Raw genomic sequence first — 57,671 nt, 5'->3', positions numbered from 1 at the left:
ATGGCCAATGGCGCGTCCTTAGCTGGTCATGTTCTCGTTGAGGATCATGCGACGCTCGGCGCCTATGTGGGCGTGCACCAATTCTGCCGCGTCGGGAAATATGCGTTCGTGGGCGCCTACGCCGTCGTGGTGAAGGACGTGATGCCCTATTCCCTCTGTGCGGGGAATCATGCCCGTTGTTATGGGCCGAATACTGTCGGACTCCGTCGCAAGGGGTTCACGCCCGAGCAGCGGCGCGCCATTGATCGGGCGTTCCATCTGCTGCTCTCTTCCAAGCTCAACACGACACAAGCGCTCGAGGCCATGCGGCGAGAACTCGGCCATATCCCCGAAATTCAAGACCTCATCGCCTTCATCGAGACCTCGCAACGGGGCGTCGTGAAGTGACCCAGTCCGAGCATGAACGGCGCTACGGCTTGATCGCCGGCAACGGGAGGTTCCCATTCCTTGTGCTTGAGGGGGCGCGGCGGCGGGGGATCGAAATGGTTGTCGCCGCGATTCGGGAGGAGACGTCCCCGGAGATCGAGCGCCAGGCGCGTCTGGTGCGCTGGCTGGGCGTCGGACAACTCGGCCATCTGATCGAATTCTTCCGCGAACATGGGGTCACGCATGCCGTATTGGCGGGGCAGGTCAAGCACGTGCAGATCTTTGGCCCCGCTCTTCCCGATTGGCGCATGGTGAAGCTCCTCCTGCGCCTGCCTCACAAGAACACGAACAGCTTGATCGGCGCTGTGGTCGCCGAATTGGAGCGCGAGGGCATCCAGGTCGTGGATTCGACGCTCTTCGTCGCCGAACTACTGGCGCCCGAAGGAGTGCTCACGGCGCGTGCGCCTTCGCGATCGGAGCGAGATGATCTCCAATACGGATTGGAGATCGCTCGCGAGATCGCTCGCCTGGACCTGGGGCAGACGATTGCCGTGAAAGATCGCGCGATCGTCGCCATTGAAGCGATGGAAGGGACCGATGCGACGATCCGTCGCGCCGCTTCGCTGCTTGGTGGACGTCCGTTCGTCGTCGTCAAAGTCGCGCGCCCGAATCAGGACATGCGCTTCGATGTCCCCGTCATTGGCGTTCCCACGATCGAGACGATGATCGAATGCCATGCGACGGCCTTGGCCATCACGGCGCACAAGACATTGCTCTTGGATCGTGACGAACTCATCGCGCTCGCCAATCGCCATCGCATCGCCGTGCTCGCGGTCCCGTGAGCGTGAGCGCCCGGATCGGGCCTCCGCGCCAGGAGGCTCATCGGGCATTTCGCGTCGAGAGGACATGGGATCGCGACGAGCGAGAGCTCCTCGCGGACGATTTCGGATCGAGCGTCCATTGTGCACGACCCTTCTGCGAGGAAGCAGCGACGCTTCGAGAGGAGGATTTTAATTGGGGGGCGATGTTCATCGGCCTGACGTCGAAGCGAAGTCGCCCTCGCTCCCAATTCGTTCCGTAGAGGGTTCGCTCACGCGCCGGAGCGTTTGACGAGCCTGTAGTCCGACTTCTACCATTGTGACCATGGAAGGGCGAGCAGATAGTGCGGCGGGAGGTGACGGCGGAAGAGCGAGCAGCGCGAGAAGATCGTGCGCGTGATTGCGTGGGCGGAGGCGAATGGGGTCTGGTGACTTCCCCGGGCTTCAAACCCGGTGGGCGACGGCGAGAGCCGACGCCGGTGGGTTCGATTCCCACGCGCCTCCGCCAGACAGATTGTGAGCCCGCTGCACGATGACGAAGCTCATGAGGCAGAATCGCGACGATCATGCGCTAGGATGGTTTCGCGCGTGTCGCGCTCACTTCCGGCCCTTTTTCTTCTACGCCGGTGGGGGAATCGTTCTCGGCGCGGCGGCCGTGGGACAGGCGCCATCGGCATGGCCATCCCTGCTTGGGCTCGCCATCGTGGGCCTCTTGCTTTGGTCCCTCTTGGAATATGTCATCCATCGGGGGCTGCACATTCGCGCGCGCTCGGCGCGAATGCGCGCTTTCCTCTATCTCGCCCACGGCGTTCATCACGAGGCGTCGCACGTCGTGGGCTCGAACTTCATTCGCTTTTCAGCGAGCGCATCGGTGAGCGCGTTCTTCTTCCTGCTTTTTCTAGGCATCCTGGGCTCCTGGCCGAAGGCGGTGACGCTTCTGCTCGGCCTGTGGGGGGGATATCTGTTCTACGAATTCACGCACTATGTCGCGCATTTCGGGAATCCCCGAACCCCTTGGATGCGCGCCATGCGACGTCATCATCAGCGCCATCATCAGGAAGGGGAGCGCACGCGCTTTGGCGTGACGACGCCGCTTTGGGATTGGCTCCTGGGGACGCTGTAGCGAGAGGACGTGCCATTGTGTTCCTTCGCGTCCTCTGGTAAATTCCCAGATGTCTCGCGCGCGTGGGGAAAGGCGAGGGGCGAGAACGCTTTCTCCCGTAGGCAAAACGCCATGGGCGCGGAAGTGCGAGATTGGGTGGCGTTGAGCTTGGTGACTGGCATCGGATCGCGCACGGCCGGGCGCTTACTGGAGCGCTTCGGCTCGCCGACGAATGTCTTCGCCGCTTCGCGATCGGAGCTGCAGGCGTTCGGGTTAGAGGACGAGGTGATCGATCGGATTCGTTCGGAAGAGCCACGACGGCGGGCGGAGGAAGAACTAGCGAAGCTGGAGAAGCTCGGCGCCGAGGTGCTCACGCTCGAAGATCCGCGCTATCCGCCGCTGCTGCGGCGCATCTACGATCCGCCGATCGTGCTCTACGCGCTCGGACAGGTGGACGCGCTCGCGGCGCCAGCACTCGCGATCGTGGGGACGCGTCGTCCATCTCCCTATGGGGTGAACGTGGCGACGGAGCTAGCGCGCGATCTGGCGGGGCGCGGCTTGGTGATCGTCTCCGGGTTCGCGCGTGGCATTGATGCGGCGGCGCATCGCGGAGCGCTCGAGGCGAAAGGTCGCACGGTCGCCGTCTTCGGCACGGGATTGGACATCGTGTATCCACGCGAGCATCGGGCGTTGGCCGAGGAGGTTCGTCAACACGGTGTGTTGGTGTCGGAATTCCCGACGGGCGTCTCGCCGCTACCGCAGAATTTCCCGTTTCGGAATCGGATCATCAGCGGGATGAGCTTGGGCGTGGTCGTCGTGGAAGCCGCTGAGCATAGCGGCTCGCTCATCACGGCTCGTCTGGCGCTCGAGCAAGATCGCGAGGTCTTTGCCGTTCCCGGGCCGATCACCTCGCCTCGGAGCTACGGCCCCAACTACTTGATCAAATGCGGAGCGAAGCTCGTGCAGTATTGGCGCGATGTCGTCGAGGAGCTGCCGCTGGATGTCCGGAAAGAGATCTTGCGTCGCGAATCCGAGGTAGCGCCGGCCGCTCCGACGCAACCGCACCTGCCGCTGGATGAGCACGAGCAGCGCGTCTTGGAGCTGCTGCACTTTGACGTGCCGACGCACATTGATGAGCTGCTGCAGCGCAGTGGTCTGGCCGTGCCCGAGCTGATGCGCATCTTGCTCGAGCTCGAAGTGAAAGATAGAATCAGACAGTTGCCGGGAAAGCAGTTCGTGAAGAAGTTGTGACATGGCGAAGAAACTCGTCATCGTCGAATCGCCCGCCAAGGCCAGGACGATCAACAAGTATCTCGGTCGAGAATTCACCGTCATGGCCTCGGTCGGGCACATCAAGGACCTGCCCGAGAAGGAATTAGGCGTCGACATCGAGAATGACTTCCGCCCGACCTACGTCATCATCCCCGATGAGGTCAAGAAGAACAATCAGAAGATCTTGGCCGAGTTGAAGCGGGCGGCGCGCGAGGCCGAGGCGATCTATCTGGCGGCCGATCCCGATCGTGAGGGAGAAGCCATTTGTCAACACCTGAAGGAGGAGTTGGTCGGTCCGCGCGAGGAGAAGCCGGTCTACCGAGTCCTGTTTCATGAGATCACGCCGCATGCCGTGCGCGAGGCGTTTCAACATCCTGGGACGATTGATCGTCACAAGGTCGAAGCGCAGCAAGCGCGGCGCATTTTGGATCGGCTCGTCGGCTATCTGGTGAGTCCGCTGTTATGGAAGAAAGTGCGGCGTGGGCTTTCAGCCGGACGCGTGCAATCGGTCGCCTTGCGGTTGATCGTCGAGCGCGAGCGCGAGATCGAACGGTTCGTCCCGACCGAATATTGGACACTGGGCGCGCGCCTCTCGGCGGCTGAGCCGCCTCCCTTCGTGGCGCGACTGGTCCGCATCGGGGAGCAGGCCCTCAAGACGAGCGAGTTCGAGCAGGGCGTTCGCCCGACCGAGCGGCACATTCGAACGGAGGAGGAAGCCCAAGAGCTGGTGCGCCAGCTCTCCGAGAGCGAGTTCGTCGTCGCATCGGTGGAGAGGAAGGAGAAGAAGCGCCATCCTGTCCCCCCGTTCACGACCAGCAAATTGCAGCAGGAAGCTGCTCGTCGGCTGCGCTTCTCGGTGAAGAAAACGATGAGCCTGGCGCAGAAGCTGTACGAGGGCGTGGATCTCGGTCCCGAGGGGAGCGTGGGACTCATCACCTACATGCGGACGGATTCGACGCGGGTCTCGGAGACGGCTCTGGCCGAAGTGCGCCGCTTCATCGCCGAACGCTATGGCGAGGAGTTGCTCCCTGAGGAACCTCACATCTATCGCACGAAGAAAGACGCGCAAGACGCGCATGAAGCGATTCGTCCGACGTCGGTCTTCCGCACCCCTGAGCAGGTCGCACCGTATCTCAGCCGCGACGAGTTGGCGCTCTACAAACTCATCTGGCAGCGGTTCGTCGCTTCGCAAATGAAGCCTGCCCTCTTCGATCAAACGGTCCTCGAGATCCGCGCGGGGACATTCACCTTCCGCGCGACGGGATCTGTCCTTCGGTTCTCTGGCTTTTTGACCGTCTACGAGGAGGCGAAGGAGGAGAAGGAGAACGAGGAAGAAGAGGAGGCCACTGCGGTTTTGCCCAAGGTGGAAGTTGGGGAGAAGTTGACGCTCCTTGAGCTGCTGCCCGAGCAACATTTCACGCAACCGCCGCCTCGCTATACTGAGGCCTCGCTCGTCAAGGCACTTGAGGAGAACGGCATCGGACGTCCCTCCACTTATGCGCAAATCCTGAGCATCATCCAGGACCGCGCCTACGTTCAGAAGGTGAACGGACGATTCAAACCGACGGCGCTGGGACGGCTCGTATGCGATCTGCTCGTGGAGCATTTCACGGACATCTTCGACGTCGAGTACACGGCGGAGATGGAGGCGGAGCTGGATAAGGTCGAGGAAGGGCGCGTCAGTTGGGTGAAGGTCCTCAGGGACTTCTACAAGAAATTCGCGGCCGATCTGGCGCGTGCCGAGCGCGAGATGGAGGATGTGCGCAAGGGCGTTGAGACTGATGAGCAATGCCCCGCCTGCGGGACATCTATGGTGAAGAAGATCGGGCGCTATGGGCCGTTTCTGGCTTGTCCCTCTTGTGGGACGACGCAAAAGCTCTCTTCACCGGAGGAAGAGGGAGGAGGCTTCGAGGAGATCACGTGCGAGAAGTGTGGCCGCAAGATGGTGCTCCGACAGAGCCGATTCGGGCCGTTCCTCGCCTGCACGGGATATCCCGAGTGCACGAATACCCGACGCATTCAGCGAGATGGACAATTGGCGGCTCCCGATCGGACTTTAGACGAGCCGTGCCCGGAATGTGGGGCTCCGCTCGTAGCGCGGCAGGGACCGTATGGTGAATACATCGCCTGTAGTCGGCGCCCGGCTTGCCCTTATGTCAAGCTTGAGACGCTGGGCATTCCTTGTCCGAGGCCCGATTGCCAAGGGGAATTGGTCGTCCGACGTTCCCGTCGAGGTCGGATTTTCTATGGCTGCAGCGCGTATCCTCAATGTTCCTTCACCGTGTGGGATCGTCCAGTGAACCGTGCGTGCCCACAATGCGGAGCATCCTTCTTGCTGGAGAAAGTGACGCGGCGAAAAGAGCGCATTCAGTACTGCCATCGGTCGGAATGCTCCTACCGCGAAGCCGTTGTGGAAGAAGAGACCGTCCCCTCCACTCTGGTTCGATCGTGAGGGCCTCAAAGAGGTGAGCTCCGATACGGTGCATTCTCTCCTGATCTGGAACGCATCATGCTCTTCGATCCCGCGCATGCGCGCTATGACATCTCGGCGTTCCTGGCGCGTCGGTCGGAATGGGTATGCCGGCTCGATGGTGGGCCGCCGAAGCGGGTGCGAGATGAGCAGATCTCGGTCTCGTTCGAATTCGGGAGACTGATCCTCTTCCTCTGGGGCGAGGAGTTCTCCGAATGCTGGCGCGTCGAGGCGTATGAGATTCGGGGCGAGCGCCTCCTCCTGCGACTCGAACGGAGGCCGGGACGAACGGCGACGTTGGAGATCGCATCGGCTGAGAGCGCCGGCGGGGAGGCGATTGAGGAACGACGGCGCACCTTCGCCAACGTGCTGGGTCGGCTGATCGAGCGCGAGTTGGGCGCGCGCATCGAGTACGTGGCGACGCATCGCGACGACGCGCATCACCTCTCGGGGGCCTACACGCGCTTGATCTTCACACGGAGGGGGGAACGGGCGATCGCCATTGCAGTGAATTTGGGCGAGCCGCCGACGCGCATCGAGGGTTTGGTGACGGCTGGCCTCATCTGGTGGGAACAGGCCGCGAGTTCCGCATCAGGCGCTGAGGCGCGACGGCTCGTATTCTTCGCGCCCAAAGGAAGAGCGACGACGGTGGCGCGACGCTTGACGGTGCTGCGGTCAGATGGACCGCGCTTGGACCTCTACGAAGTGGATGAGCAGCAGGGCACACTCACGGCGGTGACCCCTTTCGACCAAGGAGCGTTGTTCGATCCGCGCCAGATGCGCTTGCCACGTCCTATCACTGAGCTTCCCCCGCATCCTCTGCGCGATCGCGCGATGGCGCTCGTCCCCGGACTCTTGCGCGTCGCTCGGCGTCCGGGCTCCGCCGTAGAATCTCTGCGCCTTCGCGGATTGGAGATCGCTCGCCTCTCGCGCGATCGGCTCTTCTTCGGCCTCGGTGCCAACAAGCGCCCTCTCCGCGACAACTGGGAGGAGTTTGAGCGCTTCGTTCACGAGATCGCCCGCATCCGTCATCCGGAGAGCCAGGAGAAAACGCATCCCGCTTATCGCCTTCAAGCCGAACGGTGGTTGGAAGAGGTGATCCGCGAGGATGTGCGTCGCGTGGATCCGCGACTGGATCCGCGTTTTCTCTATCCGCAAATTCCGGTCTCCGAGACGGAGCGATATGGCCTTGTAGACCTGTTGGGGATCACCGACGATGGACAACTCGCGCTCCTCGAGCTGAAGACCGAAGAGGATGTGGAAGCGCCGATGCAGGCCGCGGAGTACTGGTTGCGAGTCGAATGGCATCGGCGCCGCGGGGAGATCACGCGACGCGGCTATTTCCCGGGCCTGAAGATCGCCGATCGGCCGACGCTCGTGCTCATTGTCGCGCCGTTTTTGCGCTTCCATCCGATGTTCGATCGAGTGGTGCGCTGGATTGACCCCCGCGTCCCCGTCTATAAAATTGGGATTGCGGAGGAGTGGCGAAAGGGCGTGCGGGTTGTCTATCGGGAGCGAGCGAACGCGTGATGGAACTGCATGGCATTCTGGTCATTGATAAGCCAGCGGGGCTGACTTCGCACGATGTCGTGCAGCGGGTGCGACGCGCGCTGCGGATGAGACGGATCGGGCACACGGGGACGCTCGATCCGATCGCGACCGGCGTGCTCGTGCTCTGCGTGGGGAAGGCCGCGCGGCTGCAGCGCTTCCTCACGGCGCGCGACAAGGAGTATCGCGCGCGCGTGCGTCTGGGATTCGCTACAGAGACGCATGACGCGACGGGGAAACCGACGACCCCGTTGCGCGAGACCGCGTCCATCACGGAAGCGGACATCGAGCGCGTGCTCGCCGAATTTCGGGGAGAGTACGAGCAGATTCCGCCCATGTACTCGGCCAAGAAGAAAGGGGGCGTTCGCCTTTACAAATTGGCGCGACGTGGCCAGTCGGTGGAGCGCGCGCCCATTCGCGTGCGAATTGAAGAGTTGGAGTTGGTGGAGGAGGACGGGGCTAAGATTCGTCGCTTTGAGGACGGAACGGCAGAATTCACGATGCGCGTGCGCTGTTCGGCCGGAACCTACGTGCGCACGCTGGCCCATGACATTGGGCAGCGCTTAGGCTGCGGCGCCCATCTGCACGGATTGGTGCGAACGGCCGTGGGCGAGTTCACGCTCGCGCAGGCGCTCTCGCTCGAGACCTTCGAGGCGCTCGCCCGAGAGGGGCGGGCGGCCGAAGCCCTCATTCCGCTTTCGGAGGCTCTGCCGGAGATGCCCGCACTGCGGCTCTCGGAGTTGGATGTGCGCCGCGTGCTCCACGGCCATGCCATCCCAGGACGCGGGTTCCAGCATCGAACGTATGTCCGACTTCTGGACGCATGGGGGCGGTTGGTGGCCGTCGGTGAGAGCGAGCCCGAACGTGGCCGGATCCAACCGCGCGTGGTGCTTGAGCCGTGAAGCGGCTTCATGTATACTAACTGCCGATCAGGCTCGCGCGTCGGGCCTGAGCACGCCAAACGTTGATTGACGACGTCGCAGCGGGATTCTCACGCTGATCTTTGGGACCAAACCACTCGCTCTTTTGAGATCCGGAGATTTTTTTCCTCGGGAGACGTCCATCCGCTCCCCATGAGCGGAGACGGGCGGGGAGGAGAGGCGTATGGAGGAGAGGAACAAGAAGCTGGACATCGCCGAGCTTCTGGAACGGCATCGTCAGGAGCGCGAGAAGCTCCGATGGGAGGGCACCTTCCGGGAGTATTTCGAGCTGGTGACGCAGAATCCCAAGATCGCTCGCCTGGCGCACGCGCGCATCTGCGATATGATCCTGGCCGCTGGCGTGGAGAAGATCAACGAGGGCCAGCCCAACGAGATCACGCGCTACAAGTTCTTCTCCAAGGAGCTGTTCGGCATTGATGAGGCCATCGAGAAGATCGTCGAGTACTTCAAATCAGCGGCGCAGCGTCTGGAAGTCCGCAAGCGCATCCTGCTGCTGATGGGGCCGGTGGGCGGCGGTAAGTCCACCATCGTCACCTTGCTCAAGCGCGGGTTGGAGCAGTACACTCGCACCGATGAGGGCGCCCTCTACGGGATCAAGGGCTGCCCCATGCACGAGGAGCCGCTGCACTTGATCCCCCACGATTTGCGCCCGGAGATCGAGCGCCACTACGGTATTTACATCGAGGGCGACCTCTGCCCGCGGTGCCAGTACAATCTCGAACACGTATACCATGGCCGACACGAGGATGTCCTGGTCGAGCGTATTGTCTTCTCCGAGAAGGAGCGCATCGGCATCGGGACCTTCTCCCCGTCGGACCCGAAGAGCCAGGACATCACGGAGCTGACGGGGTCGGTGGACCTGGCCGTCATCGGCGAGGTCGGCGTGGAATCCGATCCCCGCGCCTACCGCTTCGATGGCGAGTTGAACATCGCCAACCGGGGCATCATGGAGTTCATCGAAATGCTCAAGTGCGACGAGAAGTTCCTCTATAGTTTGCTCACCCTCTCGCAAGAGCAGTCCATCAAGACCGGGCGCTTCGCCATGATCTACGCCGATGAGGTCATCGTCTCGCACACGAACGAGAACGAGTACAATGCCTTCGTCGCGAATAAGAAGAACGAGGCGCTGCAAGATCGCATCATCGTGATCCGGGTGCCCTATAACTTGCGCGTGTCCGATGAGGAGCGGATCTACAAGAAGCTCCTCGATCAGAGCGAAGCTCCCAAGCACGTGCACATCGCGCCGTACACGCTGCGCGTGGCTGCGATGTTCGCTGTGCTCACGCGCCTGCACCCCTCCAAGCGCCAGAACATTGACCTCATCAAGAAGATGAAGCTCTACGATGGCCAGGACGTGGACGATTTCAAGGCCAAGGACGTGAAGGAGCTGCGCGAGGAAGCCGAACGCGAGGGGATGGAGGGCATCTCGCCGCGCTACATCATCAATCGGCTCTCCAGCGCCTTGGTGCGCGATGGGATCACATGTCTGACCCCCATTGACGCGCTGCGCGCCATCCGCGATGGGTTCGATCAGCATACGGGCATCTCCGCCGAGGATCGGGAGCGCTACATGAACCTCATCGCCATGGTTCGGAAGGAATACGACGAGATCGCCAAGAACGAAGTCCAGCGCGCCTTCGTCTATTCGTTCGAGGAGATGGCCCGCACCCTCTGCGACAAATATCTCGATAACGTCGAGGCCTATTGCAATAAGGAGAAGCTCAAGGATCCGATCACTGAGGAGGAGGTTGATCCCGACGAGAAGTTGATGCGCTCGATCGAGGAACAAATCGGTATCTCCGAGAACGCGAAGAACGCTTTCCGGCAGGAGATCCTCATTCGCATCTCCAGTTACGCGCGCAAAGGGCGGACATTCGACTACAAGTCGCACGAGCGCCTGCGCGAAGCGATTGAGAAGAAGATCTTCGCCGATTTGAAGGACGTCGTGCGCATCACGACGACGAGCAAGACGGCTGATCCGGATCAGCTTCGACGCCTCAACGAGGTGATCGATCGGTTGATCCGAGAGCATGGGTATTGCTCCGTCTGCGCCAATGAGTTGCTCAATTACGTCGGCTCCTTGCTCTCCCGCGCCTGAGGGCGTGGGAGGATCCGCGCGCGGTCCCGGCGGCCGCCGGAGGAGGGCCTATGCGTGTCCATCGTCATGATTGGTCGTTGCAACGGAAGGGCTATCTCGATCAAGAGCGTCATAAGGAGCGTGTCCGCGAAGCGATCCGAAAGAATCTCGGCTCCATCGTCGCCAACGAATCCATCATCCTCTCGGACGGCAAGAAGACCATCCGCATCCCTATTCGCTCCCTCGAAGAGTACAAGTTCCGCTACGACTACCGGAAGAAGAAGCACGTGGGGCAAGGCGCGGGCGATTCTCGCGTCGGCGACGTGATCGGGCGCGAAGGGGAGGGATGGGGACCCGGACGCGGTCCCGGAGCCGGCGATCAACCGGGCGTGGATTATTACGAGGCCGAGGTCGAAATTGATGAGATCGCCAAGCTCATCTTCGAGGACCTCGAGCTTCCTTACCTGGAGGAGAAGAGCAAACAAGCCGTTCACTCGCGCCAGCTGCGCTTCGGCGAAGTCCGCAAAACGGGTATTCTCCCCCACCTCGATAAGCGGCGGACGCTGCTGGAGAACATGAAGCGCATAGCCAAGGAGACAGGCCGCGCGCAAATCGGTCCCTTGCGCAAAGAGGACCTACGCTTCAAGAGTTGGGATGAGGAGATCCGCTACGAGACCAACGCTGTCGTCATCGCCATGATGGACGTCTCCGGTTCCATGGGCGAGTTCAAGAAGTATATCGCGCGCTCGTTCTACTTCTGGATGGTCCGCTTCCTGCGGACGAAGTACGACAACGTGAAGGTCGTCTTCATCACGCATCACACTGAGGCGAAGGAGGTGACCGAGGAGCAATTCTTCACACAAGGGGAATCGGGCGGAACGGTCGTCAGTTCGGCCTATCGCCTCGCCCTGGAGATCATTCGCCAGCGATTCAATCCCAAGGATTGGAACATCTATCCCTTCCACTTCTCGGATGGGGATAACTACTATTCGGACAACGACGAGGCCGTTCGCCTGGCCGATGAGCTGATCGCCACGTGCAATCTCTTCGGCTATGGCGAGATCGGAGAGGAAGAGTACGCCGGCTATCGGCGATCCAGCGGCGCGCTGCTCTCCATCTTCAACGAGCGCCTCAAGAACAAAGACCGCTTCGTGGGCGTTCGGATTGATCGGAAGGAGGATGTCTATCCAGCCCTGAAGGCCTTCTTCGGTCGGCGAGGGGAGATCGTATGAGCGATGCGGAGATCAAAGCCTTGGAGAAGGCGATCGAAGAGATCTGGGACAAGGCCTGCGAGATGGGCCTCGATCCGTTCCCCATTCATTTCGAGATCGTCCCCGCGACGGTGATCTACGAGATCGGATCCTACGCGCTCCCGGGACGCTATTCGCACTGGAGCTTCGGCAAGGCCTATCACAAGATGAAGCTCATGTACGACCTGGGGCTGTCGAAGCTCTACGAGGTCGTGATCAACACGAATCCGGCTTATGCCTTCCTGCTGGAGGGAAATTCCCTCATCCAGAACAAGATGATCATCGCCCATGTGATCGCCCACGTCGACTTCTTCAAGAACAACATCTACTTCTCCCGCACCAACCGTCGGATGGTGGACGAAGCCGTGACGCACGCTGAGCGGATCCGCGAGTACGAGTTCACATACGGGCGGAAGAAGGTCGAGGAATTCCTCGATGCCGTCCTCTCGATCCAGGAACACATCAATCCCGATCTCTTCATCCGCGAGGCGCGCGATGAGGAGCGGGAGAAGCCGAAGCCGTCGCCCTCCAAACCAGGGATGTATGACGATCTATTCGCCCTCGATGAACTGAAGCGGGAGACGTCGCCGGAGACGAAAGAGGAAGAGACCGAGCGTCGCTTCCCACCGAAACCGGAGAAGGATTTGGTGCGCTTCATCATGACCCATTCGCCCATCCTGGAGCCCTGGCAGCGAGACATCATGGCGATGATTCACGAAGAGATGGAGTACTTCGTCCCCCAGCTTCAGACCAAGATCATGAACGAGGGATGGGCCAGTTATTGGCACACCCGCATCTTGCGAGAGTTGGATCTGACCGATGAAGAATTCCTCGAGTTCGCGCAATTGCATGCCGCCGTCGTCTCTCCGCGCAAGGGGAGTCTCAATCCCTATTATGTCGGGTTCAAGATCTTCGAGGACATCGAGCGACGGTGGGATCACCCGACGCCCGAGGAGGTCGAGAGGTACGGTCGCGAGCCCGGAAAAGGCCGCGAGAAGATCTTCGAGGTTCGGCAACTGGAGAACGACATCTCGTTCATTCGAAATTACCTGACCCGGCAGCTCGTCGAAGACCTCGACCTCTATATCTTCGAACTGAGGGACGAAGAGGAGTGGGTGATCACGGACAAGACGTGGGAGCGCGTGCGGGATCAGATGGTCGCCGATATGACGAATTTCGGCTTCCCCGTCATCGAGGTGCTGGATGGGGATTACAACTGGAACCGAGAACTCTATCTGCGCCACCGCTACGAGGGCATCGAACTCGATATCGAATACGCGAAGAAGACGCTGGAGTATGTCTACAAGCTCTGGGGGCGCGACGTTCATCTGGAGACCGTCGTGGATGGCGAGACCCTCGTCCTCCACTACGATGGGGAAGAGCATTGGGAAGATTGAGCGAGCCTCTCATCGCACGAGGAAATTCACCCTGACGCTCCTCAGCAGAAAAAAGAGCAGTAACATTTGCGCGTTCTTCGCCGGTCGCGACAACAGACGTCGTCCACGTCAGCGCCCTTTCTCGATGTAAATGCGCACCAGCCCCTGTTCGTCCACTTCGCGCAGGAGGCGATGAGAGAACTTCTTGACCCACGCCTGAATCTCGCGCTGCTGGAACCGATTCGCCAAGACTTCGAGGACCTGACCCGGTCGCAGATCTTGCAAGGCGAGTTTGATGACGCCGAGGCTTCGACAATCAATGGGATTGAAGAGGCCTCGGACGTCCAGGGTCTTCTCCACGTGGAACGCTCCCGAACGGGCCTCGATCATCACCACACCATCACGGCATCATGGGTCTCGATCAAACCGATCGCCTCCTCGCGGGAGATGAGCTGCACGCCGGGGACGAGATCACTCGGTGCGATCCCTCGCGCTTCGGCGTCTTCCCGCACTGCATAGACCCGACCTCCGTGCTCCAGCATGAACTTCACGACGCGAGCCGGATTCGTATCGAACTCCTGCACGTCCACGCCGAGGACCTTCGCGCCTTTCATGTCCTGGCGCTCGACGGCATAGGTGACGGCCGAGTCGCGCAGCAGGACGTTCACCTCGACCGGAGTCTCCACGACGCCGAAGGCCGTCGCGAACAGATGCGGATCCACCGGCTCCATGCAAAGGTAGATCGGCTTCTCGAAGATCACTAACGTCTTCTCCGCCATAGCCTCTCCTCCCGCCTCATCGGTATGACGGAATCGTGATGACGCGATCCGCCGCCCGAACGAACTTCCACAGATCGCCGAGCGTCCCAATGGTCACCGAGTTCATCTGGTGCTTCTCGACGCCGCGCTCCTGCACGCAGAGGATGCAAGAGACCCAATCGAGCTTGGCTCCGTGCAAACCCGCACGCAGCAACATGTCGATGTATTTGCTCACGTGCGAGTGTTTCTCGCCCAAGACGCCCTGCAGGGCGCCGGGTTCGCTGTGGTCTATTTGGTCCTTGTTCGTCAGCGTGACGGCCTCCTCGAACGCCCATACGTTGACGTTGACCCCCCGCTGCAGCAGTTTCTCCGCCAAGCGGAGGACGGTCGTCGGCGCTTCGCGTTCGTAAGAGCCGGTCGCCAAGACGATGGCGACACTCTTCGCACTGTTGCCTCGAGTCATAATCCTCCTCCTGATCCGAAGCTGTCCCCGATCGCGCGGGGCGCGTCAATACCAGATGACCTTATCGCAGCCATCCACGATGAGATCGGCCAATTCATCCATGTTCGAGAGGCGCACGCCCTCGGCCACCTGCTCGATGCCGCGCGCCTTCGCCGAGACATCTTCAGCGAGCACAGTCACACCCGCTCGGCTCAAGTCGCTCAAGCGAGCGGCCAGTTGCCCTCCCTTGCGCGCGGCGAGGACGCCGTTCTCGATCAAATAGAGCGTGACCTCATGCCCGCGATTCTTCAACGATCCCGCCAGCTCCAACACGTGGGCGCTGCCCGCGTACTCGTAGAGATCGCGGCTGGTGACGATCAAATATCGGCTCATCGCCTCCCTCCTTTCGAAGAATCTCCACTGAAACTCATGTCAAAACTCCGCCCTTGCCGATCACCTCGTCCGCGCGAGGCCGGCTGGATGTCGGAAACGCTCATCGCGCGCGGCTCGCGATTACTTCGCGAACCAGATGTAATCGCCGTGAGACGTTCCCATGAAGAAGAGCATGGGGAGCGAGAGCCACGCGTTCAGGCGCGAGGCCAAGAAGGCGCGTCGCGCGAGCTTGGCCGATTCGGGCGGCATCGGCGTGCCTTGTTCCGCGCTCTCCTTCGTCCAGGCGATGACCCGCTTCTGCGCGCGCCAGATGATCCCCCACACGTTCAAGAACATGATGATCCCGTATCCGCCGCCCAAGGCGATGGAGAGCGACTTATTCCCGAGCGTCTCGCCTGTCGGCCCTGGCGCGCCGAGTATCCGAATCAACACCCATGACATGACCAGGATCAGTGCGATGACGATGACGGCCAGCACTGATCCCTTATTGAGGGCGCCCGAGACCGGCTGCAGCAGCGCATAGATGATCGCCCACGTCACCACTACGACAGCCAACCATTTGAAGAGGGTGCTCCAGGTGCCGATCCCCGCATTCTGGGCCTCCGTATGGAGGATATACATGGCGTAGTAGGTCAGCCCGACCAGGACCGTCACGACTGCTCCCCACCGGAAGAACCAAAGAGCGCGCGGCATGAGGATCGGGACGACCTTACCACGCGTTTGCGCGTCAAGCCGCTGCATGAATGGGACGTTCACCAGGTTGAAGAAATAGAGAAGCCCGATCCAAGTGATCCCTGCGACGAAGTGAGCCCATCGCAGGAAGATCTTGAAGGTCGAGGTCGCATCCGGAGCGTGAAAGGTACTACGTCCCACCTCCGGTTCGAGAAGCATCCACATCAACATCATGCCTCCCACGAGCCCCAGTGTCGCCATAGCTCCTCCTTTCCCTCTCGATCGCCTCCCATCTTCCTCAGCGTAGGCCCACGGTGGCTCTCCCACATGCCCTGGCCGGCCGAAGGTCCCCATCAGGCCCCCGCCGGCCATACCAGCCTCGCGCCAAGAGATGATAGAGGCCATCGGAGAGTTTGTCAACGAAAATGTTTCTTAATCTCGAACTCGGCGAACAAGTCCGCGAACGAGAGCTGCTCGGCCGATGGCTCCTCCTCTTCCGTCGAGCGCGAGCGCCCGCAGCCGAGGGCCGCCTTGACATCGCGCAGATGGAATCGAATCAAGCGCTTGGTGAGCACGATGGCCGGGATTCGTCCGCGACGACGCAAGCGATGAATCGTCGCCTCGCTGACTTGCAGCAGGTCAGCTAATTGCTTGGCCGTGAGGAACTCCGTCCGTCGCTCCATCGTCTCACCTCCCTTTGGCGCGCGCTTTCAATCGCAGGGCGACGCGACGGCGCTCCAATCCTCCCACCTCGACGATCTGCACCTCCGGCTCGTATCCACTCGCGGTCGCCGTGAGCCGATATCGCCCTCGTTCGCCCGGGACGCGAAAGGCGAATTCCCCGCTGGAGTTGGAGACTTGCTCGAGTTTGAGCGGCGGGACTTTCTCCTCGTCGATGGGAAGACGCTCGAGCACCACGCGAACGCCCGGCAGAAGGAAGCCGTTCGGATCAAACGTCGCCCCGCTGATCACAGCGTAGGCCTCGGCACGACGAAGCCGAATGGGTGATTTGAGCGACGTCTCTCGCCCGGCCTTGACGTCGACCGAACGCACGACCGCCGGTTCATGATCGGGTGAGGAGATCAACAGGGCATACCGACCCGGAATGAGGTCCGACAGCACGAATCGTCCATCCTCTCCCGTCATGGCTTCAGCGAGCGTGCGATTCGTCCGTCCCTCAATGGCGCGGACTTTCGCGCGAGCCACCGGTTGTCCGCGCTCATCCTTGACCTCTCCGGTGATCCTCCCTGACGAAGAGGTTTGTGGGATTGCTCTCTCGACCGAGAGCACGAGACCAAACAGAAAGAGGATCACTCCCAATCGCCCCATGGCTCCCTCCTCGCGTGCTGGGAAAGCATAGCACACGACATGTGGGGCGCAAAGCGCTATCGCAAGGGGCGTTCGGCTCGCCGACCAAGGAGCGAGGCCTTCATGAGAATCACGGGACTTTGCTAAGATGTTCCTCGATGCTGGGCGAAATGAGGCGGAAGATCGGAGGGTTGCTGCTGACGCTGCTTCTGGGCGAAGGGATCAAGCCGGCACCGGCGCAGATCTCGTTGCGGAGCGATCTGGTGACTGTGGATGTCACCGTCTTCGATGCCAAGGGGAATTATGTGACCGACCTCCAAAAAGATGACTTCGAGCTGCGGCACGATGGTGTCCCGCAGCCGATCGCTTTCTTCGAGACGCAGATTCAACCGGAGCTGACGCGTCCCTTGGCCGTCGTCTTCGCCCTGGATACTTCGGGCAGCGTCGGACCGCAAATCGCCGAGCAACAACATGCCGCGCGGCAGTTCCTCAACCTGATTCATCCGGGATCGGTCTACGCCGTCATTGGGTTCAACGATCGGATTCGCCTCTTCCAGAAATTCACCAATGATCCCGCCCGTATTGAACGCGCGTTTGAACGCGCGCGAGAGGTTGGAGGACGGACGCGCCTCTACGACGCCCTGGATCGGGCCATCACGCTCCTGAGCCGCGAAGCTCCGCGACGACGCGATGGACGGCTCGTCCGCCGCGTGGTGATCGTGATCACCGACGGCTTCGATTACACAAGCACCATCCATCACGCTGAGGTGATTCGACGAGCCAATGCTGCCGAGGTCACCATCTATTCCATCACACTTCCTTCGTACGTCCTCTCGGTCACCGGTCGGAGGCGCGTTCCCACGTTGCTCGACGCGTCGGGGATCGTACGACAGACGGGTGGACGGGACTTCTCGGCCGAAGAGCGAGATTTCACGCCGATCTTCAAGGCCATCGCGGAGGAAATTCGCGCTAGCTATACCCTCGCCTACTACCCTCCCTTGGAGCATCGGCGAGATGGACGGTTCCACGAGATCACGGTGACCGTCCGTCGCCCAGGACTCATCGTGCGACAGAGCCGTCAGGGATATCTCGCTCCTCGAGGATGAGCCCTCACCACTCTTCCTCGTCCTCTTCCGAAAAGTCTTCCTCCAGCTCCGAAGCGACCTCGAACTCCAGCGGGTCCACCTCGATGACCTCCAGCTCGGCATCACACTCGGGGCAGGTCACGAAATCCCCGATCTCGACGTCCGGCGAGACATGTACCTCCCCATCGCATTCCGGGCAGATTCCCGATGGCATAGCTAGCCTCCTCTTTTGACGTCATTCGGCATCGCGCCTGGCGAAAGATAGCAAGAATCTCCACGCGGAGCAATCCGCGACCTACGGCCGCAAGCGCTCGCGCGCCACAGTCGACTCCGCGCTTTGCGGATACCGGGCGAGAAGCTCGCGATACGCCCATCCGTCATATCGAAGGCGATCAGCACCTTCGTCATAGACGAAGGTGATCCCCAAGCGATTATACCGATCGAGGCTCACATCGTTGAGAAACCATTGACGGCGGAGCGTCGCTGATGCTGGATCTGGAGCTCCCCATTGTCTCCTCAAGCGCGCGGTCAATTCTTGAGCAGCCCGCTCCGCTTCCTCGGCCAGAATCAGGAGCGCTCGCGGGCGCAGCGGCGAGCGCTCAAAATGCGCGACGAGGATGCGGGCGAGTTGCAGACGACGAAAGCCCTCGGCTTGCTCTATCAGTTCCAGCAAGCGCTGATCGTCCCCGCGACGCGCCGGCATGACGAAAGCTCGCTCATGCAACCATCCGCGCGTGCGTCGCGTCGTCGCCACCCGGTGGAAGACCGTCCCATCGGCCTCTCGTCGTTCGTTCAACACAGCGACAAATCGCCCCACACGCAGCCGCGCGATGAGACGCCCATTCAACCGGGGCTCGCGACGCAAGGCCGAGAACCGTTCGTCCACAACGTACCCCGAAAGCGCGCGAAACGAGGCCGCCGACTGTCCCCACGCGACAGCGGACAGACCGAGACCATACACCAGCAAAAGACCGACCCCTGCACCGCGCGTTCGGAGAAGGACCGACCCAAGCATCAACTCACCGGAGAAGGTTCAGGGAAGTTCAGCCAACCGCGGCCTAGACGGATTCTCCTTCGAGGAACGCGCGCAACATCCACGCCATCTTCTCGTGCCGCTGCATCAGCTCGATCAGGAAATCGTTCGTCCCCATGTCGCGATACTTCTCAGCGCACGTCTCCGAGTCGGTCCGCAAATGCCGAATGATCATCTCATGGTCCTCAAGCAAATTCACAAGCATCGCGCGAGCGGAGGGATACTTCCCCGGATGTTCCTTCAGACGCGTCCGCTTGAGGAACTCCGTCAACGTCCCGATAGCGGGACCGCCCAGCGCGCGAGCGCGCTCGGCGACCTCATCCACGATATCGCTCAAGGCCTCGTACTGCTCCTCGAAGAACTGATGCAGCTCGTGAAATTGCGGCCCCGTGACATTCCAGTGGTAGTTCCGCGTCTTCGCGTAGAGGACGAATTCGTCGGCCAAGAGCGTGTTGAGGATTTCCACGACGCCCTCGCGCTGTCGCTCCGTGAGTCCGATGTTCATCTTCATACGCCAACCCTCCTTACGACCCGGAGGCTTCCGGGAACGCCAAATCCTCCATCAGACTGCGCCGCACCGCGATGGGGATCGTCGCTTCGGCGCGATAATTCTCGTGCGTGATGGCGAGCACGGCCGGAAGCGATTCGTCCCTGAAGGCGCGAATCTCCTCCGGACTCAAGCGAAAGCGCACATAGTGGACCGTGCTCGTCTTGTCCTCCTTGCTGCGTCCGGGCTCATACAGGGCGCGGATCGCTGGCTGATCGCCGATCCGCAGCCAAATCTGCTCCTCGATTCCGACGAGCTTCGGCAACCATTGGCGCAACACGTCGAGATCGTCGATCTCGATGAGCATGGTCGCGCTCAGCTCGTTGTCCCCAGGGATCAGCTCGTTATAGATGTCGATCTCTCGCTGAATCTCCTCCTCATGAACCAGGCGTTCGGCACGCATCATCTCCTGGATTTGGAAGAGGACGGTCTCGCGATTCTCGAAGACGAAGGTCACGATGTCCCCCACTTGAACGCGACGCCTCTTCTTCAACTCGATGATCGCGCGGCGAAATTCATCGCGGATCTTCTCGTACTCCGCGATATTGCGGATATCCGCGAGCGTGATCTTCCTCATAGTCGTCCTCCTTCTTCCTCTAATCCGTAGGCTCGCGCCAGGACCTGAATGGGATGAACGGAGCGCCTCTCCGTCCCTTGTCGAATCTGCAGTCCCGCCAACGGACAATCGGAGACGACGAGATCGGGCTGTTCTCGCTCGATCTCGCGAAAGAGCTTCTCGGCGACTGTGAGCGAGAGGGCATGATACTCTCGCTTGAGGCCCCACGTCCCGTCCACTCCCGCGCACCGTTCGATCATATGCACTTTCGTCCCAGGAATCAATTGCATCAGGTCCCGCGATTTGTATCCAATGTTCTGAGCGCGCAGATGGCAGGGGAGTTGATAGGCGATGCGTTGCGCGATCGGCTTGAGGTCCGTCTTCAATCGTCCCGCGTCATGGAGCCTCATGAGATATTCGCAGAGATCGAAGCTCCGTTCCGCAAGACGACGCGCCTTCTCCTCGCCCAGAAGGACCGGATACTCATGCTTGAGCATGTAACTGCACGTCGGGCCGGGGATCACAACATCGTAGCCTTTCTCGACTAACTCGCCGAGCACCCGCACATTCTCGCGAGCGTGAGCGAGCGCCGACTCAATATCTCCGCCATCCAAAAAGGGCATTCCACAGCAGCGCTGCGCAGGGACGATGACTTCCAACTCGTTGTGTTCGAGGACGCGCACGGCGGCTCGCCCCACGGCCGGATCGTGGTGATTGACGTAGCACGTGTAAAAGAGCGCCACCTTCCCGTTCCCCGAGCGCGTTTGAGCGCGCCTCCGCTCATATGCGCGGAACCAATCCACGAACGTCTCCCGATGATATTCGGGCAGATTCCGATCCCGATGAATGCCGATGATCTTCTCCATGAGCACGCGGACGGGCCGAAGACGATTGGCGAAATTCACCAGCGGCGCCCATCGGCTCCCGATTCGCCCCAAGGTCTCGGTACGCCCCAGGATGCGATCCTGTCGCGAGATCCCATGTTCCCGAGCTTGGACGGCCTTGGCTCGCAGCATGAGCCGCGGAAAATCAATGTCCCATCGGTGCGGCGGCGTATAGGGACAATGGTTGAAGCAGAGCTTACATTGGTAGCAGAGATCTACGATCCGCGTGATGTCGGCTCGAGTGAGATTCTCCACATCCTCTCCCTTAGCATCGATCAGCTCGAAGAGGACGTTGAAGGATGGGCAGAGATTGAAACACCGCCGACAGCCGTGACAAATATCGAAGACCCGGCGTAGCTCTCGATCGAGCGCCTCGCGATTCCAAAAGTCCGGCGACTTCAGATCAAACGCCATAGTCCATCCCCTCTGGAAATCCCCCACAGGGAGAGTAGGCCTCCGGGTGGCGCCGAGGCCACCCGGAGATCGAGAGAGAAAGGCATCGAGGCTGCTCGCACAGCACCTCCCGACCGATCACCTCGTGACCAGGAGGTGCTCCCATCGCTCACGTGAGCGATTCAGCTGGCTCCTTGCCCGCAATTTGCTGCAGCCCCTTGGTGAAGCGGGCCGCGTGTGACTTCTCCGCGCGCGCGAGCGTCTCGAACCACTCGGCGAGCTCGTCGAAGCCCTCCTCGCGCGCCGTGCGCGCGAATCCCGGATACATCTCCGTGTACTCGTAGGTCTCGCCCTCGATGGCCGACTTCAAGTTCTGCTCGGTCGTGCCGAAGGGCGTACCCGTCACCGGATCGCCGACTTCCTTCAGGAAGTCCAGGTGCCCGAAAGCATGACCGGTTTCGGCTTCAGCCGTATCCCGGAAGAGCCCGCCGATCTCCGGATACCCTTCGATATCCGCGATGCGGGCGAAATAGAGATAACGGCGATTCGCCTGGGCTTCCCCGGCGAACGCATGCTTGAGGTTCTCCAAGCTCTTCGTTCCCTGCAACGACTTCGCCATAGTTCCCTCCTCCTTACGTGAGTTTCGCGATGCAAGACGATTATTAAATAAGAATCATTTTCCATTGTCAAGGGGCAAGCGCGCTCTCCCGAAATGACCCGCGCCGATTGACGGCTCACCCTCTTGGCGTGTAAGATACCGGTGCAAAGCATGAGGGGAGAATGATCATGAGACCGGCCTTCGTCTTCGGAAATCTGGGGCTGCCGGAACTGCTCATCATCCTCTTCATCCTCGTCCTGCTCTTTGGAGCCAAGCGGTTGCCGGAGCTGGCGCGAAGCTTGGGCCAGAGCATCCGTGCGTTCAAGGAGGGGACGGCCGAAGTGAAGAAGTTGGAAGATAAAGCGGGCAGCCCTCAAGAGGGACCATCCTCGTCCTGAACGACGGTTTGCGGAGTGTGGCCTCTAGGCGAGCGACCGCAGTGCATCGGCGGCGCGTGCCTTGTTTTTCATCAAGAGGTGCCCTTTGAAGTTCCCGCCTCATTTCACTGTCGCATAAAGGCGTTCGATCTCCGAATGAAAGCGAGCGAGGATGGCCTCCCGCCGGAGCTTCCCGTTAGCCGTGAGCAACCCATTCTCGATCGTGAAGGATTCGGGAAGGATCGCGTACGCTCGAATGCGCTTGTAGTGGGGGAGCTGCGCGTTGAGTGATTCCAAGGCGGTTTCAACCTGCGCTGGAGTGACGGATCCCGTGATCAATGCCACAAGGTGCGGACGTCCATGTCCAATGACGACGGCGTGTTGAGCATCAGGAAGGGCGCGAAGGAGCAGGTCCTCGAGCGGTTCTGGCGGGACGTTGTGGCCTGAGCTGAGGACGATGAGGTGCTTGACCCGTCCGAGGATCCTCCAATTTCCCTTCGCATCCACTTCGCCATGATCCCCGGTGCAGAACCAGCCATCGCGGAAGGCCTGAGCCGTGGCTTCCGGGCGATTCCAATAGCCGGGGAAGACGTTGGGACCCCGAACGATGATTTCCCCATTATCGGCGAGTTTCATCTCGATGCCCGAGATGGCGCGGCCTACATATCCGGGCACGAAGTCCAGCGGATCGTCCATCGTACAGATGGCCGTTGTCTCGGTGAGGCCATAGACCTGAAGCACGGGAATCCCAAGCATCATGAAAAAGAGCTGGGTCTCGCGGCGAAGCGGAGCTGATCCGCAGATGAGCGCTACAAGATCGGATCCGAGTCGTCTCCGAATCGCGTGGAAGAGAGGACGGCAGAGCGCGAGCCACAGCCGATCGCGAGCCGAGGCTGCGCCGTCGAAGTGATGAAACCAAGCGGCTTGGCCCCGCTCGAAGAGCGCACGGACGATCCGGCCCTTTTGTCGCATCTGATCTTCGATGCTCGCGCGCATTCGCTCCAGAAGAAGCGGGACATTCAGAAAATAGTGGGGGCGAGCCAGTTGCATCTCCTCGCTCAGGCGCGTGAGATCGGTCGAGAGCGTCAGCGTGCTCGGTCGCGACAAGCACGTCAGGAGCAGAATCCATGAGCCTGCGAAACAGAAAGGCAGGTAATGGAAGACGCGCTCCCGATGACGTCGTGGACCCATGAGCCGGTTGAGCCGTTCGTGCGTGTGCGGGAGCATGAAGGTGACGTTCCCGATGGTGAGGACAACGCCTTTGGGCTCACCCGATGTCCCTGACGTGTAGATGATCGTCACCGGCTCCGAGTCAGCGCGTGGGATCGGGGCGTCGGGAATCGCCGCATCCTCCGCGCTCGGCGCGAAGATCTCTTCCAGCAATGGCATCGGTGGTGCTTCCGACCACAAGGTGCGTATTCGTTCGCGCAGCGCCGCCTCCTCCACGCAAAGGAGCGCGGGCGAGCAATCTTTCAAAATGTAGACCAACTCCGCGAGTGCTTGGCGCGTGTAGAGAGGGACGACGATGATTCCCTCGGCCATGAGGGCGAGGTCGAGCGCAACCCATCGGATGCTGTTGGGAGCGAGCACGGCGCAACGATCGCCCGAGCGCACTCCCTGGCGGCGCAAGTACGCGCGTGCCGTGCGAACCAAGGCGAGAAGCTCCGCGCCCGTCACCGAGAGGATTCGTCCCTCTCGCACTTCCTGAAGGACGGGATGGTGGGCGGATTCCTGCAACTGACGGAAGATGGTCTCAAGGAAGTTCATTTTGCGTCTTCCCTCCCCGAGAGAACGCAGTGTCCGGGAATGCCGCAAAGGACTTTCTCGCGCGCAGGCCGCCATCACGCGCGGGATGAAGATTCTCCAGTCGTCGTGGATTCCTCGACATCATAGGCTTCAAGCAATCGGCGCAGCGTGGGACTGAGCGGGGGGAGATACTCCTCCCACGAGAGGATCCCCCGGCGGATGGGGAATTCCGGATAACAGCGGTGCAGATATTCCTCGAAGTGGACGCCCATGCGAGCCATGAGCTTGAGGTTCCGAACCACCGTTCGCCCGATGTCCTCGCGGATGGCCTCCTGTTCTTCTTGCAACGTCATGAGGACTTGCAGCAGCTTCTCCCCCAGATCCGGATCGTCCACCTCAAGGAGAAGGTGCGCATGGCCGCGCTCGTGCATGAGATTGCGAATTCGCTCATCCATGGTGACGCCGGCCGAGACGACGCCGGCCGGCATGCTGCATACGATGCCGTGATAGCGCGAGGAGACCATGAAATGCCCGCATCGCAGGATGCTCACCAACTGATACATGTCGTACCGATCGGAGGCGAAGATGGGGACGCCACCCAAGCGTTCGGAAAGGCGACGGCAGGCGTCGCGGTCGAGCATCTCCATAGCGACTAAGACGGGGAAGACCCCGCTGCGCTCTTGGAATGCGCGAATGGCGTGTGCCAAAGCCGTCAGATAGCGCTCATAGCGGGCGACGACATCCGGTCCCCATCGGTGGAAGTAGATCGTGCGGTAATGACTCTCGCGATACGCGCCCGTGAGGGCATGCCACGCATATTTCCAGAGCGAAGGCCGTACAGGCCACCAGTAGGGATTGATCGGACAGACGATGAGAACGGGACGGCGCTCATCCCATCCGGCTTCGCGCAGGACGGCGCGTCCGTATTCCGGACCGAGCGGCTCGAACGTCCAGGCCGTATCCGTGCCGAGTTCGGTCGGGATCCCCAGCCGATTCAAGATGACGCGCGATTCCTCGTTTCGAGTGATGATGAGCGAATGGCGGCAATAGCGGCTGACCAAACGCGCGAGAAACGGGTCCATCTCGCCCGCTTCCGCGCCGTAGCCGATCGAGAGACGATTACGAGCCGAGGCGATGCCGAGCGCGCCGACCATCATCGTCGTGAGGGCGTTGGCGAATTTGCTCTTGAACATGGAGCCCTCGCAGGCGATGACGCCGTCGTATTTGGGGACTTCGCGCGCGAGCATCGGGGGAAAGACATCGGGGAGCTTGATCTGCTGCGCCCCGCGGAAATATCCGCGCGTCAGCTCGAAATTCTGCGTCATGACGCTCAGGTGCACGTGCTCATCTCCGAGAATGTGTCGGATCTGTCGCACCATCTCTTCGACGCGCACATCGGCTCCCGTATTGCGCGCCCCATTGTATCCGGCGAAGAGGAGTTTCAACTTCTCCCCCGGCCGCCATCGGTCGCCGAAGCCGAGGATCCATTGGAGCTTGAACCATTCGATCGTCGCCCCCACCCAAAGCTCGAGGATCACGTCCATCATCTCGCTCTCTCCGATTCGCGGAGATGTGAAGCTAGAGCGCGCGACGGGAGTGCCCCGACGTCCTCCGGCCATGCTTGATAGGGATAGGTGAAGCGATGCGTCGTGCTGAAGACGTAGAGGGGGTAACAATATTCGGAGAACGGCGGAGGCGTGCGTCCGAGTTCCTCCACCACGCGCGTGTTGTCGAAGACCGTATTCCACACCAGATACGGCATGAAGACCTTGAGCAATGACGCCACGTAGCCGATCGTCGTTCGGCGGCGTTCGGCGAGCCAGCTCACCGTCGCCGTGAACGGGCGCTCCAACCAGGGCAGGTACAGAGGACGAGGGGTCTTCCGAGCCCGCGCCAAGGCATCGGTCAGTTGGCGGAAGGTTTGTGATCCCACGCCGGCCGAGAGATGGTAGGTGTCGTATCGCGGTCGCTCTTTCTGATGAAGCGCGACGATGGATTCGGCGACGAAGTCCACGGGGACGATATCCAGACGAGCGTCTGGGTGAAATGGCAGCACGGGCAGATTCGCCAAGAAGACGAACGCGCGCACCATGTCGAATTGCGTCGTCGCGCCGTAGCGGCTGTCGCCGAGCACGATGCTCGGGCGAAAGATCGTGCGCGGGACATCCGGCAGCAACTCTCGGATCATATGCTCGCAGAACTTCTTCGTCCGCGCATAGGGATCGTAATCCGAGCGATTCCAATCAATGGCTTCATCCTCGCGCACGACCTCATCCTTCCGGTGACCGGCGACGGCCACCGTGCTCACATGACTGAAGCGACGCAGGCCGTGATGATCGCGAGCCGCCAGGGCGAGCTTGAGGACTTCGAGCGTGCCGCGGAGATTGACGTTCAAGCAGCTCCGTTCGGACCGTCGGTTGAGGGACGCCGCGCAGTGGATGATCGAATCCGTCGTGTGCACGAGCCGTCGGTACTCGGCTTCCGAGAGCCCGAAGCGCGGCTCCGTCAGATCGCCCACGTAGAGCGTCAGGCGCGTTTGCAGATATTCGTAGAAAGTCGGGAAATCCACGTGCAACTGGAACGCTTGCCAGAGGCGGCGAGCAGCCTCCTCCGGCCCTTTCGCGCGCACGAGCACGTTCAGAGAGTCCGCGTGGCGCTCCAGCAGCAGTACCGCCACGTGAGCTCCGATGTACCCCGTTGCTCCCGTGAGCGTGATGGCCATTGTCGGACAGCTCAATCTCCCGACGACCTCGCCGCCGCTCCCATGCTCGAAGGCGTCAGGGCGTCCGAGACGCGCTGCAGCGGTTCTTCAATCGGACGTCCCTCGATCAGCGGATATGACCATCGGCGAAGGGCCGGGATATGGATGTTGATCCAATACTCCCACCAATCAATGTTCGTGACGTCGTAGCCAAAGGTCTCGCGCTCTTCGGGCACGAGCGCCGCGTGCAGCCACTCGATGTGCGTCGCCTCGAAGATATGTTCGTTGTGGAGGATGAAGGGCTCGTACAGCTCGATGAGTTTCTCCACGCGATCCAGATCGCGCTCCTTTCGCACGAGCGATGGATAGACGAAGGGCAATGGCGCGCTGAATCGCTGCAGTGCTTGGATGAGTGCTTTCTGACTCGGCACTGAGAGCCGTTCGTATCGCTCTTTGGAGACGGGGATCGGATCGAAGAGGGCGCGCAGCCGATATTCCAGCTCCTTTTGAGCGCGGTAGAACTTGCGATGGGCGAGTCCCGTCAGCTCGATCGAGCGACGCATGGGACAAGGGTTGCGCATGGAGGTCGCCAGATGGTACACGCGCTCATGGCGACGCAGACAGAGCGCTGCCGCGATGAGTACCATGCCCCGCGCGACAAGATCCACCGGGATGACGTCCAAGCGCTTCCATTGATTCGAGGGAAGCTGCCGGAAGTAAGTCCCCAGCAAGTAGGAGATCGGCGCTGACGTGTTCACCCCCTCGTTCCATCCTCGGAACGGCTCCGCGATGGAGCTTTCCACAATGGAGGGGCGCACCACGGCGATGGGCAAGTCCGCCCCGCGAGTGAAGAGCAGCGATTCGCCCAAACTCTTGGTGAACGTATAGGTGTTTGGCCATCCCCATTCCTGCGCCCGACGCATTCCAGCTTCCACGAACTGGTTGCGCATCCAACGCAGCCGATACCGGCGCAACCGCGTCTCCAACCCAGCGGAGCTGGTGTCGTGCGCCTCGCGAGCTTTCTCCCATGCTTGTCGGCGTAGCTCTTCAGTGACCTCCGCACTCTCGGCGCGCGCGCAGATCTCGCGCACAAGCGCGTGCAGCGCTTGGCGCTCGCGCTCGGTGTCGAAATCAGGTGCTCCGCGAGGTGTATAGTTCGGGATGGGAACCTCCGGAATGTAGCCATCTCGATACCCGACGACATAGCAGGTCGAGAGATGCAAGAGCGCCGCCCGCTCGCACTGCCGCACGAAGTCGAGCACATGCAGCGTCCCCTCGACGTTGATGGCCAGCGCATCGCGGAGATCGGGATTGAAATCGGTCAATCCCGAACTGTTGACCACAAGATCGAGCGTCTTATGCAAGCGCGCGCGCGTCTCCGGATCAATGCCCAGATTGGGTTGGGTGATGTCTCCCGCGATGACTTCGACCCGCTCGCTCAGGTATCGCCTCCACTCTTCCCCATAACGCTCGCGCAGCGGCTCGAAGACCGGGGATCCGGCCACGAGCGTCTCGAAACGGCGTTCGGCTGAAGTCGAGCGATGCGGGCGGATCAGCAGATAAATGCGCCCGATCTCGGGCAGGTCCTTCAGGACCTTGGCCAGCCACACTTTCCCGATGAATCCCGTGCCGCCAATGAGCAAGATGTGTTTGCCCGCGAGCGCCTCCCGCACGGAGAGGCGCTCGATCGGCTTCGGTTTTCGGAAGAGCACTAAGCGAGAAGAGACCGAAGGGAGACTCCGCTCTCGGCTAGCACGTGTGATCGCACTCCAAAGGACATCAGGCGGAAGATCGAGATCGCGCGCCAACTGTTCCAATGAGCGACGACCATCGGCTGAGAGGCCTCGCACGCGCGCCAGAGCGCCGCGCGGACGGATCACCGGATCGAGCAGTCGCCCCGTCGCCAGTCCCTCTCGGAACTCGAGCCGATTGGAGAGAATATACGGGACGCCGAGATGCTGCGCCAGAGGACGCAGGACGTGATCCAATGCTTGGCTCACGAGGACGACCGGTTCCCCTCGGGCGACGAGGTGCTGCAGGCGCGCGACCGCTTCTGGATTCAAGCGCGGCTTGAGGACGTAATGGAAGTACTCCTCCCCCAAGAGGTCGAGGCGATCCCGACTGATGCCCCGCAAGAGGGCATGCAACAAGCGCGTGGCGAGGACGCGATCGGTTAAGTAGAGGACGGGACGGATCAACGCCGAGAGCGCCAAGCTCATGCGCCGCATCCATCGTTCGGCGAAGCTCTGCGCGTTCCATGTGAAGAACGCGATGGGGCGCACGGCGCTCAGGTTCAATAGACTCCCCTCCACGCGCCAGAAGATCCACCGGACCGGAACGTTCGGATTGTGCGGTCGGCACCCATCAGACATATCGCCACTCGACGCCGTCTCTTCGTTTCGATGCCCCACTCATGCCCCGTGAAAGCGGCCCACAGTATAGCAAAGTTTGACAGAGAATAAAAGCCGGGATAATCCCCACTCCGGACCGGCGTCCTCCCGATCCTCCTTCCACGTGACCCAGATGGGCGCGCGGAGCGTCTTTGGGCGCAGAACCTTTGGCTAATGCTGCTTTTGGGTCTGGCCGGGATTCCCGTTCGACGTCTACAATTGGTCGCTGTCGGCATTGGGGAGCTTGGAGCGGAGGGGTCGAGGATGATCATTGATTTTCGCGCGGTCGCGCATTTGATTCCGGGGTGGATCTTCAACGAATATGGGCAGCTCACGGGCCGATATGTCCACCGGGATCGGATCGTCTGCGTCGCTGAGAGGGGACGCATTCAAGTCTGGGTGGATCGTCAAGCGTATGAGGATCGAGATCCGGAAGGGCTCATCTGCGATTACGACGCTCGCGATCTGCTCGGCATGCGGTGAACGGAGATCGGCGACGGGGAAATTTTGAGTCAACGGGGCCCTCTTGCTAAAATAGCCCTCTCCAACAAGAGGGGCAGGAACGTCAATCCGTGCGTTTCGGGCAATGGGATTATGAGCGGAGGTGATGGACGACTCTTCGAGGCCTTCTTGGCTCGGCACGATGAGGACGCGTGGTGGCGCATCGTGAAGCAGCTCGAACGGCATATTCACGAAGTAGACCGAGTGGCCACGCGCATTTGGTTCCACTTCTTCCCGCTCTCGCTGGCGCAGGCATTACGAGAGGCGGAGGATCCGAAGGCATTGGCGCGCGAGCTATTCCTCGAGGGGACGTATCGGCTCGCGGACCAGATTGATTCCTCGCACCGGTTCCTGTACGGCCACCGCTATTGGCCGGAGGTGAAGCGCGCTGTCCTCGAGTACGCGCAATCGCCGCGCGCGTTGCAAACGTTGGACCTGACCGAGCACATTCGCGCGGTCGCGGCTCAAGTGGCCGAATGGAGGCGCGTCGAGCCTTCGCTCGTCGTCGGGATCACAGCCGTCGCCTTCATGACGTTGCAGCAAGTGGGATGGACGGCCTTCGAGGCCGCCTCGGGCACGATCGCCCTTGATCCTCGGATCGCTGCGCGCACGCCCGAGGAAGTGCTCGCTCGCCGAGCGCGCGATGATCGGCAGAGCATCTTCTACTGGTGGAAATATCCGGACAAGGTGTGGACGATCACTTTCGACGAGAATGATCCCGAGGCGACGTTCCGATTGATCAATCGCCAGCACCTGACGACGGCGGCGGCTCAGGACAAGCGCCCGCATCACCTTCGCGATCCGCGGTGCGTGCCCAATGAAGGGCCGATCCCCGTTCAGTGTCGGTCTGGATCATGCGGATCGTGTTGGGTGGGCGTGCTCGGAGGGGCGGAGAAGCTCTCGGAGATGGAGGAGTACGAGCGACGTCGGCTGTGGGAGTTCGGATACCTTGAAACCGACGAACCGAAACCCATCATTCGTCTGGCCTGTCAGGCGCGCGCCTTCGGCGCCGTCTCGATCGTGATCCCGCCGTGGAACGGCGTCATCGGACGCTTCCTGCGAAGGTGGCGGCAGCAGCGTTCGATGGAACTGACCGGGACACCCTGATGTCCCACAAACGTCTGAATTCGAGGACGCCTTCACCAGAGGCGTCCCCTCAAAAGGGGACGAAGATGAGGAAGCGCATCCTTCTGTTGGGATGCCTCGGAGTCGTAGCGGTCATGGGCCTCCTGGGGAGTGGCGCGCTCGACCGATCCGGTGCGCCAGGACCTGCCGCAACGATGGCTGGAGAGCCGTGTCTTGGAGATCGCTCGCCGAGTGCGCGCTGGAAGCGACCTGACGCCCCGGCGGTGGCCGGGAGGGGCTCGCGTCGCCATCGGACTCTCCTTTGACGGGAATTGAGGAGGTGCGGGAAGATGCGCACGTTGGAACAGACGATCGAAGAGCTGCTCGATCTGGCAGCGAGCTATTTTCGCCTGCCGCGGGAGCAGCTCTCGCCAGATGATGATCTCTTCGAGAAGCTGCGGATTGATAGCCTGCAGGCCCTGGAGCTGCTCGGACGCTTGGAGCAGCATTTTCAGATCGAGCTGCCGGATTACGAGCTGCAAGGCGTGACGAGCTTCCGGGCTTTGGCCGAACGAATTCACGCGAGGTTATGATGCTGGATTTGGAACGGTATCAGTCGCTCGGGGAAGCGCTTCGCGATGCCTTAGAGCGATGGGCCGACTATACCTGTCTGATCGAAGCTGATCGCGAGCGCGAGAATTGTCGGTTGACGTATCGGCAATTCAAGGAGCGCGCCCTGCCACTGGTGAGCGCCCTGCAACAACATGGGTTCGCGCCCGATGAGCGCGCGGCCATCATCATGACCAATCAGTCGAAGTGGCTGATCTCCGCCTATGCCATCTTCTATGCGGGCGGCGTGCTCGTCCCTCTCGATTACAAGCTGAGTCCGCGCGAACAGATCGAGCTGCTGCGGCATGCGCGCGCTTCGGTGCTCATTACGGAATTTCCGTTCTGGAGATCGCTGCGGCAAGAAGTCGGGTGGCGGGAGCTACCGTTGCGATTGGTCCTGGTGACGGAGGCACCGCCGGAGGCGGATTTGGAAGACTCGCGACGGTGGGAAGAGTTTCGCGGCGATGGCGATCCCCAATTCATCCCGCGCCGACGTCAGGATGTCGCGTGCATCGTCTATTCTTCGGGCACGGGCGGGCGTCCCAAAGGCTGCGTCCTCACCCATGAGAATTACCTCGAACAGTGCCGTTCGCTCACGGCCATTTATCCCTTCTCGCCCGAGGTCCGCTACTTGAGCATCTTGCCGACAAACCACGCTATTGATTTCATGGTGGGGTTCATCGGCCCCTTCGTCTGCGGCGCCACGGTCGTGCATTTGCGCACGCTTCGCCCGGAATACATCCGCGAGGCCTTCGTGCGCTACAAGATCACCCACATGACCGTCGTGCCGATGATCCTCAAGAACCTGGAGCGGGGGTTGCGGGAACGGTTCGCGAGCCTGCCTTGGCCCAAGCGCGCACTGCTGCAGGCGCTCATGCGATTGAATCGGTGGCTCACGCGCCGACAGCCGAACGTGCGGCTCAGCCGTCGTCTTTTCCCGGCCGTCCATCGCGCCTTCGGCGGGCATTTGGAGATGCTCATCGTCGGCGGCGCGTTCACCGAACCCTCCACGCTGCAGTTCTTCTACGATCTCGGGATTCCGGTCGCCAACGGCTATGGGCTCACGGAAGCGTGCACGGCGGTGACGGTGAATGATCTCAAGCCGTTTCGCGCCGACACGGTGGGCAAGCCATTGCCGGGCGTGGAGGTGAAGATCCTCGATCCCGACGCCGAGGGGATCGGCGAAGTCGCCGTTCGCGGTAAGAACGTGATGTCGCACTATCTGGATGATCCGGAGCTGACGGCCGAGACCATCGTGGACGGATGGTTACTCACTGGCGATCTCGGTCGCATAGATGAGACGGGCCATCTGCAACTGGTCGGGCGGAAGAAGAACATGATCGTGACCGAAGGGGGGAAGAACATCTACCCCGAGGACGTGGAGACCTTCTTCGAAGGCCTGCCCGTGAAGGAGTTCTGCATCTTCGCGGCCAATTATTTGTGGCCGGAGCGGCGGCTCGGTCAGGAACAGCTCATCCTCGTCATCCACCCATCGCCCGGGGAGGAGCTGACGGAGGCTGTGTGCCAGCAGATTCGCGAGCGCAATCGGCGGCTGCCCGAGTATAAGCGCGTGCACGGATACCTCGTCTGGGATCGTGATTTCCCGCGGACGGCATCGCTGAAGATCAAGCGGACGGTTTTGGCCGAGGAGATTCGCCAGCACCGGAGCCGCGCTGACGTTCGGGAACTATGAGCCGAGATCGGGAACGCTTCCTCGCCATCATCAATCCGGCCGCGGGCGGAGGACGCTGTGGGAAACGGGCCAAGCCCGTGCTGGCCGAGTTGCGAGCGAGCGGTTTGCCGATGGACGTCGTCTGGACGCGCCGACCGGGCGAAGCCACGCTCCGCGCGCGCGCTGCGTACCGCGAGGGGTATCGCTCGTTCCTCATCGTCGGTGGAGATGGGACGACGTTCGAGGTCCTCAATGGGGTGTTCCCTGAGGCCGAGGGCGAACCCGAGCGTCCGCGCCTTGCGCTGCTCCCGTTGGGAACGGGCAACTCCTTCTTGCGCGATTTCCTCGTGGAGGAGGTGGCGTCTGGCACTCCTTCGGGAGATGCGGAAGCGGCGCTGCAGCGCGTTCGAGAGGCCTTGCGTCAAGGCCGCGCGCGGGCCTGCGATGTGCTCCGGCTCGTGCATCGCGAAGGCGTCCTGTATTTCCTCAATCTCCTCAGCGTGGGATTCCCGGCCGATGTCGCGGCGGTGACGAACCGATGGTTCAAACCACTTGGCGAAGCGGGATACCTCCTTGGGGTCTTCGCGTGCCTGGTGCGCTTGAAGCGACGCGCTTTTCCCGTGCGCGTGGAGGACGCGCCGGAGATGGACGCCCGCCGATGTCTATTCCTCACCTTCTCGAACAGCAAGTTCACGGGCGGGCGGATGTTGATCGCTCCCCATGCGGATCCGTGCGATGGCTTGATCGAGTACGTGCGATGGGGACCGATCGGTCGAATCGGCCTATTGCGTCAGTTGCCCGGACTCTTCGACGGCTCGCATATTGCGCATCCCTTGTGCGAACGGCGAGCCGTGCGGCGGATCGAATTCTCGCTGGAAGGCCCAGTGCCGGTGATGGTGGACGGTGAAGTGCTGCACGTGCAGTGCCAACGCTTAGATGTGCTGCCCGCCGCCATTGAGGTGATGATTTGAGCAGGAGGAGGGCCGTGAGGATCGAACGACTGAAGGCATTCGCACTGGTGAGGCCGCAACGCGAGTTCCGGCGCACGAGCCGACTGCGCCAGCTCTATCTGGTGCTCCGTAGCGCGTTCCTCTGGACGGTGAGCATCCTGCATTTCTTCCCGGTGTGCACATTCCTCGTCCTGCTGGGGATGTTCGTAGACCCGCGCAAGAACGATCGCCCGCAGCGCTGGTTCTTCCGCAATGTCCTGCGGCTGGCCGGCGTCCGCTTCCAAGTTCGCTACGCGCCGGGATTCGATCCCACGCGCACGAGCATCTTCGTGTGCAATCATGTGAACATCTTCGATGCGTTCGTCATCTATTCGGCTATCCCGCAGTTCGTGCGGGGGCTGGAGCTGGAGACGCATTTCAAGATTCCGGCCTACGGGTGGATGATGAAGCGCTTCGGCAACATCCCGGTGCCGAAGGATTCGAATAATCCCGCGGCCTTTCGCCGTTTGCTGCGGCGCGCCAAGCAGGCGCTCGATGACGGCATCAGCTTGATCATCTTCGCCGAAGGGACGCGGACGCGCACCGGTCGCGTCGGCCCCTTTCAGCGCGGGGCATTCGTCCTGGCGCAGTACACGGGCTATCCCATCGTTCCCATGAGCATCGTCGGCTCCTATGAATTCCATCGGACGGGGAGCTGGATGCTCTATCCCTCGACGATCACCGTCTACATCCACGACACGATCGAGACCAAGGGGATGCGCAAGGAGGACATTGATGCGCTCATGGAGCGCGTGCATCGGATCGTCGCTGAGCCGGTCGAGCGCGCTCTCGCTCAACGCGAGGGCACGTTGGAGATGTCGAGGGCATCGTGGAGCGCCGCCGCCTCAAGGAGGCACTGATGCGCTTGTCCTCTCCAAAGTGGCTCGCTACACTCTGTAGGCCGAAATTGGCACGGCGTTCGCCGATGAGAGCGAAGCGGAATCCAATGGAGCATGCCATCCGATCGCATGACGTTCTTCGCGAAGGAGGGAATGGCCATGGCGATCCCGATTTCGACTCTCATGCCTGCGCTTTTGAGCAACGATTTGTTGCTACTGGTGGGGAGCAGTGTAATGGCGGGACTCTTCTCCTGGTTCCGGCGACGGCGGGAGGAGACCTCAGCCACTCTGAATCGCTCTTTTGATGGAGGCATTGTGATCGAGGAGCCAGAACGTCTTGCGCTGCGAGAGGAACATGGTGTCCGACCGCTCACGGAAGAAGAAGAGGGCACGGGGATTGATCAACTGCCGGAAGGGGTGTACGGATTCACCAGCGCCGTCGGGCAGTGGGATGCTCCGCTCTTTCGGAAGAAGATCTTCCTGAGCTATGAGATGCACAAGCTGCGCGATGGCTCTCCCGTGCTCATCGGATACGTCTCGTCCGAAGATGCAGAACGGATGCGGCGACCGACGGGGACGGCGACGATTCGCCTGTTCCCCGATCGGCAGGATGATGCTCCGCATCTCGTCTGCATCCCGCTGGAGCAGATCCGGCGGCATAAGCAACATTCGGAGCGGACGGGTCGGGGCTTGGAGTTAGAGCTGGAGCCTCGGTCGAATTAAGCGCCGCGACCAGGCACAGTCACTCAGGGGGGGATTAAACGATGGCCTATCGAAGCGATCTCGGGCTTCTTCTCGTTCGCGTCAGTGCAGGGGGCATGATGGCGGCCTTTCACGGTTGGGGGAAGGTGAAATCGGCCTACGCGCTGCTTCTTCATGACCAGGAGTGGCGCTTCGTGCAAACGGTCGCCAGCTTGGGCTTTCCGTTCCCGATGTTCTTCGCCATGGCGGCCGCCATCGCGGAATTCTTCGGTGGCCTCTTGCTCGCTGTTGGATTCTTGACCCGATGGGCAGCGGGCTTGATCGCGATCACGATGCTCGTAGCCGTCTATCGGCATCTGACGACGGATTGGCGGTTCGAGCTGGCAGCGCTCTATCTGGTGATCGCACTTCTTTTCCTCTTCGGCGATCCGGGCCGATGGGCGCTTGATACGCGCTTGCGGCTCCGATGGAGATGACGATGCGTTCGCGAGGCCTTTCGGTGAGAGCCGTTGTCGGCGGATTGGCTATCGCATTGTTCGTCGCGCTCTATGGGATCGAGCTTGTCCATCATGGGCCGCCGGTCACGGTGCGGTGGGTTCGACAGACGTTCGGGACGTGGGGGCTCATCTTGCTCAACATCGTCATCGTGTTGGCATTCCTGGCGCTCCTGCCCTATCGGCGGCCGACCAAACACGTGTGGAAATCGCGCGGGACGTTCATCGCCTTCGTCATCGCGCTCATGACGGAGATGTTCGGCTGGCCCTTGGTCATCTTCCTGCTGTCGCCGCTTGTGGAGATTCCGGTCGTAGCGCGCGAATATCGGCGGGCGTTCGGCGCGTGGCATCCCGAGGCCGTGGGGACGGCCCTCAGTCTGCTCGGCCTGCTGCTGATCGCTGTCGGCTGGCGACAGATCCACCGCGCGAACGGGCTGGTGACGACGGGCCTTTATCGCTACATGCGGCATCCGCAGTATACGGGCATTTTGCTCTTCACGCTCGGATGGCTCGTGCACTGGCCCTCGTTGGTGACGCTTGCCCTTTGGCCGTTCTTGGTAGCGGCATACGTGTGGCTCGCGCGGCAGGAGGAGCAGCAGGCCGTGGAGGAGTTCGGCGCGGCCTATCTCGAATACGCTGCGCGCACGAAGCGCTTCATCCCCTTTCTCGTGTGAGATCGCGCGCGGCGTAGGCTTTCGAGACGCACAGGAGCAGATGACATGACGCGACGATCCCGCGTGCTCTTGATCATCGCCCTCACCATGCTGTGGGGGGGGCAACGACCTTCCACCACGAACGCTCTGCGGTTCGGACAGCTCCCGTCAGCGCGGCTGGCTGAGATCGAACGAGTGATTCGCGCTGAGATGGAGCGGCAGCAAATTCCCGGCCTTTCGGTCGCCCTTGTGACTGAACATCGGCTCCAGTGGACGAAGGGATTTGGTTACGCCGACCTGGAGAATTCGGTCCCAGCGACCGAGCAAACCGTCTATCGCCTGGCGTCCATCTCGAAGACGATCACAGCCGTCGCCGCGATGCAATTGGCCGAGCGCGGAAGGCTCGATCTGGATGCGCCCATTCAGCGGTACTGTCCGGCCTTTCCGGAGAAGCCATGGCCGATCACGACGCGGCAGCTATTGGGACATTTGAGCGGCATCCGTCACTACAAGCGTCCGGAAGAGATCACGAGCACGCGTCATTACACGCGCATCGTGGATACGCTGGAGATCTTCAAGGACGATCCGTTGGAGCATGAGCCGGGCGCGCGTTTCACCTACACGACCTACGGCTACAATGTGCTCGGCTGCGTGATCGAAGGCGCGTCGGGCATGAGCTACCTCGACTACGTGCGGGAGAACGTCTTCAAACCGGCGGGGATGGAGCGCGCTCGCGATGACAATGTATTCGCCCTCATCCCGCATCGGGCGCAGGGGTATCGGCGGACGCCAAGTGGCGAGTTGCAGAATTCGCCTCTGGCCGACACGAGCAATAAGATCCCGGGCGGAGGCCTGTGCGCAACCGTGCTCGATCTGGCGCGCTTCGCCATCGCGCTGCAACAGGGGAAACTGGTGCGTCGCGAGACACTCGAGCAAATGTGGACGCGCCAGAAGACGCGCGATGGGCGGGAGACCTCATACGGTTTGGGGTGGAGCTTGTCCGAATATCGCGGACAGCGCGAAGTCTTCCACACGGGCGGACAGCCACGGGTGAGCACTGTGTTGTACATGCGGCCGGAGGAGCGATTGGCCGTCGTCCTCATGTCGAATCTCGAAGGCGCGCGGCTCGTTGATCTGGCGCGACGGATCGCCGATCTCGCACAGCCGTAGTCGCAGAAAGGAGGGGATATGCGCGTCGCCTTTTATCAATTCGCCCCAGAGCAGGGAGCCGTGGAGAAGAATCGAGAGCGTCTGGCGGCCGTTCTCGAAGGACTGGAAGCTGATCTCGTCGTCTTGCCCGAGCTGGCGACAACGGGGTATCTCTTCGCGAGCCGAGAAGAGCTGTATCATCAGGCGGAACCCGTCCCTGGTCCGACGACGGACCAGCTTCAAGCGTGCGCCCAGCGACGCGGCACCCACATCGTGATTGGGATCGCCGAACGCGTCAACAATCGCTGCTACAATAGCGCCGTCTTGATCGGGCCGCAGGGCGTCATCGGGATCTACCGCAAGATGCATTTGTTTCACGAGGAGAAGGAGCTCTTCCATCCGGGCGATCTCGGCTTCCCGATCTTCAACGTGAACGGGGTGAAAGTCGGCTTGCTCGTGTGCTTCGATCATTTCTTCCCGGAAGCGGCCCGGACGCTGGCTCTGCAAGGTGCACAAGTGATTTGTCATCCCTCGAATTTGATCTTGCCGGGATTGGGACAGCTCACGACGCGCGTTCGTGCGCTGGAGAATCGCGTCTTCTGGATCTTGGCTAACCGCATTGGCACGGAGACGCGTGGCTCGCAAAGCTTGACCTTCACCGGAGAGAGTCAGATCATCGCCCCCGACGGGACGCTCCTCGTCCAGGCGACGTCTCAGGAAGAACGCGTGGGCTTGGTCGAGATAGACCCTATGCGCGCGTGCGATAAGCGGGTCACGGCGCTCAATGATCTCTTCGCTGATCGCCGTCCGACGTGGTATCGCCTGTGAAGCCGTTTGGTTTGCCCGCGCCGACGCGCGCCGATATAATCCCATGACGTGGGCGATGCCTCAGCGGGTGTGGACGCGCGGGTTCGCGCGAGTCGAGCGATGAAGAGAGAAGCGCTCGCCTTCGCGCGTATTCCTGGGGTTCCTCCTCTCTTCCTCGATTTCCTCGCCGACTTCGAGAAGGTCGCCGACTTCTATCGGGGGGGACGGCTGCTGTGGCCTCTCTCAGAGGGCGAAGTGGAAACGCTTCGCGAGCGCGCGCGTCAGGCGGCCGCGCGGGCCTTGGATCGAGAGGCGCTCTGTCGAATCCTCCGAGAGCAGAATGCGCGGTGGAGAAGCAGCAGTGCGACGCTCGCCGCCATTCAGGAGTTGGCCGAGCCGGAGACGGTCGCTATCGTCACCGGCCAGCAAGCGGGGCTCTTCACTGGACCGCTCTTCACACTCTACAAGGCGTGGACGGCCATCGCCGTCGCGCGCCGCCTGCGTGCGCTAGGTATCCGAGCCGTCCCGATCTTTTGGATTCACAGCGAGGATCACGATCTCGCGGAAGTGACCGGTTGCGGTCTTCTCGGACGCGGAGGCGAGTGGGTGCAGATCCAGTACCCCACATCGGCGGACGACGAGGGGAAGCCGGCGAGCGCGCTCGTGCTTGAGGAACGGATCGAAGGGGTGCGCCAAATGCTCCTTCGCGCGCTCCCGGATTCGGAATTTTTGCCGGAGATCGCCGCTCTTCTGCAGGAGGCCTATGCGCCGGGCGTCTCGCTCGTCGAAGCGTTCGCGCGCACGATGGCGCGCCTCCATGCGGATGTGGAGCTGATTCTGCTGGACCCGTCGGACGATCGGATCAAACGCCTGATGGCGCCCATTCTCTCAGGTGCTGTTCGCAAATGGCCGCACTTGAGCGAGGCGTTGCGGGCCGAGAGCGAGCGCGTGAGAGCGCGGGGATATCGCCCGCAGATTCATCCCGAGCGGGGGAGCGCGTTCCTCTTCGTCCTGGAGGCCGGACGTCGGCGTCCACTCGCGTGGGATGGAGAGCGCTTTGTCCTTCGCGGCGGTGAGAAGGCTATCGGCGCGGAGGAGCTGCTCGAGGAGATCGCTCGGAGGCCAGCGCGATTCAGTCCGAACGTGGCGCTCCGTCCCTTGGGGCAAGATGCCGTGTTGCCCACGCTCGCCTACGTCGGGGGGCCGAGCGAGATCGCGTATTTCGCGCAGCTTGGACCGCTTTACGCGGCATTCGATCTGCCGCAGCCGCTCCTTTGCCCGCGCCTCTCGCTGACGCTTGTCGAGCCCCGCCTGGCTGAATTGCTCGCGCGCTACGGTCTTGCGCTGACGGACCTCTTCGCCGGGATCGAGGTCGTACAACAGCGACTCTTAGAGCGAACGCTCGATGATGTGCGCCGCTTTGAGGAAGCGCATCGCGCCGTGACCGAGGCCGTGGAGCGACTGCGTCCGCTTTTGCGAGATGCGGAGCCGACGCTCGAGCGACCACTAGAGCGCACCAAGGAGGCGATGCGACGTCAGATCGAGACACTCCGCCAACACTATCTTCAAGCGCGCGCGCGCCGGGATGAGGTGCTCTCTCGACAAGCGCGGCGCTTGGTGCTCGCGCTCGCGCCGCATGGGATGTTGCAGGAGCGCGCCATGAACGCCTTCTATTTCCTGGCGCGATATGGCGCGCGCCTGTTTCGCATGATCCGCGAGGAGCAAGATCTGGAGACTCGTGCGCACGGTGTGCTCTTCCTTTGATGCTCCGCGCTTTCGTGTGACGCGGACGGTCGTGGCGCAGATGGAGGACGAGGCGCGCAGGGCCGCTCCGCGAGAGTGCTGCGGATTTTTGGCCGGACGTCGAGGTATCGGCGAGATCATCTATCCCCTACGGAATGTCGCGGCGCGGCCGACGGTCGAGTATTTCGCCGATGTGCGCGATGTACTGGAGGCGTTTCGCACCATGCGGGCGCGCGGGGAAGAATTGCTCGGCATTTATCACTCGCATCCGGCATCGGCCGCTTACCCCTCGGCCACGGACATCGAGCGGGCTTACTATCCGGAGGCCGTCTATTTTATAATTTCGCTCCAGCCGGTGCTGGACCTTCGAGCCTACCGGATCATCTCCGGAAAGGTCGAGGCGGTGACCATTGAGGTCATCGAAGACGCATGAATGGCCTCCCGCATCGTCGCGGAGATCGCGGGGAGCCGCGAAGAGCGAGCATCCTCCTTCCTGTCGAGGTGACCCACGCACGGGGATCTCTCGAGGGAACAACGGGCGAAGGAGATGAGCGCGGAGTTGAAAGCCTTCTGGGATGCCTTGGTGCACTTAACGGGGCGCGAGGTAGTGGACATCGCGCTGGTGGCGTTCCTCATCTACGGCATCCTGAAGTTGATCAAGGACACGCGCGCCGTCCAAATGGTCTATGGGCTGCTTGTGTTAGGCGCGCTCTATCTGTTGGCGACGTGGGCGCGGCTCTCCACGCTGGAATTCGTCTTGCGCAATGCCATGCTCTATATCGGCATCGCCGTCATCGTCATCTTTCAGAACGAGATTCGTTCGGCGCTCGTTCAATTCGGTCGGTATCTGCCCCGCCCATTTGGCGGGCGCGGATTGCGACGCCACGAATACGAGCAGCTCTTCGAGGAAGTGATCCTGGCTGTGACGACATTGGCGGCCGAGCGGATTGGGGCCTTGATCGTCTTCGAGCGCGCCGTGGGCTTGCAGAACTTCATCGAGACGGGCGTGCGATTGGATGCCCGCGTCTCGTATGATCTGTTGGTCTCCATCTTCAATCCGCGCGTTCCGTTGCACGATGGGGCGGTCATCATTCGCGGGGATCGGATCGTGGCGGCCAGTTGTTTCCTCCCCCTCACGTTGAATCCGCAGCTCTCCAAGGAACTGGGAACGCGCCATCGCGCGGCCATTGGGATCACCGAGGACACGGATGCTGTAGCCATTGTCGTCTCCGAGGAGACGGGCATCATCTCCTTCGTCGCCGAAGGGCAGATCACTCGCCATTTGGATGCGACGCGGCTGCGCCATTTCCTGCGCGTGTGGCTTTCGGAGCCGCCGCGGGCTTCGCGGGCGCTATCCCACATGGGCTCGACGTAGGCTCGTGGGAGTTCGGCATGGGAGAGGAGCGACACGTCGAACGTCGCCTTCTGGATGCGCTTCGTCGCGCGATCCTCACCAATTTCTGGTTGAAGCTCGCCTCGTTCGGCTTGGCGCTCGCGCTCTGGTTCGTCGTCTCATCCGAGCATGCGCAGCGAGACGTGACGCTCTATAATGTGCCGGTGCGCGTGTGGACGGCGCGATCGGACATCGTGGTGACGGGCGTGGCTTATCGCGTCGTGGACGTGCGCGTGCGAGGACCGGCCAACCGGATCGCCCGGCTCAAGCCGGAGGACGTCGTGGTCTGGGTGGATGCGAGCTCGCTCGCCTCGGGCCAGCATTTGCTGACGCTCGATGCGAGCTTCGTGCGGCGACCGGAGGGGATCGAAGTTCTGCGCATTGATCCGCCGACGCTGCCCATCGAACTGCAGCGCGTGATCACGCACCATGTGCCCATTCGTCCTCGCTTCCAGGAGCACTCGCTGGCGGCGAACTATGTGGTATTGGGGTATGAGGTGCAACCCGAACGAGCGCAAGTCACTGGGCCGGAGCGGGTGGTGAGCCGACTCGAGGCTCTCTCGACGCGCCCTATCTCCCTGGCTGGAGTGAACTCTTCGCTCACGGTCACGGCACCACTGGATCTGACGGGGCTCGAATCTGCGCGCGTCATGCCGCAGGAAGCGACCATCACGATCCATGTCGAGGAAGTGGTGGAGCGGCGATTCCCCAAACGTTCGATCGTCATCGGAGCGAGAGGCGTGGAGGTGATCCCCCCGGTCGTGGATGTCATCGTGAGAGGGCCGCGCTCGATGCTCCAGGCGCTGCGCGAGCAGGAGATCCGCGTGACGCTCTCGGAGGCGGCGCCTCTTCCCAAGCGCGGGGAGGATCGGGAGGTCGCCCTGGTCGTCCAATTACCGGCGGGCCTGCGCGCGACCGAAGCCCGCTGTGAGCCCGAGCGCGTGAGGCTTCGTTCGTTGAGATAGTCGCCTCCAGGGGAAAGGGGAAGAGGATGAAGGCGCGACTTTTCGGCACAGATGGGATTCGGGGGATTGCTGGCGAATATCCTCTCGATGCTCGCACGATCTTCGCATGTGGGAGCGCGCTCGTGCGCGTGCTCGGCTCGCCGCTACGAGTGCTCCTTGGGCGAGATACGCGGGAATCCGGTCCCTGGATCGAACGCCTCTTCGCCGCAGGGGTACGCGCGGCGGGCGGCGAGGTCGTGAGCGCGGGCGTCTTCACGACGCCGGGCATCGCGTATCTGGTGCGCGCGCATGCAGAATTGGACGCGGGCGTCGTCATCTCGGCCTCGCACAATCCCTACCGCGACAATGGGATCAAGATCTTCTCCGCCGAGGGGATGAAGCTTGATGACGCGCAAGAAGCGGCCATCGAGCGAGAGATCGAGGCGCTTGCGCGCGAGTTGGAATTTGAGGCGCGAGATCACCTGGAGAGCGCGTCAGGGGAATTCGCGGAAGAGCGCTTCGCCGCCGAATATCTCCGATTCTTGCGCGAACGCGGCATGGGCGCTTCAAGTGGGGAACGCCCGCTTGCAGGCTGGCGATTGGGCTTCGATGGGGCGCACGGAGCGGCCTATCGGCTCGGCCCGCAGCTCCTCGAAGGGTTGGGAGCGCATGTGCGCGTCATCGGTGCTGCCCCTGACGGACGCAACATCAATCACGAATGCGGATCGCTCCATCCCGAGGCGCTGCAGCGTGTCGTCCGGGAACACAATTGCGACCTCGGCATTGCCGTGGATGGCGACGCCGATCGCGCCATCTTCATCGCGCGGACCGGAGAGGTGCTCGATGGGGATGATGTGCTCTACATCCTGGCGACCTATCGGCACGAGCGAGGCCAACTGCGGGGGAACGTGGTCGTCGGGACGGAGATGACCAACTACGGACTCGAACAAGCCCTTGCTCAGCGCGGGATCGCGTTGGTGCGAGCGAAGGTGGGCGATCGGTATGTGTTGGAGCAGCTTCTGAGACACGGGGCTTCGCTCGGGGGAGAGCCCTCCGGACACGTCATCGTGCCGGAGCTGAGCCCGACGGGGGATGGACTGCTGACGGCGCTTCTGCTCTTGAATGTGATGCGGGAGACTGGGCGCGATGTCACGGAGCTGCGCGCAGGGTTCCTTCGCTATCCGCAGCACGTGCTCAATGTGCGCGTTCGGGAGAAACCGCCTCTGGAGACGATCCCCGAGCTGCTTCGCGCGATGGCTGAAGCGCAGGAACGACTTCGGGACCGCGGGCGCGTGCTCGTGCGCTATTCGGGGACGGAGCCCGTCGCGCGCGTGATGGTCGAAGCTGATGCCGAGGACTTGGTGCGCGAGATCGCGGCGGCATTGGCCGAGGTCATCCATCGTCATCTCGGAGTGAGTTGAATCGCCGAAGCGCGCGTCGAAGGGGGACGCGATGGGCCGCTACATCCTCGCGTTGGATCAGGGGACGTCGAGTTCGCGCGCGCTCGTCTTCGATGCGGAAGGCCGAGTGCGCGGGTTCGCGCAGCGCGAGTTCCGTCAGATCTATCCGCAGCCGGGATGGGTCGAGCACGACCCCGAGGAGATTTGGGAGACGCAACGGGACGCTGCGCTCCAAGCCCTTCGCGAATCGAGGATCGCTCCCGGAGAGATCGCGGCCATTGGGATCACGAACCAGCGGGAGACGACGATCCTTTGGGATCGAGCGACGGGTCAGCCGATTCACCATGCCATCGTCTGGCAATGTCGGCGTACGGCGCCGCTCTGCGAAGCGCTGCGCGCCGAGGGCTTCGATCGCGTCATCCTGGAGCGCACGGGTCTTGTGCTCGATGCGTATTTCTCGGGGACGAAAATCCAATGGCTTCTTGAGCACGTTCCCGGAGCGCGGGAGCGCGCGCGACGCGGTCAGTTGTGTTTCGGAACAGTGGATACGTGGTTGATCTGGAAGCTCACCGGCGGGCGCGTGCACGCGACCGATCCCTCGAACGCCTCGCGCACGATGCTCTACAACATCCATGCGCGCGCGTGGGACGAGGAGATCCTCCGGCGGTTGGACATCCCGCGTGAGCTATTGCCGGAAGTGCGCGCTTCGAGCGAGGTCTACGGTGAAACGGAGCGCGCGATCTTCGGCATCCCGATCCCGATCGCAGGAGATGCCGGGGATCAGCAGGCAGCGCTCTTCGGGCAAGCCTGCTTTCATCCCGGCATGGCGAAGAATACCTACGGGACGGGATGCTTCGTGCTCCTGAATACGGGGACGGCGCCAGCTCCGCCGCGAAACGGCGTGCTCACGACGATCGCCGTCGGATTGCGCGACGGCGTGCGCTACGCGCTTGAAGGGAGCGTCTTCATCGCTGGAGCTGCCGTGCAATGGCTGCGCGATGGGCTGGGAATCATTCGCTCGACCGAGGAGGTGGAGGAGCTGGCGCGCCAGGTGTCGTCGAGCGAAGGCGTGTATATCGTCCCGGCTTTCGTGGGACTCGGCGCGCCATACTGGGACATGTACGCGCGAGGTATGATCATCGGGATCACGCGGAGCACGACGGGTGCGCATCTGGCGCGCGCTACGCTTGAAGCCATCGCCTTTCAAGTGCGCGATGTCATCGAGGCGATGGAAGCGGCTTCCGGAATCACGCTCGAAGAGCTGCGCGTTGATGGTGGTGCTGCGCGCAACGATTTGCTGCTGCAGATTCAAGCCGATGTGCTCGGCCGGCCTGTCGTGCGACCGGCGATCACGGAGACGACGGCCCTCGGTGCCGCCTATTTGGCCGGATTAGCCGTCGGCGTGTGGAAGAATACGGATGAGATCGCTCGGCAATGGCAAGTGGAACGGCGCTTCGCGCCCCAGGTAACGACCGATGCGCGCGAGGCGCTCTATCGGGGATGGAAGCGCGCGGTCGAACGCGCGCGCCTGTGGGCGGAGCCGGAGGCCGGATGATTGAGGGAAGAGCAAGGATGCGACGCTCGCTGCGCACCATAGCGGAGAGATCGTACGATCTCCTCATCATTGGCGGAGGGATCAATGGCGCGGGAGTAGCCCTCGAGGCCACCAGACGCGGGCTCAAGACAGTGCTTCTTGAACGTCGGGATTTCGGCGGAGGGACGACGAGCCGTTCGACCAAACTCATTCACGGTGGCCTGCGATACCTGGAGCACGGCGAGTTCGGTCTGGTCTTCGAATCGCTTCGGGAACGCGAGGCCCTCTTGCGTTTGGCCCCGCATCTGGTTCGCCCTCTTCCCTTCCTCATCATCCTTCATCGCGACGGCCCATATCGCCCCTTCCGCGTCCGACTCGGATTGACCCTTTACGATCTGCTCTCGCTCGGAAAAAGCCTGCCTTCACATCGGATGCTGTCGCTCGCCGAAGTGCGCGAGCGCGAACCGACGCTCGTCGCGGAGGGGATGAGCGCGGCCTTCCTCTACTTCGACGCTCAGGTGACATATCCCGAACGATTGGTCTTGGAGAACGTGCGCGCTGCCGAGGCGCGTGGGGCCGATGTCCTCAACTATGCCGAGGTGATCGAGCTTGTGATCGAAGCGGGGGCGGTCCGCGGAGCGCGCGTGCGAGATCGCGTGAGCGGGGAAGAGGAGGTGATCCGCGCGCGCATGGTGATCAATGCGGCCGGTCCTTGGGTGGATGCCCTCTGCCGATTGCTGCCGCGCGCGATCCCTCGTCAGATCGGTGGGACCAAGGGCAGCCATCTCGTTGTCCCGAACCGATGGGGATTGCGCCACGCCCTTTATGCTGTCGCCCACGCGGATGGGCGACCTTTCTTCATCGTGCCGTGGAGAGAATGCCTGCTCATCGGAACCACGGACATCCGATACGAGGGCGATGCCGACGACGCGCAAGCTGACGATGAAGAGGTCACCTATCTGCTCGAGGAAGCGCGCCAGCTGCTCGGCCCTGACCTCCGACGCGAAGATCTGCTTTACGCATATTCTGGCGTGCGCCCGCTCCCGTATTGTCCAGGCGTGCCCGAAGGGGCGATCACGCGCCGCCACATCATTCGCGATCACGAGCGCGAAGATGGGCTCGCCGGATTCATCTCCATCATCGGGGGGAAGATCACGCCCTATCGCCACCTGGCCGAGGAGGTCGTGGCGCTCGTGTGTCGAAAGCTTCGCCTTGTGCGGAGCGCTCGCGCAGAAGGGCGTTTCGAGCCCCTGCCCGGAGGCGCTCCCCTCCAATCGCGCGAGATCGAGGAGAAGGCTGCCGCTCTCGGCGTGACGTCGGACTCCACCGCGCACCTCATGGAGCTGTATGGGAGTTTGAGCGAAGAAGTGCTCGCGTTGGTCGAACGCGATCGGGCGCTCGGCCAACGTTTCTGTCGGCATCATCCCGACATCGCGGCGCAGCTCCTCTATGCGTGGGAACGCGAATACGCCGTTCGCCTAGCGGACATCTTCTTGCGCCGCACGGCCATCGGATGGGGCCCTTGTCTGGGCCTCGCGTGCGCTTCGACGGCTGCCCGTCTCATGGGAGCGTATCTCGGTTGGGATGAATCTCGCGTGCAAGAGGAGACCGTCGCCTATCGGGACGAACTCGCGCGAACGTTTCGCCTCTTCGCCGCCGCTCCTTCATTTTGATCCGCGGTGAGCTTCTCCGCGCTGCGGAGACAACGACGGTGTCTTGACGCGGGGAGAAGGGACTCCTAGAATTTGCTCGACCCGGGAGTGGAGAATTTTTCGGACAGGAGGTGAAGAATATGCGCCAACGGGACCTCGCACGCGCTCGGTGTGCGCGCTTCGCCGTGAGACGACGATTTTTCGCTCGCGGCATCATCCTCTTGATGAGCCTCGGCGTGATCCTCTCACCGGCCTCGCGCGTCTTCGGCGAGACTGCGCACCAATCGCGACCGACGTCGGACCAGGCACGACCGCGGATCGAGCCCTCGCTTTTTGAGAACCTCGAGTGGCGGAGCATTGGCCCAGCGATCATGGGTGGACGCGTGACCGACATCGAGGGCGTGCCCGGAAATCCGAACATCGTCTACGTCGCCACGGCCTCTGGCGGACTGTGGAAGACGACCAACGGCGGCATCACCTGGACGCCCATCTTCGATCGGCAAAGTACGATTTCCATCGGCGACATCGCCATTGATCCCCAAAATCCCGACGTCATTTGGGTGGGAACGGGTGAGTCCAACACGCGCAACAGCGTCTCCTTCGGCGATGGGGTCTACAAATCTACCGATGGGGGAAAGACGTGGCAGCATCTTGGCCTCCGAGACACGCGACACATCTCGCGCGTCCTGATCCATCCACAGAATCCGGACATCGTCTACGTCGGTGCTGTGGGCCATGCTTTCGGTCCGAATGAGGAGCGTGGGGTCTTCATGACGACCGATGGCGGGCGGACCTGGCAAAAGGTGCTCTACATTGATGCTCAACACGGCGTCTCGGACATGGACATAGACCCCCGCAACCCGAACATCCTCTACGCGGCGATGTGGCATTTCGAGCGAAAGCCCTGGACACATCGCAGCGGGAGCGAGAAGGGCGGCGTCTTCAAATCCGTAGATGGCGGGCGGACGTGGAAGAAGCTGGAGCGCGGGTTGCCCAAACTGCTGGGTCGCATCGGCGTGAAGGTGGCACCGAGCAATCCGCAGGTCGTCTACGTCATCGCCGAATCCAAAGAAGGCACGCTCTTCCGTTCAGAGGATCGGGGCGAGACCTTCCGCGAAGTCTCCCGCGATGTGCGCATCGTCTCGCGCGGATTCTATTACTCCGATCTGCGCGTGGATCCTTGGGACGAGAATCGCATCTATGCCCTCGCGACCAACCTCTTCGTCTCGATTGATGGGGGACGCACCTTCCGGCGCATCTCTGCGCGCACGCATGTCGATTATCACGCGCTCTGGATTGATCCGACCAATCCCTACCGCATGTGGCAAGGGCAGGACGGCGGGATCGCCGTCTCCTACGATCGCGGGGAGACGTGGGAGTACGTCAACAACATCCCGCTCGGGCAGTTCTATCAGATTCACGCCGACAATCGCCTGCCCTTCTATTGGGTGAGCGGTGGCTTGCAGGACAACGGGACGTGGGTGGGGCCGAGCCGTACGCGCGAGCCAGCCGGAATCCTCAACGACGATTGGACCATGGTGAGCTTCGGCGATGGCTTCCACGTCGTCACGCATCCGGACGATCCGAATCTCTTCCTCTCGGAGTCGCAAGGCGGCAATCTCTTCCGCACCGATCTGCGCACGCGGGAGCAACAGAATGTCAGCCCGCAGGCGCGTCGCAACGACGGTGGTCCCGTGGGTGAACTGAAATATCGCTTCAACTGGAATGCGCCCATCGTGCTCTCGCCGCATGACAAGAACACAGTCTACTACGGTGGGAACGTCGTCTTCAAATCCACCGACTTCGGCAAGACGTGGCAGGTCATCAGCCCCGATTTGACGACCAACGATCCGGAGAAGCAGAAGGATGCAGGCGGCCCCGTCTGGACCGAGAACACGACGGCCGAATATCACTGCACGATCATCAGCCTGGCCGAATCTCCAGTGCGCGCGGGCGTGATTTGGGCCGGCACCGATGACGGCAATCTTCAGGTCACGCGCGATGGCGGCAAGACTTGGACCAACGTCATCAAGAACATCCCCGGGCTGCCACCGTTCTCTCCGGTCTCCCACGTTGAGCCGTCGCGCACCAGTCCCGATGTCGCATACGTCTCTTTCGATCGCCACATGCTCGATGACTATCGCCCCTACATCTTCAAGACGACCGATGGCGGACGCACGTGGACGAATATCACGGGGAACCTCCCGGAGAACGCCTACGTTTGGGTCGTGCGCGAAGATCCGAAGAATCCGAATCTCCTCTACGCGGGCACGGAACTCGGGCTCTACGTCTCTTACACGGGAGGGACGAACTGGATTCCGCTTCGGATGAAGAACCTTCCGACTGTCGCCGTGCACGACATCCTCATCCATCCGCGGGAGAACGATCTCATCCTGGGGACACATGGGCGCAGCATCTGGATCTTCGACGATGCGACGCCGATCCAGCAGATGAGCCCGGAGATCGTGATGAGCGATGCGCATCTGTTCGACATTCGTCCCGCTCTGCGCTTCACCATGCGATTCGCGCGTTATGGCATTGGGAATAAGGTCTTCACTGGGCCGAATCCTCCCTATGGGGCGCTCATCACGTACTATTTGCGGGAGAAGCCGGACGACAAGACGACGGTGAAAATTCAAATCCTCGACAGCGCCGGCAAGGTCATTCGCGAGCTGACGCAGATTCCGCGGGAGAAGGGATTGAATCGCACAGCGTGGGATCTCCGCTATGAAGGGCCGAAGTTGCGGCGACCACCGAGCCCCGAGGAAGTGGAATTCACCGGCGGTCCGCGCGGGCCTCACGTGCTGCCCGGGACATATCGCGTGCGCTTGATCGTCGGCGAGAAGACGCTGGAGAAGCCCGTCGAGGTGCGACTCGACCCAACGATCGCCGTTCCCGAGGCCGACCTCCGCGCGCAGTTGGAGGCGGGGCTTCATCTGCGCGACATGATCTCGGCCACTAACGAGGCCTTGCGCGCGCTCGATAGCCTCCGGGATCAACTGCAGCAGATCGAGCGCACGGCTCGCGATCGCCTCGGAGAGGTGCCGGCTGAACTCAGCCGCGCTATCGCGGATCACCTCAAGCAAGTGGAGGCGCTGCAGAATGAACTCGCGCGACCGCAGAACGTGCCGACGTATATGACAGGTCCGCGGCTTGTGGAGCGCTTGGGCGGGCTCTTCTTCGCCATAGACGGCCCGAATGCCGCTCCCACGCCCGCACAACGGGAGTATCTCGCCGAGCTTCAGCAGGAGTTCGAGCAGAAGATCGGGCGCGTGAATCAATTCTTGAGCGAGGCGATGCCGAAGCTCAACGAGACGTTGCGCCGATTCGATGTCCCGACCGTCCTTCCGGGTCGGCCCATCGAGCGTCCGCGCTCATGAACGGGGTGGGCGCCTCAAGACGAGGCGCCCACGGTCGTTCATTCTTTCACCGTCGGACGCACATCCAATCGCTTGATCTCGCGGGCTTTGAGATCGAGAACCGGCAGTTGCGCAGCACGTGCCGTCAGAAATTCGAGTTGCTCCTCTGGCCGCTGAAACGTCGGACGCTTCGGGAACACGACCAAATAGTATCTCCCCGGTGGAATCCCCTTCAGCTCATACCCCCCGTGCTGGTCCGAGACGACTGAGCGCGAATCAAACGAGCGCTTCTCGGCGAAGCGCCTGACGAAATCGGTCGGAACGAGCAGAACCACGGCGTTGGGCAATGGCGTCTCCGATTCGCCAGCCAGAACGCGCCCGCGCACAGTCGCTCCGGCATCCGAGAGCACGATCATCACATCGGTCACGCGCGCGCCTGGGGACACGCTGATCCCCTCTTGGGCGATGTCCCGATTCTCGTGCAGGACGGCCCGCAGGAAATATGGCGAATCGGCGAGAGCGACATCGAACAGGAACGTGCCGCCAGGTACCCGCGTGAGCGTGAAATTCCCTTGCGGGTCCACGCGCGGCATAGCTGCCGCGATAATGTGGCGCTCCGCTCCCTTCACCCGCAAGAGCGGCGTGAAACGCACGACGTTCTCGGGCACGCGTCCTTCCTCGGTGAGAATGCGACCGGAGATCTCCGCCGCGCGCCCCAGCTCGAAATTCACCTCGAGCGGTTCCTGTTCAACGGTTACGATTTGAGGGAGCGGTGGCGCATAATCCTCGTAGGGGAGGAGGGTTGGTAAAACCTGAATGTTGTAGGTTCCCGGCATGAGCCCCCTCAGTTCATATCGGCCTTGCTCATCGGTCGTCGCCCGAGCACCGGTGGAAGGAGATCCCAGGGAATAAGCATAGACGAGAGCGCCCGGCAATGGTTCTCCGCTCTCTTGCTTCCTCACCACGCCGAAGACCAGCGCACGTTCCTTCTCGGCGACGATCTTGAAATCTATGCCGGTCGTCTCTGCCCCTTCGACGACTTCGACCTCGGCCGCTTGCTGGCGAGAGCTGACGCCGGGATAATACGTCACCGCTCCTTCTTGAAGCAGGGGGATAGCTCCTGTCGAGATCCGGACAAGTTGCTGCTCCGGCACGCGCGCGCTCACATAATAGCGCCCGGACGCGAGCCCGTAAATGCGATAGACGCCTCGATCATCGGTCCTCGCCATCTCGCTAACGGCCCCCCCTAATGATTCCTCTCTCTTGCGCTCAGCCGTCACAATCGCGCCGACGAGCGGCTCTCCATCTTCATCCAAAATGCGTCCGGTGATGACCCCGCCACGCGCGAGCCGCAAGTCTATCGTCACGCTCTTCCCCGCCTCAACCGTGATTGGTGTAGGATCCGATGCGGTCCCTTCCACGCTATACGCAGTGGCCACATATCCCCCCTTTTCCGCGCGGATGAAATACGTGCCCGGCTCGACCTCTAACGTATAGCGACCGCTTCGATCCGTCTTCGCCTGAAACGTGGCCACTCCCCCGCGCCGTTGGGCGGTCACCACAGCGCGCGACAGCGGCTTTCCCTCCGTCGAGAGGACGCGCCCGGAAATCCGAGCGCGCGGAGATTCAGAGACGGCCTGCGGGGAGCTGAAAACAAGCCCTTCGCTCACGAGCCACAACCCGATAGGAACACTCATCCATCGCCGCATCGCGAGGTCCTCCCAAGTGATGTTTCCGTCGGTCGAGAGTATACCGCACTCCCATCGGGCGAACAATGCTCGCTCTTGCTCCCCTCTATCCACATGTGGAAGACTCAGTCCGCTCAAGCCAGCCGAAGCTAAAACGCTCAGCCCGTCAAAACGTAGGCGGGGGATCTTGAGCTGAGGAGGCTCGCTCGCGCGAGCCTGATGCGGAGAAGGGCGCCGTTTTGAGACCCTCGTGCTCGCTGATCCGGGAGGAGAGCGTGCCGAAAACAGTGATCGCTCCCAACATCTGAAGGGAGCGATCGCATGATGCCCTCACGATATTTCAGCTCAAGCGAAGCGTCGCTCAGTTTCCGTTCGCTCGACGTTTTCCGAGAAGGCGCGCACGCGCCCCACGTGCGTTTGCGAGAATAGGCCGGACGCGCTCGCGATCACAATCTCATCTCTCTGAAGCGGTGCTCCTACTTCCTCCTCCTGCGACCACTTGCAGTCTGAGGAGCTGAGTCGTCGGCGCCAAGTCGAAGACAGCGGTATCGGTGAAGCCGTCCTCGTCGGTCTCTCGGCTGAAGCGCAGACGGAACTGCACCCGCGAGAGTCCCTTCTCCCGCGCCCATCGAATGACTTTGGTGACATCGAGCTGCTTGACTCCCGCAAGCCCGTCTTCCGAGAGGGTCCCCACGTTCTCGATGACGGAAGCCCCGAAATCATCCCCACCTAAACTCGCTCCGTAGTCCACCAAATCCACGACGACCCCTCCCAACCTGTTATTGAGATACGGATTGCCGCGGATCTCTCTCTGCTCGAGCGCCAGATGCGCCTCCAGGATCTCCACATCCTGGGGGAGCCCGGTGAGGTCGAAACTGAGGAATGCGCGGACGACTCGCTCGCGAGGCGGTTGACCGATCCTCGGACCATTGCCGACGGTGAGGCTTTTGACGTCTACGCCGCCTGCGTTGTCCACCGATCCGCTCAATCCCGATACAGCCGTCAGCGTCCGTTGCTCGGCCACGCGCACGATGATGCTGGCTTGCCCCTTCTGTCCATCTCGGTCAGTGGCCGTGAGTGTGATCTTGTGCACTCCGGGCGAAAGCCGTCGAAGCTCTACATTCCGGCCTCGTCCGAGCGGTCCGTCTCTGTCCGACGTCCACTCCAATGCATTCTCGGGCAGCTCCCCATCCTCCCGATCGTTGGCCATGCCTTGGAGTCGAATGAGTTGATCCGGTCTGAAGATGAAATCGTCCGGTGGAGCATAGATCGCGACGAAAGGCCCTTTCGCCGAGACTCGGAACGGAGCCGAGAGCACCCGAGTGGTATTCACCCCATCGGTGGCGACCACCTCTATGAGGGCCTCTGAGCTACCGGTCAAGCCGGACGCATCCACCTCAACGCGTGTCTCAGTGCTCCAGGTGCCCAGGGCGAACCACGTGCGCCCACCATCAGGGGTATATCGCGCCACATAGTGCACCATATCACCATCCGCATCGCTGCCTGTCCACATGACCGTGTATGTTCCCTCGGCTCCCCAGACATCTCCGGCACGAGGCGACAGTATAGTCACCCGAGGAGCATGAGTACTGACGGTCCGTGTCGCCAGGACTCGATCTCCGTCCCTGATGACGATCCGCGCCGTACCCGCAGGGAACGGAACAATCGCAGAGAACGCGCGCGGAGGCCGCAGTCCAGGTTGGTCAGCGTGGATTTCAAGAGGATCAAATCTTCCGGTGAACAATACGCGTCCATCGGCTCGCTCAAGTACGACGGAATAGCGACCCTCGCCAGCAATGACCGAGGCACCCGCCGGCAATTGACCCGTGTAAAAGGGACGAAGCTCGACAGTACCTTCCTCGGTGAAATGCCCGGAGATGTGCAAGTAGACTCCGGAATCGGACTGCAGGGTCACAGCAGAAGCGCTCGAGCGAGGGCTAGCTCCTCGCATGCCGCCTCTGAAGGGATGATCGAATAGCGCCGACCACGTGTAGGGCGAAATCCAAGATGGTTCGGGACCATAACTCAAGAAATCATGCGCACGATCCGGGGGATGTTCTGGAACACGACAAGGATCTCTCAAAGGACTCCACCTCGAGGGATATGGACCAAAAGCGGGGATCTCTCTCATCGCCGTCGTGTCATAACCGGAGACCCCAATGCCTCCCCCAATATAGGGAAACCGCTCGTCAAAGCCACCTCCTCCGGCCTCGCCATGAGAGTTCCCCGCATGTTTCCGTCCAAGACAATGTGCCACTTCGTGAGCCACCGTCCGAGGAGAGACCCCTGACGAAACACTGACCGGGCTATTCAACCAAGCTATGCCACCGGCACAGCCCAAGGAGGGGGGAAGGAGGCCAACCACATAAGTAGTCCATGAACAATCCGACAACCATGCCCCGATAAAGCCAAAGAAGGAGCCAACGTCGCGAATCCCTCGATAACAGGTGAAACTATCCCCAACTTCGCCAAGGACATGGCGCATAGTTCCTCCCCAGTCCCTGCGGAAATCTCCACTTGAGACTGAGGAATTCAAAGTGGCGGGAGGAAGGATCTCCAGTTGGCTGACGGGGAACATCCGTTCGATCCCTCTAAATAACGGGGCAATTTGCTCATCCGAGATGGGCTCGGCATCCCTCAACCGGATCTTCACGGGCAAAACCCGCAAGACCTTTGGGGGAGCGAAGGATATATCTATTGAGTCACGGTTATTTCCCAGGCAGCAATCCATATATCTCCCTTCGCTAGACAGCCCTAGCTCTACGGTAAGCCTCAGAGGGTCTCTATCGTGACGGGTCCACTCCATAGGAAGCGGGATTGAGAGAACATTACTCCACCTAGACGTTAGGGCGATTGGCATATCAAAGGAAATCCTTCCCAGTTCACGCCCGCCACGACTAGCAGAGAGGCGAAGGAACGCATCGTTTTCCGAAAGGCGAACAAGACTGGAATCAAGAGGAAGGCCCCAGACGTCACTAACTCCCGTGTAGTCCAAAAAGATGCGGTATTGCAAAACTGTTTTGCGATCCGCTACTAAGAGCCCAGCGCGCCCGTCCTCCGTCCCCGCTCCTTGAGTGATCCTTTCGATTTGGATTCGAATATCGGGCCTTACATATAACAGACGCATACTATTTTGCGCAGTGGCTCCATCCTCGGCGATTGCCTGAATCGTGATCTCGTATATCGTAACTACAGCATTAGATCGGGAAAAATAAGCCCGCGTGCTAAACATAAACTCTGGAGCAGAGCCACTGACTGTTTCCACTGGGATTTCATAATCGCTTTCAGGGATTTCAGGAGCTCGAATCCGCATCCGGAGGCGTTCGGGTGAGAGCGTACCGAATTGTTTGCGCACGCGCCCTCTGAGCTCGATTTGCGTTTCCCGAAAGACAATGGTGGGAAGCCCAGGAGCAGTAGGCCGCGGGGCATCAATAATGATCTCCATTGGCGGGGCCAGCGTCACAATGATCTCCCGCTCGGGGTTGGTGGCGCGATTGCCGGCCGTATCGGTCGCTTCCAGCCGAATGCGGTTGCGTCCGGGGAAGAGGGAGATCGAGAATCGAAACGTGAAGTTAGGCGCCGTCCCCGATACCAGCCGAAGCATTGTCGCATCCTCTCGTCGTTCCCGACCATCCACCTGCTCGTGGATGAGCACCACGCGCTCCAGGCCGCGATTCTCCGTGATGCGTCCCTGTATCTCGATGTTAGCAGTCCCTCCGCGCGGGAAGAAGAAATCGCCCGTCCGGGGACTGTCAATGAAAACGCGAGGGGCCTGAGTATCCGACGGCGGAGGCGCTACGCGTGTGCCGGCGAATTGGAAATCGTCTATTCGTTCAAATTGGACACCACCCCGACCACGTTCGTCGCCGTCTTGAATTTCAACGCGGGTGATGTCTCGCTCAACGAAGCGGCAGATTTCTAGTGGCGTGGTGATCGGCGCCCGATTGGGAAGATCCGCATGCACGACAGCCGCCGGAGTTCTCCCCGCGCTGGTGAACGCCCGCAGGAAGACGCGCCCCGACATGGCTCCCACATGCACCCGCACCCAAGCCTGCGGCCGTGTGAAATTGACTCGGAGTGGGTCAGGATGAAACTCCAAAGCATACGAATATGGCTCTAACGCATTCGGCGGGCTGATCGTCGTTGTGCCCCAGGAAGCTGCTCGTTGAATCCACGGTCGGTCGGGAAACTCCAATCCGGCATACTGCGTGCTGATGCGGGTGGATTCGGCACGGTCGTCAAAATTGACAGTGGTTGCCCCGCCAAGCGTTCCCAACGGATCCGGGTCGAACGAGAGATCGTCAATGACCTCACACCCAGTGCCCGAGTCGCCGCCAAGCCAGATCTCGACGCGGCGAATATCTCGATTAACCGCCCGGCAAATCTGCAACAAGGTAGTGATGCCAGCTCGCGGGCCAAGCCGTGCTTCCGCCGTCCCGACCAATCGGCCTCCTGTCATGGCATCGTAGGCCCGCATGATGACGGGTTGCTCGTAGTTGTAGGGATTGCCGACGTATACGCCGACCCACCCCTGACCTGTGGTGAATTGAATGCGCAAGGGGGCAGTATCGAATTCGGGATGGCAGTCTCTTTCCAGGAAATTCGGCATGCTTTGCGTCGGGTATTCGAGCTGTAATGCCGATCGGATGAAGGCGCCATCGGGGAAACGTACGCCCGCATACTGGTCAACGATACGTCTCCCTGCTGGGCGATCGTCGAAATTGATCGTCGTCGGTGCAGCGGCCGCGCCTTCGAGCGGAGGCAAATCGCGCTCGCCCAGGCTGCTTAGGACCAGTAGAAAGAGGACAAGAGCGCAAAGCCGGAGCGTCTTCATCGTCATTCCCTCCACCAAAATGCTGACCTCACCATCGGGAGCATAATGTACCTTGCCTTTCAGGCGCAGGGAACCATACAAAGATATGCCTTTGTGCGCCGCCGGTTCGGGTCCTTGGCTGTGAGGATTCTGAGCGTCGGAGCGCTTGGGGAAGCGGAGTCAGGAGATCAGGCCGGCCTTAAGGGCTTTGCGGACGGCTTCGGCTTTGGAGTGGACGTGAAGCTTGCCGTAGATGCTGCTGATGTATTTGCGCACTGTGCCGATGTGAATCTGGAAATGGTCAGCGATGGCTTGATAGGTCGCGCCCTGCGCTAGCAGCTCCAGGAGTCGGATCTCGTGCGGCGTCAGGCGGTATTCGGCTTTCTCCGGCGGCCCCGTCTTCTGGAAGAGCTGCACAACCTTGCGGGCGATCTCCGGCGACATCGGAGCCCCGCCCTCGTGGACTTCTCGAATGGCTTCGAGCAAGCGCGCCGGAGGCGTCTTCTTCAAAAGATACCCCGACGCTCCATTGCAGAGCGACTCAAAGACTTTTTCCTCCTCG

At 61.5% G+C, this 57,671-nt stretch carries 51 protein-coding genes and 1 tRNA gene (1 of these 52 running past the window's edge); 32 read left to right on the top strand and 20 right to left on the bottom strand.

All coding sequences use genetic code 11. The annotated features are described in order from the left end of the window. From lpxA to NZ746_03330, 11 genes are all read left to right on the top strand, one after another. Positions 1–387: the 3' portion of an acyl-ACP--UDP-N-acetylglucosamine O-acyltransferase gene (gene lpxA, locus NZ746_03380; GenBank protein ID MCS6816404.1), read on the top strand. The gene continues 393 nt to the left of window position 1, outside the view; 387 of the gene's 780 nt are visible here — the last part of the coding sequence; its start codon lies off the left edge, out of view; its stop codon occupies positions 385–387. Further along, positions 384–1,208: a UDP-2,3-diacylglucosamine diphosphatase LpxI gene (lpxI, locus tag NZ746_03375; protein MCS6816403.1), complete on the top strand. Its 825-nt coding sequence runs from the start codon at positions 384–386 to the stop codon at positions 1,206–1,208. The genes lpxA and lpxI overlap by 4 nt, the downstream gene beginning before the upstream one ends. 386 nt (positions 1,209–1,594) lie before the next feature. After that, positions 1,595–1,692 (top strand) — tRNA-Sec (locus tag NZ746_03370). Positions 1,693–1,728: 36 nt separating this feature from the next. Then, the gene (locus tag NZ746_03365) at positions 1,729–2,307 is read left to right on the top strand and encodes a sterol desaturase family protein (protein MCS6816402.1); all 579 of its coding nucleotides are present in this window, start codon (positions 1,729–1,731) and stop codon (positions 2,305–2,307) included. A 111-nt stretch (positions 2,308–2,418) separates the two neighbouring features. Next, on the top strand, positions 2,419–3,537 hold the full coding sequence (dprA, locus tag NZ746_03360; protein MCS6816401.1) for a DNA-processing protein DprA: 1,119 nt from the start codon (positions 2,419–2,421) through the stop codon (positions 3,535–3,537). Between the two features lies 1 nt (position 3,538). Continuing rightward, the gene (gene topA / locus NZ746_03355) at positions 3,539–6,010 is read left to right on the top strand and encodes a type I DNA topoisomerase (GenBank protein ID MCS6816400.1); all 2,472 of its coding nucleotides are present in this window, start codon (positions 3,539–3,541) and stop codon (positions 6,008–6,010) included. 57 nt (positions 6,011–6,067) lie between these two features. Continuing rightward, complete coding sequence (locus NZ746_03350) at positions 6,068–7,558, top strand: hypothetical protein (protein ID MCS6816399.1); 1,491 nt, start codon at positions 6,068–6,070, stop codon at positions 7,556–7,558. Continuing rightward, positions 7,558–8,478, top strand: a complete 921-nt coding sequence (gene truB, locus NZ746_03345) for a tRNA pseudouridine(55) synthase TruB (GenBank protein ID MCS6816398.1) — start codon at positions 7,558–7,560, stop codon at positions 8,476–8,478. Before NZ746_03350 ends, truB begins: the two co-directional genes overlap by 1 nt. Before the next feature lie 223 nt (positions 8,479–8,701). Further along, entirely contained in the window at positions 8,702–10,615 is a 1,914-nt protein-coding gene (locus NZ746_03340; protein MCS6816397.1) for a PrkA family serine protein kinase, read from the top strand. Between the two features lie 50 nt (positions 10,616–10,665). Next, positions 10,666–11,826 (top strand): sporulation protein YhbH, encoded by a 1,161-nt coding sequence (gene yhbH, locus NZ746_03335; protein MCS6816396.1) that lies wholly within the window; start codon positions 10,666–10,668, stop codon positions 11,824–11,826. Beyond that, entirely contained in the window at positions 11,823–13,241 is a 1,419-nt protein-coding gene (locus NZ746_03330; GenBank protein ID MCS6816395.1) for a SpoVR family protein, read from the top strand. Before yhbH ends, NZ746_03330 begins: the two co-directional genes overlap by 4 nt. A gap of 108 nt (positions 13,242–13,349) precedes the next feature. On the opposite strand, the gene NZ746_03325 is transcribed toward NZ746_03330, so the two are convergent. From NZ746_03325 to NZ746_03295, 7 genes are all read right to left on the bottom strand, one after another. Further along, positions 13,350–13,610 carry a sulfurtransferase TusA family protein gene (locus NZ746_03325; protein ID MCS6816394.1) on the bottom strand — a complete coding sequence of 87 codons (261 nt, stop codon included), beginning with the start codon at positions 13,608–13,610 and terminating at the stop codon, positions 13,350–13,352. Further along, the gene (locus NZ746_03320) at positions 13,610–13,999 is read right to left on the bottom strand and encodes a DsrE family protein (protein ID MCS6816393.1); all 390 of its coding nucleotides are present in this window, start codon (positions 13,997–13,999) and stop codon (positions 13,610–13,612) included. The genes NZ746_03325 and NZ746_03320 overlap by 1 nt, the downstream gene beginning before the upstream one ends. Before the next feature lie 16 nt (positions 14,000–14,015). Next, positions 14,016–14,441 carry a DsrE family protein gene (locus tag NZ746_03315; protein ID MCS6816392.1) on the bottom strand — a complete coding sequence of 142 codons (426 nt, stop codon included), beginning with the start codon at positions 14,439–14,441 and terminating at the stop codon, positions 14,016–14,018. 45 nt (positions 14,442–14,486) lie between these two features. Next, the gene (locus tag NZ746_03310) at positions 14,487–14,813 is read right to left on the bottom strand and encodes a DsrE family protein (protein MCS6816391.1); all 327 of its coding nucleotides are present in this window, start codon (positions 14,811–14,813) and stop codon (positions 14,487–14,489) included. A 120-nt stretch (positions 14,814–14,933) separates the two neighbouring features. Further along, a complete protein-coding gene (locus NZ746_03305; protein MCS6816390.1) occupies positions 14,934–15,746 on the bottom strand; it encodes a urate hydroxylase PuuD in 813 nt (270 codons plus the stop codon). Between the two features lie 155 nt (positions 15,747–15,901). Further along, positions 15,902–16,168 (bottom strand): helix-turn-helix domain-containing protein, encoded by a 267-nt coding sequence (locus NZ746_03300; GenBank protein MCS6816389.1) that lies wholly within the window; start codon positions 16,166–16,168, stop codon positions 15,902–15,904. Positions 16,169–16,172: 4 nt separating this feature from the next. Beyond that, positions 16,173–16,814 carry a carboxypeptidase-like regulatory domain-containing protein gene (locus tag NZ746_03295; protein MCS6816388.1) on the bottom strand — a complete coding sequence of 214 codons (642 nt, stop codon included), beginning with the start codon at positions 16,812–16,814 and terminating at the stop codon, positions 16,173–16,175. Positions 16,815–16,963: 149 nt separating this feature from the next. On the opposite strand from NZ746_03295, the gene NZ746_03290 reads away from it, so the two are divergent. Further along, positions 16,964–17,899 carry a VWA domain-containing protein gene (locus NZ746_03290; GenBank protein ID MCS6816387.1) on the top strand — a complete coding sequence of 312 codons (936 nt, stop codon included), beginning with the start codon at positions 16,964–16,966 and terminating at the stop codon, positions 17,897–17,899. A gap of 4 nt (positions 17,900–17,903) precedes the next feature. On the opposite strand, the gene NZ746_03285 is transcribed toward NZ746_03290, so the two are convergent. The 6 genes from NZ746_03285 to NZ746_03260 form a co-directional block, all read right to left on the bottom strand. Then, entirely contained in the window at positions 17,904–18,092 is a 189-nt protein-coding gene (locus tag NZ746_03285) for a lysine biosynthesis protein LysW (GenBank protein ID MCS6816386.1), read from the bottom strand. Positions 18,093–18,173: 81 nt separating this feature from the next. Beyond that, the gene (locus tag NZ746_03280) at positions 18,174–18,893 is read right to left on the bottom strand and encodes a hypothetical protein (GenBank protein MCS6816385.1); all 720 of its coding nucleotides are present in this window, start codon (positions 18,891–18,893) and stop codon (positions 18,174–18,176) included. A 43-nt stretch (positions 18,894–18,936) separates the two neighbouring features. Continuing rightward, complete coding sequence (locus tag NZ746_03275; GenBank protein MCS6816384.1) at positions 18,937–19,422, bottom strand: DNA starvation/stationary phase protection protein; 486 nt, start codon at positions 19,420–19,422, stop codon at positions 18,937–18,939. Positions 19,423–19,435: 13 nt separating this feature from the next. Further along, a complete protein-coding gene (locus tag NZ746_03270; protein MCS6816383.1) occupies positions 19,436–20,035 on the bottom strand; it encodes a DUF3501 family protein in 600 nt (199 codons plus the stop codon). Further along, entirely contained in the window at positions 20,032–21,312 is a 1,281-nt protein-coding gene (locus NZ746_03265; protein MCS6816382.1) for an anaerobic glycerol-3-phosphate dehydrogenase subunit C, read from the bottom strand. Before NZ746_03265 ends, NZ746_03270 begins: the two co-directional genes overlap by 4 nt. A gap of 148 nt (positions 21,313–21,460) precedes the next feature. Next, complete coding sequence (locus NZ746_03260; GenBank protein MCS6816381.1) at positions 21,461–21,910, bottom strand: rubrerythrin family protein; 450 nt, start codon at positions 21,908–21,910, stop codon at positions 21,461–21,463. 167 nt (positions 21,911–22,077) lie between these two features. Between NZ746_03260 and NZ746_03255 the strand changes: the two genes are divergently transcribed. Next, positions 22,078–22,287, top strand: coding sequence for a twin-arginine translocase TatA/TatE family subunit (locus NZ746_03255; protein ID MCS6816380.1), 210 nt, complete (start codon positions 22,078–22,080; stop codon positions 22,285–22,287). Positions 22,288–22,386: 99 nt separating this feature from the next. Here NZ746_03255 and NZ746_03250 read toward each other — a convergent pair whose 3' ends face one another. The 4 genes from NZ746_03250 to NZ746_03235 form a co-directional block, all read right to left on the bottom strand. Beyond that, entirely contained in the window at positions 22,387–24,033 is a 1,647-nt protein-coding gene (locus tag NZ746_03250) for an AMP-binding protein (protein MCS6816379.1), read from the bottom strand. Between the two features lie 74 nt (positions 24,034–24,107). Then, positions 24,108–25,559, bottom strand: coding sequence for a polysaccharide pyruvyl transferase family protein (locus tag NZ746_03245; protein ID MCS6816378.1), 1,452 nt, complete (start codon positions 25,557–25,559; stop codon positions 24,108–24,110). Then, positions 25,556–26,734 carry an SDR family oxidoreductase gene (locus NZ746_03240; protein ID MCS6816377.1) on the bottom strand — a complete coding sequence of 393 codons (1,179 nt, stop codon included), beginning with the start codon at positions 26,732–26,734 and terminating at the stop codon, positions 25,556–25,558. Before NZ746_03240 ends, NZ746_03245 begins: the two co-directional genes overlap by 4 nt. Positions 26,735–26,745: 11 nt before the next feature. Beyond that, the gene (locus NZ746_03235; GenBank protein ID MCS6816376.1) at positions 26,746–29,085 is read right to left on the bottom strand and encodes an SDR family oxidoreductase; all 2,340 of its coding nucleotides are present in this window, start codon (positions 29,083–29,085) and stop codon (positions 26,746–26,748) included. 192 nt (positions 29,086–29,277) lie between these two features. Between NZ746_03235 and NZ746_03230 the strand changes: the two genes are divergently transcribed. From NZ746_03230 to NZ746_03140, 19 genes are all read left to right on the top strand, one after another. Beyond that, positions 29,278–29,586 carry a hypothetical protein gene (locus NZ746_03230; GenBank protein ID MCS6816375.1) on the top strand — a complete coding sequence of 103 codons (309 nt, stop codon included), beginning with the start codon at positions 29,278–29,280 and terminating at the stop codon, positions 29,584–29,586. A 111-nt stretch (positions 29,587–29,697) separates the two neighbouring features. Continuing rightward, positions 29,698–30,711, top strand: coding sequence for a (2Fe-2S)-binding protein (locus NZ746_03225; GenBank protein ID MCS6816374.1), 1,014 nt, complete (start codon positions 29,698–29,700; stop codon positions 30,709–30,711). A gap of 308 nt (positions 30,712–31,019) precedes the next feature. After that, complete coding sequence (locus tag NZ746_03220; GenBank protein ID MCS6816373.1) at positions 31,020–31,262, top strand: acyl carrier protein; 243 nt, start codon at positions 31,020–31,022, stop codon at positions 31,260–31,262. Continuing rightward, positions 31,259–32,971, top strand: a complete 1,713-nt coding sequence (locus tag NZ746_03215; GenBank protein ID MCS6816372.1) for an AMP-binding protein — start codon at positions 31,259–31,261, stop codon at positions 32,969–32,971. Before NZ746_03220 ends, NZ746_03215 begins: the two co-directional genes overlap by 4 nt. Next, a complete protein-coding gene (locus NZ746_03210) occupies positions 32,968–33,921 on the top strand; it encodes a hypothetical protein (protein MCS6816371.1) in 954 nt (317 codons plus the stop codon). Before NZ746_03215 ends, NZ746_03210 begins: the two co-directional genes overlap by 4 nt. A 14-nt stretch (positions 33,922–33,935) precedes the next feature. Then, entirely contained in the window at positions 33,936–34,799 is an 864-nt protein-coding gene (locus NZ746_03205; GenBank protein ID MCS6816370.1) for a 1-acyl-sn-glycerol-3-phosphate acyltransferase, read from the top strand. 138 nt (positions 34,800–34,937) lie between these two features. After that, entirely contained in the window at positions 34,938–35,501 is a 564-nt protein-coding gene (locus NZ746_03200; protein ID MCS6816369.1) for a hypothetical protein, read from the top strand. A gap of 41 nt (positions 35,502–35,542) precedes the next feature. Continuing rightward, on the top strand, positions 35,543–35,956 hold the full coding sequence (locus tag NZ746_03195; protein MCS6816368.1) for a DoxX family protein: 414 nt from the start codon (positions 35,543–35,545) through the stop codon (positions 35,954–35,956). A 2-nt stretch (positions 35,957–35,958) separates the two neighbouring features. Then, the gene (locus NZ746_03190; protein MCS6816367.1) at positions 35,959–36,648 is read left to right on the top strand and encodes an isoprenylcysteine carboxylmethyltransferase family protein; all 690 of its coding nucleotides are present in this window, start codon (positions 35,959–35,961) and stop codon (positions 36,646–36,648) included. A gap of 45 nt (positions 36,649–36,693) precedes the next feature. Further along, positions 36,694–37,797, top strand: a complete 1,104-nt coding sequence (locus NZ746_03185; GenBank protein MCS6816366.1) for a beta-lactamase family protein — start codon at positions 36,694–36,696, stop codon at positions 37,795–37,797. 18 nt (positions 37,798–37,815) lie between these two features. Beyond that, positions 37,816–38,604 (top strand): nitrilase, encoded by a 789-nt coding sequence (locus tag NZ746_03180; protein ID MCS6816365.1) that lies wholly within the window; start codon positions 37,816–37,818, stop codon positions 38,602–38,604. A gap of 99 nt (positions 38,605–38,703) precedes the next feature. Beyond that, complete coding sequence (gene bshC, locus NZ746_03175) at positions 38,704–40,347, top strand: bacillithiol biosynthesis cysteine-adding enzyme BshC (GenBank protein ID MCS6816364.1); 1,644 nt, start codon at positions 38,704–38,706, stop codon at positions 40,345–40,347. Positions 40,348–40,363: 16 nt separating this feature from the next. After that, complete coding sequence (locus NZ746_03170) at positions 40,364–40,759, top strand: M67 family metallopeptidase (GenBank protein MCS6816363.1); 396 nt, start codon at positions 40,364–40,366, stop codon at positions 40,757–40,759. 114 nt (positions 40,760–40,873) lie between these two features. Beyond that, complete coding sequence (gene cdaA, locus NZ746_03165) at positions 40,874–41,701, top strand: diadenylate cyclase CdaA (GenBank protein MCS6816362.1); 828 nt, start codon at positions 40,874–40,876, stop codon at positions 41,699–41,701. 17 nt (positions 41,702–41,718) lie between these two features. Further along, a complete protein-coding gene (locus tag NZ746_03160) occupies positions 41,719–42,684 on the top strand; it encodes a CdaR family protein (protein ID MCS6816361.1) in 966 nt (321 codons plus the stop codon). Positions 42,685–42,710: 26 nt separating this feature from the next. Continuing rightward, positions 42,711–44,084, top strand: a complete 1,374-nt coding sequence (gene glmM, locus NZ746_03155; protein ID MCS6816360.1) for a phosphoglucosamine mutase — start codon at positions 42,711–42,713, stop codon at positions 44,082–44,084. 31 nt (positions 44,085–44,115) lie between these two features. Further along, complete coding sequence (gene glpK / locus NZ746_03150) at positions 44,116–45,618, top strand: glycerol kinase GlpK (GenBank protein MCS6816359.1); 1,503 nt, start codon at positions 44,116–44,118, stop codon at positions 45,616–45,618. Positions 45,619–45,635: 17 nt separating this feature from the next. After that, positions 45,636–47,270 carry a glycerol-3-phosphate dehydrogenase gene (gene glpD / locus NZ746_03145; protein ID MCS6816358.1) on the top strand — a complete coding sequence of 545 codons (1,635 nt, stop codon included), beginning with the start codon at positions 45,636–45,638 and terminating at the stop codon, positions 47,268–47,270. 119 nt (positions 47,271–47,389) lie between these two features. After that, positions 47,390–50,629 (top strand): hypothetical protein, encoded by a 3,240-nt coding sequence (locus NZ746_03140; protein ID MCS6816357.1) that lies wholly within the window; start codon positions 47,390–47,392, stop codon positions 50,627–50,629. 38 nt (positions 50,630–50,667) lie between these two features. Here the strand turns inward: NZ746_03140 and NZ746_03135 are convergent, their stop codons facing one another. From NZ746_03135 to NZ746_03125, 3 genes are all read right to left on the bottom strand, one after another. Further along, the gene (locus NZ746_03135; protein MCS6816356.1) at positions 50,668–52,317 is read right to left on the bottom strand and encodes a carboxypeptidase-like regulatory domain-containing protein; all 1,650 of its coding nucleotides are present in this window, start codon (positions 52,315–52,317) and stop codon (positions 50,668–50,670) included. A gap of 433 nt (positions 52,318–52,750) precedes the next feature. After that, complete coding sequence (locus NZ746_03130; protein ID MCS6816355.1) at positions 52,751–57,130, bottom strand: hypothetical protein; 4,380 nt, start codon at positions 57,128–57,130, stop codon at positions 52,751–52,753. Positions 57,131–57,289: 159 nt separating this feature from the next. Continuing rightward, a partial coding sequence (locus NZ746_03125) for a response regulator transcription factor (protein ID MCS6816354.1) occupies positions 57,290–57,671 on the bottom strand: 382 nt, incomplete at its 5' end.

The organism is Blastocatellia bacterium (genome assembly GCA_025055075.1).
GTDB lineage: Bacteria > Acidobacteriota > Blastocatellia > HR10 > HR10 > HR10.
The sequence above is the reverse complement of the archived record's forward strand: the minus strand, read 5'-3'. Positions and strand labels throughout refer to the sequence as shown.

Excerpts from the sequence above, each read along its gene's own strand:
- NZ746_03365 (MCS6816402.1), top strand. The coding sequence starts at position 1,729 with ATGAGGCAGAATCGCGACGATCATGCGCTAGGATGGTTTCGCGCGTGT.
- dprA (MCS6816401.1), top strand. The coding sequence starts at position 2,419 with ATGGGCGCGGAAGTGCGAGATTGGGTGGCGTTGAGCTTGGTGACTGGC.
- topA (MCS6816400.1), top strand. The coding sequence starts at position 3,539 with ATGGCGAAGAAACTCGTCATCGTCGAATCGCCCGCCAAGGCCAGGACG.
- NZ746_03350 (MCS6816399.1), top strand. The coding sequence starts at position 6,068 with ATGCTCTTCGATCCCGCGCATGCGCGCTATGACATCTCGGCGTTCCTG.
- truB (MCS6816398.1), top strand. The coding sequence starts at position 7,558 with ATGGAACTGCATGGCATTCTGGTCATTGATAAGCCAGCGGGGCTGACT.
- yhbH (MCS6816396.1), top strand. The coding sequence starts at position 10,666 with ATGCGTGTCCATCGTCATGATTGGTCGTTGCAACGGAAGGGCTATCTC.
- NZ746_03330 (MCS6816395.1), top strand. The coding sequence starts at position 11,823 with ATGAGCGATGCGGAGATCAAAGCCTTGGAGAAGGCGATCGAAGAGATC.
- NZ746_03325 (MCS6816394.1), bottom strand. The coding sequence starts at position 13,610 with ATGATCGAGGCCCGTTCGGGAGCGTTCCACGTGGAGAAGACCCTGGAC.
- NZ746_03320 (MCS6816393.1), bottom strand. The coding sequence starts at position 13,999 with ATGGCGGAGAAGACGTTAGTGATCTTCGAGAAGCCGATCTACCTTTGC.
- NZ746_03315 (MCS6816392.1), bottom strand. The coding sequence starts at position 14,441 with ATGACTCGAGGCAACAGTGCGAAGAGTGTCGCCATCGTCTTGGCGACC.
- NZ746_03310 (MCS6816391.1), bottom strand. The coding sequence starts at position 14,813 with ATGAGCCGATATTTGATCGTCACCAGCCGCGATCTCTACGAGTACGCG.
- NZ746_03305 (MCS6816390.1), bottom strand. The coding sequence starts at position 15,746 with ATGGCGACACTGGGGCTCGTGGGAGGCATGATGTTGATGTGGATGCTT.
- NZ746_03300 (MCS6816389.1), bottom strand. The coding sequence starts at position 16,168 with ATGGAGCGACGGACGGAGTTCCTCACGGCCAAGCAATTAGCTGACCTG.
- NZ746_03295 (MCS6816388.1), bottom strand. The coding sequence starts at position 16,814 with ATGGGGCGATTGGGAGTGATCCTCTTTCTGTTTGGTCTCGTGCTCTCG.
- NZ746_03290 (MCS6816387.1), top strand. The coding sequence starts at position 16,964 with ATGAGGCGGAAGATCGGAGGGTTGCTGCTGACGCTGCTTCTGGGCGAA.
- NZ746_03285 (MCS6816386.1), bottom strand. The coding sequence starts at position 18,092 with ATGCCATCGGGAATCTGCCCGGAATGCGATGGGGAGGTACATGTCTCG.
- NZ746_03280 (MCS6816385.1), bottom strand. The coding sequence starts at position 18,893 with ATGCTTGGGTCGGTCCTTCTCCGAACGCGCGGTGCAGGGGTCGGTCTT.
- NZ746_03275 (MCS6816384.1), bottom strand. The coding sequence starts at position 19,422 with ATGAAGATGAACATCGGACTCACGGAGCGACAGCGCGAGGGCGTCGTG.
- NZ746_03270 (MCS6816383.1), bottom strand. The coding sequence starts at position 20,035 with ATGAGGAAGATCACGCTCGCGGATATCCGCAATATCGCGGAGTACGAG.
- NZ746_03265 (MCS6816382.1), bottom strand. The coding sequence starts at position 21,312 with ATGGCGTTTGATCTGAAGTCGCCGGACTTTTGGAATCGCGAGGCGCTC.
- NZ746_03260 (MCS6816381.1), bottom strand. The coding sequence starts at position 21,910 with ATGGCGAAGTCGTTGCAGGGAACGAAGAGCTTGGAGAACCTCAAGCAT.
- NZ746_03255 (MCS6816380.1), top strand. The coding sequence starts at position 22,078 with ATGAGACCGGCCTTCGTCTTCGGAAATCTGGGGCTGCCGGAACTGCTC.
- NZ746_03250 (MCS6816379.1), bottom strand. The coding sequence starts at position 24,033 with ATGAACTTCCTTGAGACCATCTTCCGTCAGTTGCAGGAATCCGCCCAC.
- NZ746_03245 (MCS6816378.1), bottom strand. The coding sequence starts at position 25,559 with ATGATGGACGTGATCCTCGAGCTTTGGGTGGGGGCGACGATCGAATGG.
- NZ746_03240 (MCS6816377.1), bottom strand. The coding sequence starts at position 26,734 with ATGGCCATCACGCTCACGGGAGCAACGGGGTACATCGGAGCTCACGTG.
- NZ746_03235 (MCS6816376.1), bottom strand. The coding sequence starts at position 29,085 with ATGTCTGATGGGTGCCGACCGCACAATCCGAACGTTCCGGTCCGGTGG.
- NZ746_03230 (MCS6816375.1), top strand. The coding sequence starts at position 29,278 with ATGCTGCTTTTGGGTCTGGCCGGGATTCCCGTTCGACGTCTACAATTG.
- NZ746_03225 (MCS6816374.1), top strand. The coding sequence starts at position 29,698 with ATGAGCGGAGGTGATGGACGACTCTTCGAGGCCTTCTTGGCTCGGCAC.
- NZ746_03220 (MCS6816373.1), top strand. The coding sequence starts at position 31,020 with ATGCGCACGTTGGAACAGACGATCGAAGAGCTGCTCGATCTGGCAGCG.
- NZ746_03215 (MCS6816372.1), top strand. The coding sequence starts at position 31,259 with ATGATGCTGGATTTGGAACGGTATCAGTCGCTCGGGGAAGCGCTTCGC.
- NZ746_03210 (MCS6816371.1), top strand. The coding sequence starts at position 32,968 with ATGAGCCGAGATCGGGAACGCTTCCTCGCCATCATCAATCCGGCCGCG.
- NZ746_03200 (MCS6816369.1), top strand. The coding sequence starts at position 34,938 with ATGGCGATCCCGATTTCGACTCTCATGCCTGCGCTTTTGAGCAACGAT.
- NZ746_03195 (MCS6816368.1), top strand. The coding sequence starts at position 35,543 with ATGGCCTATCGAAGCGATCTCGGGCTTCTTCTCGTTCGCGTCAGTGCA.
- NZ746_03190 (MCS6816367.1), top strand. The coding sequence starts at position 35,959 with ATGCGTTCGCGAGGCCTTTCGGTGAGAGCCGTTGTCGGCGGATTGGCT.
- NZ746_03185 (MCS6816366.1), top strand. The coding sequence starts at position 36,694 with ATGACGCGACGATCCCGCGTGCTCTTGATCATCGCCCTCACCATGCTG.
- NZ746_03180 (MCS6816365.1), top strand. The coding sequence starts at position 37,816 with ATGCGCGTCGCCTTTTATCAATTCGCCCCAGAGCAGGGAGCCGTGGAG.
- bshC (MCS6816364.1), top strand. The coding sequence starts at position 38,704 with ATGAAGAGAGAAGCGCTCGCCTTCGCGCGTATTCCTGGGGTTCCTCCT.
- cdaA (MCS6816362.1), top strand. The coding sequence starts at position 40,874 with ATGAGCGCGGAGTTGAAAGCCTTCTGGGATGCCTTGGTGCACTTAACG.
- NZ746_03160 (MCS6816361.1), top strand. The coding sequence starts at position 41,719 with ATGGGAGAGGAGCGACACGTCGAACGTCGCCTTCTGGATGCGCTTCGT.
- glmM (MCS6816360.1), top strand. The coding sequence starts at position 42,711 with ATGAAGGCGCGACTTTTCGGCACAGATGGGATTCGGGGGATTGCTGGC.
- glpK (MCS6816359.1), top strand. The coding sequence starts at position 44,116 with ATGGGCCGCTACATCCTCGCGTTGGATCAGGGGACGTCGAGTTCGCGC.
- glpD (MCS6816358.1), top strand. The coding sequence starts at position 45,636 with ATGCGACGCTCGCTGCGCACCATAGCGGAGAGATCGTACGATCTCCTC.
- NZ746_03140 (MCS6816357.1), top strand. The coding sequence starts at position 47,390 with ATGCGCCAACGGGACCTCGCACGCGCTCGGTGTGCGCGCTTCGCCGTG.
- NZ746_03135 (MCS6816356.1), bottom strand. The coding sequence starts at position 52,317 with ATGCGGCGATGGATGAGTGTTCCTATCGGGTTGTGGCTCGTGAGCGAA.
- NZ746_03130 (MCS6816355.1), bottom strand. The coding sequence starts at position 57,130 with ATGAAGACGCTCCGGCTTTGCGCTCTTGTCCTCTTTCTACTGGTCCTA.